The sequence below is a fragment of the Streptomyces sp. NPDC048172 genome (assembly GCF_043202595.1).
Classification (GTDB): domain Bacteria; phylum Actinomycetota; class Actinomycetes; order Streptomycetales; family Streptomycetaceae; genus Streptomyces.
This window is the reverse complement of the sequence record NZ_JBIDAT010000006.1, coordinates 485,368-541,706: the sequence shown is the minus strand read 5'-3', so window position 1 is coordinate 541,706 and position 56,339 is coordinate 485,368. Positions and strand designations below refer to the sequence as shown.

Annotated in this window: 50 protein-coding genes and 1 riboswitch (1 of these 51 running past the window's edge); of the genes, 23 read left to right on the top strand and 27 right to left on the bottom strand. The window is 72.0% G+C overall.

Going from position 1 to position 56,339, the window contains the following annotated elements; genetic code table 11:
* Positions 1–860, bottom strand: the 5' portion of a protein-coding gene (locus ACGF3A_RS28190; RefSeq protein WP_393733143.1) for an MFS transporter. 673 nt of this gene lie to the left of the window's left edge; 860 of the gene's 1,533 nt are visible here — the first part of the coding sequence; its start codon is at positions 858–860; the stop codon falls past the left edge of the window.
* A gap of 179 nt (positions 861–1,039) precedes the next feature.
* Here ACGF3A_RS28190 and ACGF3A_RS28185 point away from each other — a divergent pair, with 179 nt between their 5' ends.
* A complete protein-coding gene (locus tag ACGF3A_RS28185) occupies positions 1,040–1,798 on the top strand; it encodes a L,D-transpeptidase family protein (RefSeq protein ID WP_393733142.1) in 759 nt (252 codons plus the stop codon).
* A 14-nt stretch (positions 1,799–1,812) separates the two neighbouring features.
* Here ACGF3A_RS28185 and ACGF3A_RS28180 read toward each other — a convergent pair whose 3' ends face one another.
* Complete coding sequence (locus tag ACGF3A_RS28180) at positions 1,813–2,604, bottom strand: IclR family transcriptional regulator (protein WP_393733141.1); 792 nt, start codon at positions 2,602–2,604, stop codon at positions 1,813–1,815.
* Positions 2,605–2,924: 320 nt separating this feature from the next.
* Between ACGF3A_RS28180 and ACGF3A_RS28175 the strand changes: the two genes are divergently transcribed.
* The 7 genes from ACGF3A_RS28175 (at position 2,925) to ACGF3A_RS28145 (ending at position 10,386) form a co-directional block, all read left to right on the top strand.
* Positions 2,925–4,421: an ABC transporter substrate-binding protein gene (locus tag ACGF3A_RS28175; protein ID WP_393733140.1), complete on the top strand. Its 1,497-nt coding sequence runs from the start codon at positions 2,925–2,927 to the stop codon at positions 4,419–4,421.
* 4 nt (positions 4,422–4,425) lie between these two features.
* Positions 4,426–5,340, top strand: coding sequence for an ABC transporter ATP-binding protein (locus ACGF3A_RS28170; protein WP_393733139.1), 915 nt, complete (start codon positions 4,426–4,428; stop codon positions 5,338–5,340).
* Positions 5,337–6,395 carry an oligopeptide/dipeptide ABC transporter ATP-binding protein gene (locus ACGF3A_RS28165; protein WP_393733138.1) on the top strand — a complete coding sequence of 353 codons (1,059 nt, stop codon included), beginning with the start codon at positions 5,337–5,339 and terminating at the stop codon, positions 6,393–6,395. Before ACGF3A_RS28170 ends, ACGF3A_RS28165 begins: the two co-directional genes overlap by 4 nt.
* Positions 6,392–7,339: an ABC transporter permease gene (locus ACGF3A_RS28160; RefSeq protein WP_393733137.1), complete on the top strand. Its 948-nt coding sequence runs from the start codon at positions 6,392–6,394 to the stop codon at positions 7,337–7,339. Before ACGF3A_RS28165 ends, ACGF3A_RS28160 begins: the two co-directional genes overlap by 4 nt.
* A gap of 8 nt (positions 7,340–7,347) precedes the next feature.
* A complete protein-coding gene (locus ACGF3A_RS28155) occupies positions 7,348–8,244 on the top strand; it encodes an ABC transporter permease (RefSeq protein ID WP_393733136.1) in 897 nt (298 codons plus the stop codon).
* Between the two features lie 62 nt (positions 8,245–8,306).
* Positions 8,307–9,683, top strand: coding sequence for a serine hydrolase domain-containing protein (locus tag ACGF3A_RS28150; RefSeq protein WP_393733135.1), 1,377 nt, complete (start codon positions 8,307–8,309; stop codon positions 9,681–9,683).
* A gap of 67 nt (positions 9,684–9,750) precedes the next feature.
* Entirely contained in the window at positions 9,751–10,386 is a 636-nt protein-coding gene (locus tag ACGF3A_RS28145) for a TetR family transcriptional regulator (RefSeq protein WP_393733134.1), read from the top strand.
* A 22-nt stretch (positions 10,387–10,408) separates the two neighbouring features.
* Here the strand turns inward: ACGF3A_RS28145 and ACGF3A_RS28140 are convergent, their stop codons facing one another.
* On the bottom strand, positions 10,409–12,475 hold the full coding sequence (locus ACGF3A_RS28140; protein ID WP_393733133.1) for a discoidin domain-containing protein: 2,067 nt from the start codon (positions 12,473–12,475) through the stop codon (positions 10,409–10,411).
* 238 nt (positions 12,476–12,713) lie between these two features.
* On the opposite strand from ACGF3A_RS28140, the gene ACGF3A_RS28135 reads away from it, so the two are divergent.
* The 6 genes from ACGF3A_RS28135 (at position 12,714) to ACGF3A_RS28110 (ending at position 19,914) form a co-directional block, all read left to right on the top strand.
* Positions 12,714–13,844 (top strand): aminotransferase class V-fold PLP-dependent enzyme, encoded by a 1,131-nt coding sequence (locus ACGF3A_RS28135; RefSeq protein ID WP_393733132.1) that lies wholly within the window; start codon positions 12,714–12,716, stop codon positions 13,842–13,844.
* Between the two features lie 40 nt (positions 13,845–13,884).
* On the top strand, positions 13,885–15,228 hold the full coding sequence (locus tag ACGF3A_RS28130) for an extracellular solute-binding protein (protein WP_393733131.1): 1,344 nt from the start codon (positions 13,885–13,887) through the stop codon (positions 15,226–15,228).
* Complete coding sequence (locus tag ACGF3A_RS28125) at positions 15,225–16,169, top strand: carbohydrate ABC transporter permease (protein WP_393733130.1); 945 nt, start codon at positions 15,225–15,227, stop codon at positions 16,167–16,169. The genes ACGF3A_RS28130 and ACGF3A_RS28125 overlap by 4 nt, the downstream gene beginning before the upstream one ends.
* A complete protein-coding gene (locus tag ACGF3A_RS28120; protein ID WP_393733129.1) occupies positions 16,166–17,014 on the top strand; it encodes a carbohydrate ABC transporter permease in 849 nt (282 codons plus the stop codon). The genes ACGF3A_RS28125 and ACGF3A_RS28120 overlap by 4 nt, the downstream gene beginning before the upstream one ends.
* A 10-nt stretch (positions 17,015–17,024) precedes the next feature.
* Positions 17,025–18,776: a glycoside hydrolase family 36 protein gene (locus tag ACGF3A_RS28115; protein ID WP_393733128.1), complete on the top strand. Its 1,752-nt coding sequence runs from the start codon at positions 17,025–17,027 to the stop codon at positions 18,774–18,776.
* Positions 18,777–18,867: 91 nt separating this feature from the next.
* The gene (locus ACGF3A_RS28110) at positions 18,868–19,914 is read left to right on the top strand and encodes a LacI family DNA-binding transcriptional regulator (protein ID WP_393733127.1); all 1,047 of its coding nucleotides are present in this window, start codon (positions 18,868–18,870) and stop codon (positions 19,912–19,914) included.
* 86 nt (positions 19,915–20,000) lie between these two features.
* Here the strand turns inward: ACGF3A_RS28110 and ACGF3A_RS28105 are convergent, their stop codons facing one another.
* Entirely contained in the window at positions 20,001–21,914 is a 1,914-nt protein-coding gene (locus tag ACGF3A_RS28105; protein ID WP_393733126.1) for a collagenase, read from the bottom strand.
* A 224-nt stretch (positions 21,915–22,138) separates the two neighbouring features.
* On the opposite strand from ACGF3A_RS28105, the gene ACGF3A_RS28100 reads away from it, so the two are divergent.
* Positions 22,139–22,987, top strand: coding sequence for a helix-turn-helix domain-containing protein (locus ACGF3A_RS28100; protein WP_393733125.1), 849 nt, complete (start codon positions 22,139–22,141; stop codon positions 22,985–22,987).
* 37 nt (positions 22,988–23,024) lie between these two features.
* Here the strand turns inward: ACGF3A_RS28100 and ACGF3A_RS28095 are convergent, their stop codons facing one another.
* Entirely contained in the window at positions 23,025–23,891 is an 867-nt protein-coding gene (locus ACGF3A_RS28095; protein ID WP_393733124.1) for an aminotransferase class V-fold PLP-dependent enzyme, read from the bottom strand.
* A gap of 561 nt (positions 23,892–24,452) precedes the next feature.
* Here ACGF3A_RS28095 and ACGF3A_RS28090 point away from each other — a divergent pair.
* Entirely contained in the window at positions 24,453–25,145 is a 693-nt protein-coding gene (locus tag ACGF3A_RS28090; RefSeq protein ID WP_393733123.1) for a FadR/GntR family transcriptional regulator, read from the top strand.
* 18 nt (positions 25,146–25,163) lie between these two features.
* On the opposite strand, the gene ACGF3A_RS28085 is transcribed toward ACGF3A_RS28090, so the two are convergent.
* The 4 genes from ACGF3A_RS28085 to ACGF3A_RS28070 form a co-directional block, all read right to left on the bottom strand.
* Positions 25,164–26,297 (bottom strand): agmatine/peptidylarginine deiminase, encoded by a 1,134-nt coding sequence (locus tag ACGF3A_RS28085; RefSeq protein ID WP_393733122.1) that lies wholly within the window; start codon positions 26,295–26,297, stop codon positions 25,164–25,166.
* 63 nt (positions 26,298–26,360) lie between these two features.
* The gene (locus tag ACGF3A_RS28080; protein WP_393733121.1) at positions 26,361–26,987 is read right to left on the bottom strand and encodes a TetR/AcrR family transcriptional regulator; all 627 of its coding nucleotides are present in this window, start codon (positions 26,985–26,987) and stop codon (positions 26,361–26,363) included.
* Positions 26,988–27,027: 40 nt separating this feature from the next.
* Positions 27,028–28,074: an amidinotransferase gene (locus ACGF3A_RS28075; protein WP_393733120.1), complete on the bottom strand. Its 1,047-nt coding sequence runs from the start codon at positions 28,072–28,074 to the stop codon at positions 27,028–27,030.
* Between the two features lie 64 nt (positions 28,075–28,138).
* A complete protein-coding gene (locus tag ACGF3A_RS28070) occupies positions 28,139–28,561 on the bottom strand; it encodes a Fur family transcriptional regulator (RefSeq protein WP_393733119.1) in 423 nt (140 codons plus the stop codon).
* Positions 28,562–28,832: 271 nt separating this feature from the next.
* Here ACGF3A_RS28070 and katG point away from each other — a divergent pair, with 271 nt between their 5' ends.
* Positions 28,833–31,058 carry a catalase/peroxidase HPI gene (gene katG / locus ACGF3A_RS28065; RefSeq protein WP_393733118.1) on the top strand — a complete coding sequence of 742 codons (2,226 nt, stop codon included), beginning with the start codon at positions 28,833–28,835 and terminating at the stop codon, positions 31,056–31,058.
* A 24-nt stretch (positions 31,059–31,082) separates the two neighbouring features.
* Here the strand turns inward: katG and ACGF3A_RS28060 are convergent, their stop codons facing one another.
* The 4 genes from ACGF3A_RS28060 to ACGF3A_RS28045 all read right to left on the bottom strand — a co-directional run bounded on the left by ACGF3A_RS28060 (position 31,083) and on the right by ACGF3A_RS28045 (position 34,870).
* Positions 31,083–31,511 carry a hypothetical protein gene (locus ACGF3A_RS28060; RefSeq protein ID WP_393733117.1) on the bottom strand — a complete coding sequence of 143 codons (429 nt, stop codon included), beginning with the start codon at positions 31,509–31,511 and terminating at the stop codon, positions 31,083–31,085.
* A gap of 126 nt (positions 31,512–31,637) precedes the next feature.
* Positions 31,638–32,420 carry a phosphodiesterase gene (locus ACGF3A_RS28055; RefSeq protein ID WP_393733116.1) on the bottom strand — a complete coding sequence of 261 codons (783 nt, stop codon included), beginning with the start codon at positions 32,418–32,420 and terminating at the stop codon, positions 31,638–31,640.
* A 45-nt stretch (positions 32,421–32,465) separates the two neighbouring features.
* Positions 32,466–33,500, bottom strand: coding sequence for a hemolysin family protein (locus tag ACGF3A_RS28050; RefSeq protein WP_393733115.1), 1,035 nt, complete (start codon positions 33,498–33,500; stop codon positions 32,466–32,468).
* Positions 33,497–34,870 carry a hemolysin family protein gene (locus ACGF3A_RS28045; RefSeq protein ID WP_393733114.1) on the bottom strand — a complete coding sequence of 458 codons (1,374 nt, stop codon included), beginning with the start codon at positions 34,868–34,870 and terminating at the stop codon, positions 33,497–33,499. The genes ACGF3A_RS28050 and ACGF3A_RS28045 overlap by 4 nt, the downstream gene beginning before the upstream one ends.
* A 367-nt stretch (positions 34,871–35,237) precedes the next feature.
* On the opposite strand from ACGF3A_RS28045, the gene ACGF3A_RS28040 reads away from it, so the two are divergent.
* Complete coding sequence (locus ACGF3A_RS28040) at positions 35,238–36,530, top strand: LCP family protein (RefSeq protein ID WP_393733397.1); 1,293 nt, start codon at positions 35,238–35,240, stop codon at positions 36,528–36,530.
* 81 nt (positions 36,531–36,611) lie between these two features.
* Here the strand turns inward: ACGF3A_RS28040 and metE are convergent, their stop codons facing one another.
* A complete protein-coding gene (metE, locus tag ACGF3A_RS28035) occupies positions 36,612–38,945 on the bottom strand; it encodes a 5-methyltetrahydropteroyltriglutamate--homocysteine S-methyltransferase (protein WP_393733113.1) in 2,334 nt (777 codons plus the stop codon).
* Positions 38,946–39,106: 161 nt separating this feature from the next.
* Positions 39,107–39,346, bottom strand: a riboswitch (cobalamin riboswitch).
* A gap of 62 nt (positions 39,347–39,408) precedes the next feature.
* Entirely contained in the window at positions 39,409–40,947 is a 1,539-nt protein-coding gene (locus ACGF3A_RS28030) for an oxidoreductase (protein ID WP_393733112.1), read from the bottom strand.
* 146 nt (positions 40,948–41,093) lie between these two features.
* Here ACGF3A_RS28030 and ACGF3A_RS28025 point away from each other — a divergent pair, with 146 nt between their 5' ends.
* Positions 41,094–41,585 (top strand): DUF2975 domain-containing protein, encoded by a 492-nt coding sequence (locus ACGF3A_RS28025; protein ID WP_393733111.1) that lies wholly within the window; start codon positions 41,094–41,096, stop codon positions 41,583–41,585.
* The gene (locus tag ACGF3A_RS28020; RefSeq protein WP_393733110.1) at positions 41,585–41,806 is read left to right on the top strand and encodes a helix-turn-helix domain-containing protein; all 222 of its coding nucleotides are present in this window, start codon (positions 41,585–41,587) and stop codon (positions 41,804–41,806) included. The genes ACGF3A_RS28025 and ACGF3A_RS28020 overlap by 1 nt, the downstream gene beginning before the upstream one ends.
* Before the next feature lie 59 nt (positions 41,807–41,865).
* Here the strand turns inward: ACGF3A_RS28020 and ACGF3A_RS28015 are convergent, their stop codons facing one another.
* The 10 genes from ACGF3A_RS28015 to ACGF3A_RS27970 all read right to left on the bottom strand — a co-directional run bounded on the left by ACGF3A_RS28015 (position 41,866) and on the right by ACGF3A_RS27970 (position 50,982).
* Complete coding sequence (locus tag ACGF3A_RS28015) at positions 41,866–43,101, bottom strand: phosphopentomutase (RefSeq protein ID WP_393733109.1); 1,236 nt, start codon at positions 43,099–43,101, stop codon at positions 41,866–41,868.
* The gene (locus ACGF3A_RS28010) at positions 43,098–44,270 is read right to left on the bottom strand and encodes an alanine racemase (protein WP_393733108.1); all 1,173 of its coding nucleotides are present in this window, start codon (positions 44,268–44,270) and stop codon (positions 43,098–43,100) included. The genes ACGF3A_RS28015 and ACGF3A_RS28010 overlap by 4 nt, the downstream gene beginning before the upstream one ends.
* 1 nt (position 44,271) lies before the next feature.
* Positions 44,272–45,531 (bottom strand): aminotransferase class V-fold PLP-dependent enzyme, encoded by a 1,260-nt coding sequence (locus tag ACGF3A_RS28005; protein ID WP_393733107.1) that lies wholly within the window; start codon positions 45,529–45,531, stop codon positions 44,272–44,274.
* Between the two features lie 2 nt (positions 45,532–45,533).
* Entirely contained in the window at positions 45,534–46,496 is a 963-nt protein-coding gene (locus tag ACGF3A_RS28000) for a phosphotriesterase (RefSeq protein ID WP_393733106.1), read from the bottom strand.
* A gap of 35 nt (positions 46,497–46,531) precedes the next feature.
* Complete coding sequence (locus tag ACGF3A_RS27995; RefSeq protein ID WP_393733105.1) at positions 46,532–47,902, bottom strand: YhfT family protein; 1,371 nt, start codon at positions 47,900–47,902, stop codon at positions 46,532–46,534.
* A gap of 37 nt (positions 47,903–47,939) precedes the next feature.
* Positions 47,940–48,299, bottom strand: coding sequence for a DUF2620 domain-containing protein (locus ACGF3A_RS27990; RefSeq protein ID WP_393733104.1), 360 nt, complete (start codon positions 48,297–48,299; stop codon positions 47,940–47,942).
* A gap of 52 nt (positions 48,300–48,351) precedes the next feature.
* Positions 48,352–48,726 (bottom strand): PRD domain-containing protein, encoded by a 375-nt coding sequence (locus ACGF3A_RS27985; protein ID WP_393733103.1) that lies wholly within the window; start codon positions 48,724–48,726, stop codon positions 48,352–48,354.
* A gap of 95 nt (positions 48,727–48,821) precedes the next feature.
* Complete coding sequence (yhfZ, locus tag ACGF3A_RS27980; protein ID WP_393733102.1) at positions 48,822–49,766, bottom strand: GntR family transcriptional regulator YhfZ; 945 nt, start codon at positions 49,764–49,766, stop codon at positions 48,822–48,824.
* A gap of 82 nt (positions 49,767–49,848) precedes the next feature.
* The gene (locus tag ACGF3A_RS27975; protein ID WP_393733101.1) at positions 49,849–50,394 is read right to left on the bottom strand and encodes a YceI family protein; all 546 of its coding nucleotides are present in this window, start codon (positions 50,392–50,394) and stop codon (positions 49,849–49,851) included.
* Between the two features lie 114 nt (positions 50,395–50,508).
* Positions 50,509–50,982 (bottom strand): carboxymuconolactone decarboxylase family protein, encoded by a 474-nt coding sequence (locus tag ACGF3A_RS27970; protein WP_393733100.1) that lies wholly within the window; start codon positions 50,980–50,982, stop codon positions 50,509–50,511.
* A gap of 139 nt (positions 50,983–51,121) precedes the next feature.
* On the opposite strand from ACGF3A_RS27970, the gene ACGF3A_RS27965 reads away from it, so the two are divergent.
* A complete protein-coding gene (locus tag ACGF3A_RS27965) occupies positions 51,122–51,799 on the top strand; it encodes a hypothetical protein (protein ID WP_393733099.1) in 678 nt (225 codons plus the stop codon).
* Positions 51,800–51,805: 6 nt separating this feature from the next.
* A complete protein-coding gene (locus ACGF3A_RS27960) occupies positions 51,806–52,207 on the top strand; it encodes a hypothetical protein (RefSeq protein ID WP_393733098.1) in 402 nt (133 codons plus the stop codon).
* Here ACGF3A_RS27960 and ACGF3A_RS27955 read toward each other — a convergent pair.
* The gene (locus ACGF3A_RS27955) at positions 52,197–53,204 is read right to left on the bottom strand and encodes a LuxR C-terminal-related transcriptional regulator (protein WP_393733396.1); all 1,008 of its coding nucleotides are present in this window, start codon (positions 53,202–53,204) and stop codon (positions 52,197–52,199) included. The two genes, ACGF3A_RS27960 and ACGF3A_RS27955, sit on opposite strands and share 11 nt — an antisense overlap.
* A 393-nt stretch (positions 53,205–53,597) precedes the next feature.
* Here ACGF3A_RS27955 and ACGF3A_RS27950 point away from each other — a divergent pair, with 393 nt between their 5' ends.
* A complete protein-coding gene (locus ACGF3A_RS27950) occupies positions 53,598–54,677 on the top strand; it encodes a peptidoglycan-binding protein (RefSeq protein WP_393733097.1) in 1,080 nt (359 codons plus the stop codon).
* Here the strand turns inward: ACGF3A_RS27950 and ACGF3A_RS27945 are convergent.
* Positions 54,670–56,289, bottom strand: a complete 1,620-nt coding sequence (locus ACGF3A_RS27945; RefSeq protein ID WP_393733096.1) for an NUDIX domain-containing protein — start codon at positions 56,287–56,289, stop codon at positions 54,670–54,672. The genes ACGF3A_RS27950 and ACGF3A_RS27945 overlap by 8 nt on opposite strands.
* Between the last annotated feature and the right edge of the window lie 50 nt (positions 56,290–56,339).

Genomic DNA, 56,339 nt, shown 5'->3' with positions numbered 1-56,339 from the left:
AGCGTGGCGAGCGCGGCGGCGGTGAAGGCGCGGTTCGTGAACAGGCGTACGTCCAGCAGCGGGTCCGGAAGCCGCAGCTGACGGCGGGCGAAGAGCCCCAGCACGACGAAGCCCAGGACCAGGGCCGCCACGTCGGCCGGTGCCGCGCTGCCCTTCGCGACGTGCTTGATGCCCCAGGCCAGGGCGACGACGCCGACGACCGAGAGCGCGGCGCCGGGCCAGTCCAGCGGCCCGTGCCCCGCGTCCTTGTATTCGGGCAGGAGGCGGAGCGCGGCGATCACCGTGACCACGACGACGGGGACGTTGACCCAGAAGGCGGCCGACCAGCTGAACGTGCCGACGAGCGCGCCCCCGATCAGCGGCCCGACGGCCGCACCGGCTCCGGCGACGGCGGCCCAGATGCCGATGGCCAGCGTCCGTTCCCTCGGGTCCTGGAAGATCGTCCTGATCAGGGAGAGCGTGCTGGGCATGACCATCGCGCCGCCCACGCCCAGCAGCACGCGCCCCGCGATGAGCTGCCAGGGGCCGGTGGACGTCGCGGCCACGACGGAGGCGGCGCCGAAGAGCAGGAAGCCTGTGACGAAGAGGCGCTTGCGGCCGTAGCGGTCGCTGACGGCTCCCGCGGAGACGAGGAGACCGCCGAGGACCAGGCCGTAGACGTCGATGATCCAGAGCTGTTCGAGCGCGCTGGGGTGCATGTCGTCGATGAGGGAGGGCAGCGCCACATTGAGGATCGTGGCGTCCATCGCGACCAGGAGCAGGCTGGCGCACAGTACGGCGAGCATCGCCCAGCGACCGGCGCCAGTGGTCCCGGCGCCGCCGGGCGCGTGCTGGTCCCCCGGGCGAGCGCTGTGGGCCACCGGACACCCCGTTCTCGTGGAACCCCGTGGGCGAAGCCCGGACCGGCTCCGACCAGCATCTACGCTACGGACAGCCGCCGGAAGCGCACGTTCGTGCGGTGTTCGGGTGACGCGGTGCCCGACACCCGACCGGCCCCGCCCGACGTGTCGCACGGGGCGCGTGGCGCTACCTCTGGAGCATGCGCACCGCACCGCACCGGCCCGGCGCCAGGCCCGGCACGGCCCGAATATCCCCCGCCGCCCTGCCCCTTCTCACGCTCCTCCTCGCGGCCCTGCTCGTCCCGCTGCTGCCCGCCCCCGCGCAGGCGCGCGAGGCGTCCCCCGTGGTGGCGGCGTGCCGCGCGGACACCGGCCCCTACCAGCGCGAGCTGGAGCGGCACCTCAAGCGCCCGGTGGACGGGCGGCAGTCCGAGGCCGACTGCCGCGCCATCCGCGCCTTCCAGCAGCGCCACAAGATCCCCGCCACGGGCATGGCGGACGTCGCCACGTACCGTACGGTCCTCGTCCAGCAGGCCCGTTCCAGCCCGGCGGCGCGCGCCGGATGTCCGCGCCGTACGTACCGCGTGGTGTGCGTGGACCTCGCCCGGCAGATCCTGTGGGTGCAGACCGGCCGCGACGGCAAGCTCGCCCTTCAGCCGATCCCCGTACGCACCGGGCGGCAGGGGCTGGAGACCCGCGGCGGCTGGCACAAGATCTTCCGCCGCGTCCGGCACGAGGTCTCCCGGCTCTACGACAACGAACCGATGCCGTACTCCCAGTACTTCGACGGCGGCCAGGCCCTGCACGGCACGACCCGCTACCTCTACAGCAGCGGCTCGGCGGGCTGCGTCAACCTCCGCCTCCCCGACGCGGCGGCGCTCTGGCGCCTGTTGCGCGTCGGCGACCGCGTCTTCGTCTTCGGCGTCAAGCCCGGTACCAACCCCCGCATCCTGCGCTAGCGGACACCCGCGTGCTACGCACGGCCGCCGTGGCGCAGGGAGAGTTCGCGCGCGGCGGCCACGGCCAACGGCGCGATGTCGTGGGCCCGTTGGAGGGGCATGCGCACCTGTGGCGCGGAGACGCTGATCGCGCGGGTCGCCGCCCCCTGCGCGTCGAAGACGGGGGCGGCCACGCAGCGGACCCCGTCCTCGTTCTCGACGTCGTCGAGGGCCCAGCCGCGGGCGCGGATCCTCTCCAGGTCGGCGCGGAGCGCGGCGCCGTCGGTGAGGGTGTTGGGGAGGCGCTCGGGCGTGCCCGCCGCGATCACCGCGTCGACGGCCCCGGCGTCGGCGTGCGCCAGCATCGCCTTGCCCACGCTGGTGCAGTACGCGGGCTGGGTGCTGCCGATGCGTGAGGCCATGCGCACCGCGTGCGGGCTGTCGACCTTGTCCACGTACACGACGTGCGGGAAGTCGGCCGTCACCAGGTGGACCGTCTCGCTGGTGGACTCCGCCAGGCGCTCCAGCACGTCACGCATGTCGCGGTGCGGATCGGTGCCCGCGAGATAGACCTGACCCAGCTGCGCGTTGCGCCAGCCGAGCCGGTACGCGCCGCCCGGCAGGGTCTGCACGAAGTGGGCGTCGATCAGCGGCTGGACGAGCCGCAGGACGGTGGCCTTGCTCAGGCCGAGCTGGGTGGCCAGCTCGCTGAGCGTGAGCCCGCGCCCGTCCTCGTCGTCGCCGAGCTTCAGGAGGATCGCCAGCGCGCGGCGGAGCGAGGCGGAGTTGTTGCGTGCGCCGGGGGTGGGCGCCAACGGGTCGTTCAAGAGCGGTTCTCCTCGTGGAATCTCGCTGCCGGGACATGACGCGGAGCCGGTCGTCCCGGTGAGGGTGCCGGGCGGGCGGCCGCGGGGTCCATGGTGCGCGACGTGCGCAACTGTCCGGCGGAGGGGGCTGCTTCGGCGTCGCTCCTGGATCTCACCACATCCCTTGCGTTGGTTGAACCCTGCACTTAGAGTCCCGCTGAATGCACTGCAACACAAGGTTTTGCACTGCAAAATCAGCGGAATCCAATGTTCTGCCGCGCTCCTCCCGCGAGCGCCGGTGAAGTGAGGATCGAATGCCCCTACCGCGACGACGCGGCCCCGTGGCGACGGTTGTGCTCTGCCTCGCCGCCGCCCTGGTCCTGTCCGCCTGCGCGGCCCCGGTCTCCAGCAGCGCCCGGCCCGACGGGCTGACCGTGGCCGAGACGACGGCCCCCAGCACCCTGGACCCGCAGGGGTCGAGCATGTTCGCGGACCGTTTCGCCTGGCAGCTCTCCTACGAGTGCCTCTACAGCACGGACGGCGAAGGGAAGCTCCACCCCGCGCTGGCCACGCGGTTCAGCAAGTCCGGGGACGGCCGTACGTACACCTTCACGCTCCGCGACGGCGTGCGCTTCCACAACGGGAAGCGGCTCACCGCCGATGACGTCGTCTACTCGTTCCAGCGGCTGCACAAGAGCCCCGACGGGATCGAGCAGGAGGTCTTCCCGACGCTGAAGGGCGTGGAGAAGGTGGACGACGGGACCGTACGGTTCCGCCTCGGCAAGCCCGACGCCGGGTTCATCAACAACATGGCGAACCCCCTGGTCTGGGGCTGCGCGATCATGAGCAAGGACGCCGCGCGCTCCACCAACCCCGCGCTCACCATGGTCGGCACCGGCCCCTGGAAGCAGACCGACTACCGGGCCAACAGCAAGCTCCAGTTCGAGCGGAACAGCGCGTACTGGGGCCGGAAGACCGCCGCGCCCGCGCTCTCCCTGCTCTACATCCCCAACGTCGCCACCCAGGTCGCCAACCTCCAGGCAGGCAAGATCGACCTGATGTTCCCCGACGTCGCGAGCGCCGACTCGCTCAAGGGCGACAAGCGCGTGACGCTCCGGCAGGCCAAGACCGACTCGACGGTCTTCCTCCAGATCAACAACAAGCGCAAGCCCCTCAACAAGCGCCTCGTGCGCCAGGCGCTCGCCCTCGCCGTCGACCGCGAGGAGCTGGCACGCGGCGCCTACCACGGCAGCGCCCGCGCCAGCGGCTACCTCCCCTCCGGCGACCACGCCCCCTCGGTGAAGGAGCTGCCCCACCACCGCACCGACCTCAAGCGCGCCAAGGAGCTGCTGCGCAAGGCCGGTTACCCGCACGGGTTCACCACCACGCTGATGTACATCAGCGGCTACGACCCCGGTACCGACAACATGATGACCCTGCTCCAGGACCAGCTCGCGCGCGTCGGCATCAAGGTCCAGCTGCGCCCCCGGGAGCGCGCCGACTGGAGCGCCCGGCTCACGGGGCCCCGCTACGACCTCTCCTGGAACGCCCAGTCGTACTACCCCAACCCCCTCCAGTACGTGCTGCCCGCCGAGGGCCGCCAGGGGCCGACGCCGCCGGAGCTGAGCAAGCTCATCGACGAGGCCCGGAGCGCCGGTTCGCAGGCCGAGTACCACGAGAAGCTCGCGGAGATCTCCCGCTACGAGGCACGGACCGTCTACCCGACGGTGACCCTGCTCGCCAACAACATGTTCGCCGCCTACCGCGACAACCTCGCGCACGTGGCCGTGCCGCCCAGCCAGAGCCGTGCCTTCCTGGCCGGCGTGACGAAGGAGTAGCGCGATGACGACCGCGCGAACGACCGCGCAGGTCGCTGAGGTGCCCGACGAACGGGCCGCGGCCCTGTCCGTACGCGACGTGACCCTCAGCTACCGGCGCGGTGGCCAGGAGCACACCGCCCTGCACGACGTGAGCTTCGAACTGCCGCCGGGGGAGCGGGTGGGGCTCGTCGGCGAGTCCGGCTCCGGCAAGTCCACCCTCGCCTCCACGGTGCTGCGCACCCTGCCCGACAACGCCACGCTCACCTCCGGCACCGTCACCCTCGGCGGGGAGGACCTCCTCGGCCTGGACGCCGCCCGGCTGCGTGCCCTGCGCTCGACCCGGATCGCCCGGGTGCCGCAGGACCCGCTGGCCAGCCTCAACCCGGTCTTCCCCATCGGCAAGCAGCTCACCGATGTCGTCCGCGCCCACCGCAAGGTCACCAAGGCCGAGGCGATCGACCTCGCCGAGGAGGTGCTGCGCCAGGTCGGGCTCCCCGACGTACGGGTGAAGCGCCGCAGCTTCCCCCACGAGCTGTCGGGCGGCATGCGGCAGCGCGTCATCATCGCGATGGCGCTGATCAACAAGCCGCAGCTGCTCATCGCCGACGAGCCGACGACCGCGCTGGACGCCACCGTGCAGGCCCAGATCGTGGAGCTGCTGCGCGAACGGGTCACCGCCGCGGGCATGTCCCTGCTGCTGATCACCCACGACATCGGCGTGGTCAGCGAGCTGTGCACGCGCGTCGCCGTGATGTACCGCGGCCGCATCGTCGAACAGGGCCCCGCGCGCGAGGTCCTGAGCGATCCCCAGCACGGCTACACCGCCTCGCTCCTGGCCGCCGCCCGCGGGGAGCCGAGGGAGTACCACCCCGAGCCGGAGCAGCATCCCGAGCCGGAGCAGCACCCCGAGCCCGAGTCCCCGGAGAGCGACGCATGAGCACCACCACGCCGAGAACGGACGCGCCCCCTCACCACCGTGTGCTGCGTGTCGAGGACGTCCGTAAGCACTTCAAGGTCCGCCGCACCTCGCTGCGCGGCCCCCGCCCCCATGTCCACGCCGTCGACGACGTCAGCCTGACGCTCCACGCGGGCCAGACCCTGGGCGTCGTCGGCGAGTCCGGCTGCGGCAAGTCGACCCTGGGCCGGGTGATCGTCGGGCTCGAACAGCCCGGCACCGGGAGCGTCCACGTCGGCGCCGACGCCGCCCGCGCCGGTACGCCGCAGGCCCGCGGCACCGTACAGGCCGTCTTCCAGGACCCGGCCAGCGCGCTCGACCCGCGGATGACCGTACGCCAGAGCATCACCGAGGCCCTGCCGGAGCTCGACAGGGCGGCCCGCGACGAGCGCGCCGCCGAGGCGCTCGAAGAGGTGGGCCTGCCCCGCGAGACGGGGGAGCGGTACCCGCACGAGCTGTCCGGCGGCCAGCAGCAGCGGGTGTGCATCGCCCGCGCGGTGGTCGCGCGGCCCGAGCTGATCCTGCTCGACGAGGCGGTCACCTCGCTCGACGCCTCGCTCCAGGCGCAGGTCCTCGACCTGCTCAAGCGGCTCCAGGAGCGCACGGGGGTCGCGTACGTCTTCATCTCCCACGACCTGCGGGCCGTACGGAACTTCAGCGACAGGGTGGCCGTGATGTACCTCGGGCAGATCGTCGAGATCGCCCCCGCCGCCGCCTTCGACACCGGGCTGCTGCACCCCTACTCCGTGGCCCTGCGCTCCACCGAGGCGCGGCTGCCGAACGACACGGGGGAACGTACGCGCCGCATCGTCCTGGAGGGAGAGCCGCCTAGCGCGATCGACCCGCCGTCCGGCTGCCGCTTCGTGACGCGCTGCCCGGTGGCCGAGGCGCGCTGCCACGAGGCGCTGCCCGAACTCGCCGCGCACGGCGAGGGCGGCGAGGACGCCGAGGACCACCTCGTACGCTGCGTCAAGCCCGGCGCCCTCGCCGCGGCGGCCACGCCCGGCGCCGACACGGTGAGCGAGGCAGTCCGTTGATCCTCTACACCCTGCGCAAGCTGCTGGGCGCCGCCGCCGTCCTGCTCGCGCTCTCCGCCCTCGTCTTCCTCGCGGGCCGCGCGCTGACCCCCGGCGACCCGGCACAGCTCATAGCGGGCCCCAAGGCGTCGGCGGAGACGATCGAGAACATCCGGCACTCCCTCGGCCTGGACCGTCCCCTCCTCACGCAGTACCTGAGCTGGCTCGGCGACGCCCTGCACGGCGACTTCGGCACCTCGCCCTTCTCCGGCCAGGCCAACCGCGAGGTGATCGCCGAGCAGGCGCCCGTCTCCTTCGAGCTGGCGCTCTTCGGCCTGGCCATCGCCGTGGTGATCGGCATCCCGGCCGGGGTGTACGCCGCCACCCGCGCGCACCGCGCCCGCGCCTGGGCCGTACGGCTGCCGCTGCTGGTCGCCTTCGCGTTCCCGGCCTTCGTCTCCGGCTCGTTCGCGCTCTACATCGCCAGCCACTACCTGTGGAACCTGTACTCGCCGAGCTACATCCCCGTCAGCGAGGGCCTGGGCGCCAACCTGCAGATGATGCTGCTGCCCGCGCTCGCCGTGGGCATCCCGACCGCGCCGCTGATCATGCAGATGACCCGGTCCTCGATGCTGGAGGTGCTCTCGGCCCCGTACGTCGCCACTGCGCGGACCAACGGCATCGCGGAGCGGCGCGTCACCTACGTCTACGCGCTCCGCGCCGCCCTGCCGCCCGTGCTCACCCTGATCGGCATGATCTTCGGCCTGCTGGTCGGCGGCCTCTTCATCGTCGAGGAGATCTTCAGCCTCCCCGGTCTCGGCCGCGGCATCCTCGCTTCCCTGGAACTGCGCGACTTCAGCCAGGCCACGGGCCAGGCGCTGGTCCTCGCCGCCGCGTTCATCCTGGGCAACCTCGTCGTTGACCTCCTCCTCCCGCTCGTCGACCGCCGCATCGCGCGCTCCTAGGAACCGACATGTCCTCACCGACCTCCTCGCCTCCCGCCGAGTCCGCGCCGGAGAGGCGGCCCGCGCGCCGCCGTCGCCGCTGGCCCGTGCACGGGGTGCTCGCCAACGCCGCCCTCGTCGTCCTCCTCCTCTACGTGCTCGCCGCCCTGCTCGGACCCGCGCTCGCGCCCTACGCGCCGAACGAGCTCAACGTCGGGCCCCAGCTCCAGGGCCCCACGGCCAGCCACCTGTTCGGTACGGACGCCCTCGGCAGGGACCAGTTCTCCCGGGTGGTCGCGGCGGCGCGGCCCGCGCTGGAGGCGGCGCTCATCGCGGTCGTCTTCGCGATCGTCGTGGGCACCGCCTGCGGCACGGCGGCGGGCTTCCTGCGCGGCGTGACCGACGGTGTGCTCTCCCGCTTCACCGACCTGCTGTTCGCGATCCCCGAGTACCTGCTCGCCATCCTCGTCCTCGCCATCATGGGCAGCGGGCTGGTCAACGCCGCCGTCGCCATCGGCCTGGTGATCATTCCGAGGTTCGCGCGCATCGCGCGCGGCGCGACCATCGAGGTCGCCACGCGCAGCTACATCGACGCGGCCCGGCTCTGCGGGCGCGGCAAGTGGTGGATCATGTACCGCCACATCCTGCCGAACATCAGCTCCCCGCTGATCATCATGACCGCGATCAACCTCTCCACCGCTGAGGGCGCCTACGCCGCGCTCAGTTTCCTCGGCTTCGGAGTCGCGCCCCCCGACGCCGACTTCGGCAGCATGATCTCCGCCGCCCAGCAGCACATGCTCACCGAGCCCTGGCTCGCCGCGTACCCGGCACTCGCGTTCGTCGCGCTCGTCCTCGCGTTCAACCTGCTCGGCGACGCGCTCCGCGACCGGCTCGACCCCCGCAGCCGTACGGGCGCGGGCGCCTGAGCCACCGACCGCCCCGCCCCGCCCCGGCCCACCTCACCCCTCCGTTCGTAAGGACACGCACCGTGAACACCCCGCACCACCAGCCCCTGGACGAGCTGCGCGCCCGCCTCGACGCCGCCGTCCCCGAGCTGCTCGCCGAGCACCGCATCCCCGGCACCGCGATCGGCGTCACCCTCGACGGCCGTACGCTGACCGCCGGTTACGGCGTCACCAACGTCCGCCACCCCCTGCCCGTCGACGCGCACACCCTCTTCCAGGTCGGCTCGATCTCCAAGACCCTGCTGGGCGCCGTCATCGGACGGCTGCTGGAGCGGGGGGAGCTGGAGCTGGACGCCCCGGTGGCGCCGCTCTTCGCGCCGGACGCGGGCATCGACCCGCGCATCACCCTCCGGCACGTGATCACCCACACCTCCGGCATCGACGCGCAGAACATGATCGCCGACGCGCCCCGCATCCTCGCGGGCGGCACCGACGACAGCATCCAGGCCTCGCTGCGGCACTTCATCGAGCAGCCCCTGATGTTCGAGCCCGGCAGCGACTTCACGTACAGCGGTCCGGGCATCATGGTGGCCGCCGCCACCGTCGAGCGCGCGACCGGACGCCGCTACGCCGAGCTGCTGCGCGAACTCGTCATCGAGCCCGCCGGGATGGAGCTCACCTGCACCACGGCGGACGAGGCGATCTTCCACCGCGTCGCGGCCCCGCACGGCCGCGACGCGGCACGCGCCCCCGAACTCCTGGTCGACCGCGGCTGGCAGCGCCACTGGCAGCTCCCCGGCTGGGACGTGCCGGGCGGGGGAGTGGTCTCGAACGTCACCGACCTCCTCCACTACGCCGCCTGGTCGGCCTCCGAGGCGGCGCCCGCGCGCCTCTTCGAACCGCTGGCGGGCCAGGGCGTGGACGGCCACGACATCGGTCTCGCCTGGCACCTGTCCCACACCGGCGGCCACCCCACCATGTCCCACAACGGCCTCACCATCGGCTACGCCTCCCGCCTCGTCCTCGTCCCGTCGGCGGGCCTGGCCTACACGGTCCTCACCAACTCCCTGCACGGCGAGGAGATCGTCGGCGAGGTCGAGAAGCTGGTCCTGGAGGCCGCGGGCATCGAGGTCACCCCGCAGGCCGCGCGGCCCGTCCCCGCCGAGCTGGCCGAGGCGCTCCAGGGCACGTACGACTGCGGCTTCTACGGGACCATCTCCGTCGTCCCCGGTGAGCGCCCCGGCGAGGTCGCCGTCGTCGCCCACGCCGCCCGGCCCGAGGAGGGCCAGTACGTGATCGAGCTGGAGGGCGCCGACCGCGCCGTCCTCGCGGGCCCCGACACCCTGGTCACCCTCTCCCCGGACGGCACCCCGGGCTCCCTCGTCGGCTTCGTCCGCGAGGACGACGGCACGGTCTCCGCGGTCCGCTACCACGGCCGCCTGGACCGCCGCACGGCCTGACGGGCCCGCCCGACCGCCGGAAATATGAGCAGGGCTCATCTAACCTCCTGGGTGGGAGGTGGAAAGCGTGAGCCATAGCGCGAACCAAGAGCGTGCCGCGGGGGCGCTGCGCCGTCTGCCGGTGCAGAAGCGCAGCGCCGAGCGCTTCGAACGGCTGCTGGACGCCTGCGCCGAGCTGCTGGACGAGGTCGGTCACGCCGCGCTGACCACCAAGGAGGTGGCCCGCAGGGCCGAGGTGCCCATCGGCACCCTCTACCAGTTCTTCTCCGACAAGGAGGGGCTGATCGGCGCGCTCGCCGCGCGCAACCTGGAATCCTTCCTGGCGCGCGTCGCGGACCGGCTGGAGCGTGAGGAGCCCGCGGGCGTCCCGGACCTCGTCGACGTCACCGTCGACGAGTTCGTACGCATGCGCCGGACGGTCACCGGTTTCGGCGTCGTCGACTTCGGCGCGGCGGGGGAGGACCACACCCTGGAGCCGACCCAGGACAACAACACCGCTGTCGCCGGACGGCTGGGCCCGCTGATCGCCTCCCTGACCGGTGACCAGGACGACGCCGAACTGGAGATCGCCATGCGGGTGGCCTTGGAGTGCGCGGACGGCGTGCTGAAACTCGCCTTCCGCACCGACCCGCAGGGCGATCTCCAGCTGATCGCCGAGTGCAAGCGCGTCCTCAACAGCTACCTGAGCGACCGGCTCGGGTAGCTGTCGAGGTCCGCCGGGGCCGTCAGTCGCTGTAGACGCCGACCTCGCGGAGCGAGTAGCCCCACTTGCTGCCGCGCTCCAGCCCCTTGATCCGTACGTAGCGCGCCGGAGTGCTGTCGAACCGCGCCGTCTCCAGGCCGCCGTCACCCGAGGCCGTGGCGTGCGCCGTCTTCCAGTCCGTGCCGTTCTCCGACAGTTCGACGCGGTACGACTTCGCGTACGCCGCCTGCCAGTCGAGGGTGACCCGCTTGACCGGCTGCGCGGACTTGAGGTCGATCCGCAGCCACTGGTCGTCGCTCCACTCGCTGGCCCAGCGGGTGCCCGTGTCGTCGTCCACGGCCTTCTCGGGGGTGAAGCCTTCGAGCGGGTTCCACCATTCCGAGGAGGACGCCGTGGCGGCCGCGCCCGAGGCCAGGTTCTTCCCGGACTTGTGCTTCTCGGCGTTCCTCCAGGTGCGGAGGTAGGACTCGGCGCCCGTGAAGAGGTCGTCCACGACGCCCTGGCCGCCGACGATGCGGATGTCCTCGATCCAGTCCGGGACCATGCCGTAGTGCGCGGCGCCGCTGGTGTTGAAGTCCCAGGTGCGCTCGCCGGTGGTCTGCTTGTCGATCACCGAGCCGCCGTCCGTGCTGCGGAAGGGGTACTTGACCGGGTTCGGGACGTCACCGCCGCGCGGAGCGGGCCAGCCGCCGACGCCGTTCATGTCGGTGCCGTAGCCGTAGCCGACCTTGTACTTCTCGCGCAGCTCCTTCGTACGATTGGCCTCCGCGGCGAAGTCCTTGGAGCCGTTCATGTACTGCCCGGCGAACCCGCCGAGCTTGTAGAGCCGCTCGGTCCAGCCCAGGTCCATCCAGCTGTGCGAGGAGATGACGCCCGGGTACGCCTCGGACTCCAGGATGTCGAAGGCCTGGTCGGCGGCCTTGACGCTCATGTGGTCGATCTCCAGCATCATGTCGCGCTTCATCATGCCGCGCATCGCGTAGGCGCCCAGGTCGGTCAGCCCGCGGGTGTTGCACTGCGCGTCCGCGGAGTAGGAGGGCACGGACACCCCCTTCGGGAGCCGCTTCTCCGCCTCGGGCGCCGCCGCGCCGCCGATGGGGTTGTCGTGCTGCGGGCCACGGCACTTCTCGGTCTTCCAGAAGGTGCCGGTCGACAGGAACTGGCCGACGTTGATGGCCGTCCCGATGGTGCCCGAGTCGTAACGCACCCCGCAAAGGGCGTTGTCGAACTTGTGGCAGAGGAACATGCTGCTCACACCCAGCTCACGCAGCTCGTCCAGACCGCGGTCGATGTCCTCCTTGCTGCACTGCGCCTTGTCCAGGACCTGCTTGCAGCCGAACGGCTCGGAGGTCTCGACCCCCAGGACGACGGCCAGCTTGCCCTGCTTGATCACGTCGCGGGCCTGCGCGCTGTTCTTGACGATCCGGAACCAGCCCTTGCCCGGGCCGCCGTACATCTTGTCGATGTAGGACTGCATGTCGTACGACTTCTTCGCCTCAAGGCGGATGGCGTCCATCTCGTCGCAGCCGCGGTCCTTGAAGTAGATCGAGCAGATCACGCCGTTGGTGACCAGGTCGTTGACCAGCACCCGCTGGCCGCCGCGCCAGGCGCGCTCGATCCCGGCGTAGTAGTTCTGCTGGTGGGTCAGCGAGTCGTGCGCGGGCCAGTCCTTGAACGTGGGCCACCCGTCGGGGTCGTGCTTCCCGTCGCCACCTTTCGTGATCATGTCAAAGATGGCGCCGGAGCCGTCGGGGTAGTGCTCGGGGCAGTCCTTGAGCGCGTCGGCGACGCCCTTCTCCGAGAACGGCTTGCCGCAGATCAGCCGGCCGCCGAAACCCTCGTTGGACATGATGTGGTCGTGGGCGTCGACGAAGCCCCGGACGCGGCCCTGCGCGTCGGTGCCCTTGAAGGGCTCGCCCGAGACATTGACCTGCGCGTCGGGTGCGGGTCGCGCCGTCGGCTCCCACCAGTCGGACTCGGCCGCGGAGCTGGGCATCGGGCCGAGCACCAGGGCCATCACGGCGAGGAGCAGCGAGGCGACCGTGAGGGATCTGAGCCTGCGGCGGGGGAGTTGGACCTTGGCCTTCATGGAGATCCTTAAAGGTGAGCAGCACTCATGTTCGGCGTACAGAGTAGGTACGCGAGCGCACCACGCCAACCCCCGTGACAAGAGCTGTCGTTGACCGGTCAGGGGTGTCCCGCTCTGCTCGCCGCCGTCCCGCGTCCCACTCCGTTCCGTCCGGGGCCTTGTCGGCCCACTCTCGCGCCGCTAATTTGAACGATCAAATCCCAGCTCTTCCGTCACACGAAACGGCTCACCCTTGGATATGAACGTTCATATCACCGACTCCACGCCGTCCGACGAGAAGTACCTGAGACGGTTCTGCGAGCCGCCCGGCTACCTCGACTTCGCGCGCTTCGGCCCCCTGTCCGCCGACGTGGGCGAGACTCTCACCCGGGCCGTCGCCGCCGCCGTGCGACATCCCGTCGAGGCGCTGGCCGAGGCCGAACGGGAGGAGGCCGCCGCAGTGCGGGCCGGGGCCGCGCTGCTGGGTGCCGCGCGGCACGAGGTCGCGCTCGTCAGCTCCACCTCCCACGGGATGTTCGCCGCCGCCCACGCCCTGCGGGGGCCCGGGGCCGTGCTCGTCGCGCGGACCGACTTCCCCGCCGCCGTGTACCCCTGGCTCCGCGCCGCCGAGCGGGGCGGGCTCACCGTGCGGATGGTCGACGGGCCCGTGACGGCCGCCACCGTACGACCGCACCTGGACGAGGGACTCCGTGCCGTCTCCGTGTGCGCCGTCGACGCCACGACCGGTTTCCGTACCCCTCTCGCCGAGCTCAAGGACCTCATCGGACCCCGCCGCGTGCTCGTCGTCGACGCCGTACAGGCCCTCGGTGCCGTCGAGTTCGCGGCCGACGCGGCCGACGTCCTCGCCTCCGGCGGGCAGAAGTGGCTGCGTTCCGGGTGGGGCGCCGCCCTGCTGCTCGTACGGGACCGTGTCGCCGAGCTGCTCCGGCCCGGGCTCGGCGGCTGGTCCGGGGTGCGCGATCCGCTCGGCGAGCACGCGCATCCCCGGCCCGTGCTGCCGGGGGCCGTGGCGCACACGTTCACCAACCCCGACGGCCACGCCGTCGCCGCGCTGCGGACCGGGCTCGATCTCGTACGCTCCGTTGGCGTCAAGCGGATCGCCGGGCTCGTCACCGAGTCGCTGGCCCGCCTCCTGGACGCCGCCCACGCCGCGGGCGCCGAGACGGAAGGCGGGACCGGCAGCGGTATCGCACGGCTGCGCCTGCCCGGTGTCGAACCCGTCGCCCTCCACCGGGCGCTCACCGACGCCGGTCTCGTCACCACCCTGCGCGGCCCATGGATACGGCTCTCGCCCCACGCCACCACGCACCACGACACCCCCGCCCGGCTCGCCTCGGCCCTCCGGGCGACGGCCTCCCCGCGGAGTTGACCCCCAACCCTCGCCACCTCAGTGCGCCTAGGAGTCAGAGATGTCAGGCATATCGCGCCGCGATCTGTTCCGCGTGTCCAGTACGGGCCTCCTCGCCCTCGCCTCCGGCGCCGCGCTCGGCGCGTGCACCGGCACCGGCTCGCCGTCCGCCTCCGGGGGCGACGCCGCCACCGGCGAGGTCACCGTCTGGTCCTGGACGACCGCCGCCGACGCGCTCCGCGGCGTCGTCCCCGCCTTCGAGAAGGACAACCCCGGCGTCACCGTCGACGTGCGGGACGTCGGCAACCCCGCGATCTGGGACAAGATCACCGTCGGCATGGCGGCCGACGGCAAGGGCCTCGCCGACGTGCTCCACATCGGCTGCGACTACCTCCCCGGCTACATGGAGAAGTTCCCCGGCGGCCTCGCGGACCTGTCCGCCTTCGGCGCCGACAAGTACGAGCACCGGTTCGCCGAGGGACTGTGGCCGAGCGTCCGGGACAAGGACCGCAAGGCCCGCGCGCTGCCGTGGGAGGTGAACCCGCTCGGCCTCTTCTACCGCGAGGACATGTTCGAGAAGGCCGGGATCGACCCGAAGACCTTCGCGACCTGGGACGACGTCATCGACGCCGGTGACGACTTCAAGGCCGCCAACCCCGGGGTCTTCCTCATCGGCCTCAACAAGCCCGCCTCTCCCGGCCCCGACTGCGATTTCCTGCAGTCGCTGATGCAGCTCCAGGGCGCCTTCTACTTCGACCGGGAAGGGAACGTCACGCTGGGCTCCGAGGAGGCCGTCACCGCGCTCACCCTCATCAAGCGCCTCGACGACGCCGGTCTCGTCGGCGACGCCTCCGGCAAGAAGGGCTGGGACAAGCTGGTCAGGGCGGACAAGGTCGCGGTCGCCCCCCAGGCGGCGTGGGGCGCGCACTACATGGAGACCGAGTTCCCCGGCCAGTCCGGCAAGTGGCGGCTCGCCCGGCCCCCGGCCGTCACGGCCGGAGGGAAGCGGTCCGCGATCGTCAACTCGACGTATCTCACCGTCGCGGGCTCCAGCCCGCGCCGGAAGGCGGCCTGGAAGTTCGTCGAGCACGTGCTGACCAAGCCTTCCGCGATGAACAAGATGTTCGACTCCGGCGGCGTCTTCCCCGCCCTCTCCGCGGCCTATTCCGACCCGTCGTACGGGAAGAAACGCCCGTACTACGGCGGTCAGCCGGTGCTGCGGACGTTCACCGGGCTCCTCGACGCGGGCGCCGACGCCACGTACTACTCCGGTGACTTCGCCCGCGCCCTCAAGCTCGCCAGTGACGCGCAGGTCAAGGTGCTCGTCAAGGGCGGCGACCCGGAGGCCGTGCTCAAGGACGCCGCGAAGCAGCTCGCCGAGCAGACCCGGCGCTCCCTCGCATGAGCACCGCCGCCACCGCCGTGGAACAGCGGCCCGCGCCGCCGAAGAGCAGACAGAAGAGCAGGCCGAAGAGTCGGCCGAAACGGTTCACGGTGCGGCGCGCCATGCCGTATCTCCTGCTGGCGCCCGCCCTGCTCACCTTCGCCGTGTTCAAGGCGTATCCGATCCTCGCCTCGTTGCGGCTCTCGTTCACCACCGGCTCCGGCGCCGACACCCGCGACGCCGGGCTCGCCAACTACCGCCGTCTGCTCCACGATCCGCTGTTCTGGACGGCGCTGAAGAACACCGGCCTGGTCCTGGCCGTGCAGGTGCCGGTCATGCTCGGTCTGGCGCTGCTGGTCGCCGTCGGCCTCAACTCGGCCTTCGTGCGCTGGCGGGCCGTGTGGCGGCTGGGGGTGTTCATGCCCGCCGTCACGGGGCTGGTCGCCACCGGCGTGATGTTCGCCTATCTGCTCAACCGCGATCAGGGCGCGATGAACTGGGTGCTCAGCGGCGTGGGCCTGCCCAAGGTGGACTGGCTCGGCAGCCCGTTCTGGGCCCGGATGGCCGTCGTCCTCGTCCTGACCTGGCACTACACCGGCTACAACGCGGTGATCTACCTCGCCGGTCTCCAGGGCATCCCCAAGGAGCTGTACGAGGCGGCCATGGTCGACGGCGCGGGCCCCGTGCGGCGGTTCTGGTCCGTCACCGTCCCCGCGCTGCGCCCGATCCTGCTGTTCACCGTCGTGCTCTCCACCATCGGGACGCTCCAGCTGTTCGACGAACCGTACGTGCTCACGCGCGGCGGACCGGACAACGCCACCCTCACCGTCTCGATGTACCTGTACGAGAACGGCTTCCACCACTTCGACTTCGGATACGCCTCCGCGATCGCCTACGCGCTCACGCTGATCGTGGTCGTCTTCGGCGCGGTCCAGATGCGGCTGATGGGAGAACGCGAATGACCAGGATGCCGCGAGTGCGCGGAGTGCGCGGGCTGCGCGGCCTGCCGCTGACGCTGACGCTGGCCGCGCTCACCGGCCTCTCGGTGGGCCCCTTCTACTGGCTGATCGTCTCGGCCACCCAGAAGAGTTCGGACGTCTTCGCCTGGCCGCCCAAACTGGTGCCCGGCGGCCACCTCGGCGAGAACCTGTCGGACCTCCAGGGCAGGGTGGATCTGCTGCGGGTGTTCGGCAACTCCCTTGCCATCGCCGGGCTGCAGACGCTCGGGGCGCTGATCATCGCGCTGCTCGCCGGATACGCGTTCGCCAAGTTCCGGTTCCGTGGACGCACGGTCCTCTTCGCCCTGCTGCTGTCCACGCTGGTCGTGCCCGACCAGGTGATGCTGGTGCCGCTGTTCCAGATGATGATGGACTTCCGGCTGCTGGACAGCTACCAGGCGATCGTGCTGCCCGCGCTCTGCGTGCCGTTCGCGATCTTCCTGATGCGCCAGGCCCTCAGCGGGCTGCCGGACGAACTCCTCGACGCGGCCCGCGTGGACGGCGCGGGCGAGCTGCGGGTGCTGTGGAGCGTGGTCATCCCCGTGATGCGGCCGGTGCTCGCGGCCCTGTCCGTCTTCCTCTTCCTGGGCTCGTGGAACCAGTTCGTGTGGCCGCTGATCGCCCTGCGCAATCCCGAGACGCACACCCTGCCGGTGGCGCTGGCGACGCTGCACGGCATGGAGAGCAGCACCGACTACGGAGCGATCCTCGCGGGCACGGCGGTCTCGGCCCTGCCGATGATGGTGCTGTTCCTGGTCCTCCAACGGCAGTTCATCTCCGGCCTCCTGGCCGGAGCGACGAAGGGTTGAGGAAACGGACATGGACGAGATCTGGGAACCGCACGCCCCCGCCACGGCCCCCGGCCGGACGGCGCGGCTGTCGGCCGGCGGGCTGGAGCTGCTGGTCACGGGCGAGGTGACGCGGAGCGAGTGGGCCGACGGCGTGATCGAGATCAGCGCGGCCCGCCAAGAGCCGTCAGGCCAGGGCGATGCGCGGGTCGAATGGCGCGTGCCGTGCGTGGACGCGACCGCGTTCTGGACCCCGGACACCCGCGGCCACGCCTGGCTGCCCACCGCCTGGTCGCCGCCCCGGCAGGTGTCCCTCGCGCGCGGCGCGCCGGTCGCCGCGCTGGTCGGCACCGGCGACGTGGGGCTGTGCGTCTTCGCCACGGACCGTACGGACGTGCTCGTAGGCGCCGGGGTGGTCGAGGAGAGCGGGGAGTTCCGGTGCTGGGCGCAGGCGCCGGGGGAGCTGACCGTACGGATCGACCTCTCGCACCGGCACTTCGCCCGCTGCCTCGCCGATGTCGCCGACTGGTGGCTGGGCGGCCGTACGGTGACCGTGCCGCCCGCGGCTCGCCGCCCCGCGTACTCGACCTGGTACGCGCTGCACCAGGACGTCAGCCCCGAGGCCGTCGAGACCCAGGCCGCCCTCGGCAAGGAGCTCGGCCTCGGCACGATCATCGTCGACGACGGCTGGATGACGGCGGACCGTGCCCGGGGCTACGGCCACTGCGGCGACTGGGAGCCGGTCTCCCTGCCCGGCACGGCCGACCACGTGCGGCGGGTCAACGAACTGGGCGTGGCGTACCTGCTCTGGTACGCGCTGCCGTTCGTCGGGCGGGAGAGCACGGTCTGGGAGAAGTTCCAGGAGTACGCGCTGGCACGCGTCGACCATCTGCACGCGATCGTCGTCGACCCGCGCTATCCGGTCGTACGCGAGCATCTCGCCGACCGGCTGGCGCGGGCAGTCGAGGAGTGGGGGACGGACGGGCTGAAGATCGACTTCGTGGACTGGTTCGTCGTGCCCGACCCTCCCGCGCCCGGCCCCGAGGCCGACTGCGCGACGGTCGCCGAGGGCGTCGAGCGGCTGCTCGGCCGGATCCACGAGCGGATCACGGCCGCCGACCCCGAGGCGATGGTCGAGCACCGCCAGCCGTACACCGGGCCGGGGCTGTGGCCGTACGTCAGCATGGTGCGCGCGACCGACTGCCCGCTGAGCACAGTCGAGAACCGGCAGCGCACCGTCGACCTCCGGCTCGTCGCGGGCCCGGTGGCGGTCCATTCGGACATGCTGATGTGGCACCCGGCCGAACCGCCCGAGCGGATCGCGTGCCAGCTGATCGACGTGCTGTTCTCGGTCCCGCAGATATCGGTGGACCTGGCGGCGCAGACGCCGGAGCAGCACGAGGCGCTGGCGTTCTGGCTCGGCGTCTTCCGCGACCGCGCCGACGTCCTCCAGCTCGGCGCGCTGCTCCCGGCCCGGCCCGACCTCGGCTATCCGATGATCACGGCCGACGGCGGAGAGACCGTGGTGGTGGCGCGGTACGCCCCGCTGCCGGTGGCGGTGGACGGCACGGCCTGGCGCGAGCTGCTGGTCGCCAACGCGGACGCCGATCCGGAGGTCCGCCTCGTGGGCGGCGAGGGCACGGCCGAGGCGACGGTCAGGGACGCGCGCGGACGGCTGGTCCACCGGGGCAGGATCGACCTCGGAGCCGGTGACGTCCCGGGCGGTGCGACGGTCTCCGTACCGCGCGGCGGGCTGCTGACGCTGGTCGCGGCGGCGGGGTGACGTCCGTTGCGTACCGTACGCCCTGTCCGCGGAGCACCGCACCGCCCCCACAGGCGGCCCCGACCGGGCCGCCGCGAGACACGGAGAGCAGATGACGCAGGGAAAGCGCCGGCCGCGCCGCTCCGGAGCCACCATCGAGGGGGTGGCGCGCGCAGCCGGTGTTTCCCGGCAGACCGTGTCCAACGCGTTGAACGCCCCGCAGCGGGTACGCGCCGACACCCTGGCCCGCGTGATGGAGGCGGTCGAGCGGCTCGGCTATCAGCCGGACCAGTCGGCCCGTTCGCTGCGCACCGGTTCGCGGCGCACGATCGGCTATCTCGCCCCGGTCGACGACCCGTTCGACCCCAACCCGCTGATGGGCGGCTTCCTGGAGGCCCTGGTCGACGCCGCCGGTGCCGAGGGGCAGCGGGTGCTGCTCTTCCGCCCGCCGCCCGGGGTGACCGACCCGCGCCCCGCGATCGAGGAGCTGATCGCGGCCCGGCAGGTGGACGGCTTCGTGCTGTCCGACGTGCTCAGCGACGATGTGCGGGTGGAGCATGTCGCCCGCGCCGGTGTGCCGTTCGTGGCCTTCGGCCGTACGGCCCCCGGCACGCCGCAGCACTGGGTCGATCTCGACAACACCGGTGCCATGACCGACGTGGTGGAGCTCCTGGCCGCACGCGGCCACCGTCGGGTCGCCTTCCTCGGCTCCCAGCCGGAGCTGCCCTGGATGGCGGACCGCAAGGAGGGTTTCCGCCTCGGCGTACAGCGGCACGGTCTCGATGCCTCGACGGCGCTCGAACTGACGGCTGCCCGGGGGGACGACGCGACCGGGACCGTCGCGGCCGTACGCGCCCTGCTGCGCGGCCCCGACCGTCCCACGGCGATCGCCACCACCGGCGACATGCTGGCGCTCACGGCGTACGAGGCCGTGAAGGCGGAGAACCTGGCCGTCGGCCGGGACGTAGCGGTCGTCGGCTTCCACGACAGCCCGATCTGCCGCCTCCTGCACCCGCCGCTCACCTCGGTCCGGCTGCCGCTGCGGGACATCGCCGCCGAGCTGGTACGCCGTCTGCTCGCCCAGGTACGGCGCGAAGCGGTTCCGGGCCGGGGGCTGCTGGTGCCCGCCGAACCGGTGGTCCGCGACAGCACGGGGTGACGCCGCGCCGCCGCGCGCGTCCCCCGTACGACGACGGCGGTGCCCCGCCCGCGGGTCGCGGACGGGGCACCGGGTCATCGGTAGGACTACCGCGCGGCGGCGGTGCCGCCGCAGTCACCGGCGGAGCACTTGCTCAGCCAGGCGGCGAAGTCGGCGTCGTAACGGTTGCCGATGGTGCTGGTCAGCAGCGTGCGCGCGGCCTCCCAGTCACCGTTGCGGTAGTGGCCCAGCAGCGCGCTGACGTCATCCGGGTGGTACTGGATGAGGTAGCGGACCGCCAGGTAGCCCCACTGGTACGTGCGGGTCGTGTTGGTGTTCTGGTACGTGGTGTCGAAGAGGGTGCTGAGGGCGTACGTGTTCTTGCCCGCCTCCTCGATCGCCTTCTCGTTGGGGATGTCGCGGTACCCGTAGTTGATGTACTCGGCGAAGCCCTCGACCCACATGACCGTCGGGGTCTTCATGTTCTCCTCGAAGTCGCCGTACATGTTGAACCGGCCGTCGAGGTAGTGCGTGTACTCGTGGTTGAGGTTCCAGATCTCGAACTTGTCGGACCACTCCGCGCGGTAGGCGATGAAGCGCGGCAGATTGCCTTCCTTGGCCGGGTCGCCCTCCAGGTACATGCCGCCGTTGTTGGTGTCGATGCCGAAGATGACGCCCGCGTAGGTCTGGTAGTCGAGGCTGGAGTCGAAGGCGACGACCTCCAGCTTGGTGTTCTTGTCGTCCTTGACCGGGCCGGTGTCCTTGGCCACGCCGTGGAAGAACGCGTCCTGCCCCAGCATGCTCTTGCAGGACTCGGCCAGCTGCTCGTCGTTCAGCTTCTGCGCCACGATCTCCAGGGTCTCGCCGCACGTGTGCTTGACCGGCAGCACCGCCTCACGTACGCGCTTCTGAAGGTCGCACGTGCCGAAGAAGTCGCAGTTCTCCTTGTCGTAGAAGTCCATCATCTCGGCGACGCCGACCCAGAGCGCGGCCGTGGCGGGGTCGTTGAGTGCGGTGGCGTCGAGCAGCTCCTTGGCCAGCGGACGGACCGCCTCGCGGAGCTTGTCGTGCTGCACCAGCCGGCCCAGCTCCCGGCCCGCGTTGGTGGTCAGGAACTGCTTGTCGGTGCCGATGAGGTCCTTGTGCTCGACGGCGAAGTCGCGCAGGAGCGTGAGCACGCTCTTGTCGGCCGCCACGGCGTCGACGAACTCGGGCAGCCAGTTGCCGCGGAAGAGCACGGTGTAGCTGCTGTTGACCGCGTTCACCATCCAGTAGAACTTGTCGTACGAGGAGTCGTAGCCGGAGAGCAGCTTCTTGACCACGTCGAGGTAGCGGGCGTTCTCCATGGCGCTGTCGATCAGGATCACCGACTCGGAGAGCGTCTGGCCGTTGGCCTCCGTCACGTCGTACGCGTGGGACGAGTGGAAGAAGGCGTCGAGGCCGCCCTGGATGGCGGTCTTCAGCGCCTGTCCGTACTCGCCGACGCCGTCGGGGTCGCCGTACTGCACGTAGTAACCGGCGCGCAGGTAGAGCACGAGCTGGGTGATCGAGGAGCTGTTGTCGCCCTGGTAGTCGGCGGCGGTGTCCCGGTAGGCGTTGGCGACCGTGACCATCTGCGACTCCTGGAAGAGCGCGCGGGCGTCGGCGCCTGTCACGGAGAACAGGGTGTTGACGCACGCCGTCTCCGACGCCTTGATCTGGTCGATCAGCGCGGGGCCGGTCTTCGAGGCGAAGTCGCCGACGTTGCAGCCCGCTTGGGCCTTCCCTGTCGCGGAGCGGGCCAGCCTGCGCGCGGTGGCGCCGGTGTTGGCCACATGGGGCCGGATCAGGGTGGCGGCCCGTTCCGGCGAGGCGTCCTTCGCCGGGCTGCCGGGCGCGAGGCTGGCGGCGAGCGCGTCGGGGGTGGCCTGTCCGGGAGCGGGGACGGACTTCGGTGCGGGTGCCTTGGCGGGGGCCTTGCCAGGCGTCGGCTTCGCTTCGGCGGCGGGGGCGATCAGTGCGTACCCCGCCCCCAGACACATGACCAGGGCGGCTACCAGAAGGTAGAACCCCGTTCTCGAAATGGGGGGTCTGGCTATCAAGAGAGCCTCCGAGTTCTTCGGGGCCGTGCGCATGCGTGGTCGCAGGTGTCCGCACCTGGCTGTCATGCACACGGAGTGTTGTGCCATGTAAAATTTCACATGTCACATAGCTCGCCAAGTTCCCGGTATTCGCTGACACTTGCACTTTTGTTGGGTGCTACGGCATGAGCGGAACGCGCCCTGAGCGGTGGCAGTGGCGACCGGTGCTGACGCCGAAAGAGCCGCACGCGGGACTGAGTTGCACGACCCTCGGCGTGCGGGACGTGCCCGCTCGCGGTGCGGGTCCGCGCGTGGTGGACCACCACGTCGCGCTGGTCCTGCTGTCGGGCTCCGGCTGGTTCTCCTGGGGCCGACGTGAACGCGTACGCGTGGGCGCCCCGGTGCTGCTGTGGCTCCTGCCCGGCATCCCGCACCGCTACGGACCGGGCGGTACCGGCTGGACGGTGTGCTTCGCGGGATTCACGGGCGCCGCCGTGACCGCCTGCGCGCGGCGTGGCCTCGTCCCCGCCCCGGACGAGGACGAGAACGAGGACGAAGTCGTCGTTCCCCTCACCTCTGCCGCCCCCGCCCGCCGCACCATCCGTAAACTCGCCACGGTCTGCGACGAGTCCGAACCCGCCTTCGACGCCACGTCCGCCGCGGGCCTCCACGAACTCCTGGCCACGCTGCGCCGCTCCCGGTCCACCCCGCCGACGCGCCCCCTGGCGGCCGTCGAGGAGCTGACCCACTCCGCCCACTTGCCGATCTCGGTGGCCGAGCAGGCCCGACGGCTCTCGCTGCCCCCGGCCGCGCTGCGCGACGAGATCCGGTGCACGACCGGCTGCAACCCGAAGGACTTCGTCCTCGGCACCCGGCTGAACACCGCCAAGCACCTCCTGGCCACCACGGACCTCAAGGTCTCGTCCATCGCCCGCCGTATCGGCTACGCGGAACCGGCGTACTTCACGCGGCTGTTCACGCGACGCGTAGGACTGCCCCCGCGCGCCTTCCGGCGCGAGCGCCGCCCGTCCTGAACCCTCCGGGGGTGCGGCCCCTCACCTCCCGGCCCTCTCATGCCGGGACGTCCGCGGAGCGGGACCGGGCCTCCTCCAGGCAGGCGGGCAGGTGCTCGGCCAGGTGGGCGTAGTCGTCGGACGTGTTGTAGAGGTGCGCGGACAGTCGCAGGAAGCCGCGCCCGTTCCAGGTGGTGCAGGCGGCGTCGCAGCCCGTACGGGCGGAGACGAGACGCTGCAGGGCGTGCGCGGCCTCCTGGGTGCCCGCCAGTCCCGGCGGCAGCGGAACGAGTCGCATGGCGGGCGCCTGACAGGCCGTCAACTCCGCCGCTTCCGCGGCCAGCACCCTGGCGAGGATGCCTTGCGCCTCGTCGGCGAGCTGCTCCATGCGGCCGCGGGCGGCGTCCCAGCCGTAGCGGCGCTCGATGAGGTCGAGCGCGGCCGGGGCCGCGAGCCAGGCGGTGAGGTCCACCGTGCCCTGGTGGTCGAAGCGTCGGGGGAACGGCTCCGGCGCGCCCCAGGAGTCGATGACGGGGTGGAGCTCCTGAGCCAGTGCGCCCCGCGCGACCAGGGCGGCCGTGCCGCGCGGGGCACAGGCCCACTTGTGCAGATTGCCGACCCAGTAGTCCGCGGCGCCCGCGTGGGCCAGGGGATCGGCGAGCATCCCGGGACCGTGCGCGCCGTCCACCAGGACGCGGGCGCCGACCCCGTGGGCGGCCGACACCAGTGCGGCCACGGGGAGGACGCGGGCGGTCGCGGAGGTGATCTGGTCGACGACGAGGAGGGAGACGGGGCGCCCCTCGGCCAGCGCGGCGCCGACCCGTTCGGTGATCTCCCCCCTCGTCGGCCCCCAGCGGCAGACGCACCCGGCGGACGTACGCCCCGTCCCGGCGCGCGGCCCGTTCGACCGCCCAGGCGACGGCACCGTAGACATGGTCCGTCAGCAGCACCTCGGAGCCCGGCGCGAGCGTGATGCTGCCCAGCACCGCGCTGACGCCCGCACTGGCGCTCGGTACGAACGCCAGCTCCTCGGGCCGGGCGCGCAGATAACGGGCGACGTGCGTACGGGCCTCCGCCACCCGTTCGGGCAGCTCACGGAACCACGGATCGGGACCGGCCTCCATCTCCGCCCGCAGCGCCTGCTGCCGCGCGAGCGCCTCGCGCGGCACCGCGCCGTAGGAGCCGTGGTTCAGGTGGCGGACGGCCGGATCGAGGGCCCAGTCGGCGAGGGCGTCGCGGGGCGGACCGGTCGGATCAGGCAGATCGGGCGGATCGGCAGCGGGCATACGAGGGTCCCTTCCTGGAGTCATCTGATGACTTCGTGGATCGCCAGGGAGGTTACGCGGGTGGGCACGCATGGGACCAGGGGCCCCGGAGTAGAGTCATCAGATGACTCCCGCGTCGGCGGTACGGTGACGCGGAGCGCGAGCAGCACCACGACCAGAACCAGGACCAGGGGCCGGAACGGACAACGGGGGCAGGCGAGATGGCAGCGACGGACACGGCGGCGCGCGGCCTGCGCGCCATGATCGGCAGCGGCGAACTGGCCCCGGGCCAGCAGTTGCCGCCCGAACCCGAGCTCTGCGCCCGCCTCGGCGTCTCCCGCGGCTCCCTGCGCGAGGCGGTCCGTTCGCTGGCGGCCCTCGGGATGCTGGAGTCCCGGCACGGCTCGGGCACCTACGTCTCGGCGCTCGTACCGGCGCAGATGCTCGTCGGCTTCGCGGCCACCGTGGACGTGCTGCCCCTGGACGGCCTGCTGGAACTCTTCGACGTACGCCGCGCGCTGGAGTCGCAGGCCGCCGCCCTGGCGGCCGCGCGCGCCGCACCCGGTGTGGTCGAGCGGCTGCGCGACCTGCACGCACGGCTGTCGTCGACCGAGGACGACGACGAACTCCACGACCTCGACCGGGAGTTCCACGCCACCCTGAGCGCGGCGAGCGGCAACGACACCCTCGCCGCGCTCTGCGACATCCTCCGCTCCCGCGGCCGTCACTACAGCGTCTACGGCACCGAGGAGACCGCCGCGTTCCGGGTCGCCAGCGACCTCGGCCACGAGGCCCTCATCGCGGCGCTCGCCGCCCGCGACCCCCAGGCCGCCGCCGCGGCCGCCGGCAGCCACCTCTCCCAGACGGAGAGCTGGCTGCGCCGCCTGCGCCCGGCGCCCGGGTCAGGCCGCTGAGACGGGAAGTCTCCTGCCCTACGCGGCTGGTTCGCCTGGTTGGTCGTGGGTCGAGCAGTGGATGCCGCCCCCGCCCGAGGCGATGTTGTCGATCTTCACCGGCACGATGTCGCGCTTGGGGAAGTGCTCCTGGAGGATGCCCTTCGCACGGTCGTCGGCCTTGACGTCGCCGAAGCGGGGCATGAAGACCGCGTCGTTGGCGACGTAGAAGTTCGCGTAGGTGGAGACGAAGTCGTCGCCCCGGCCGGAGATCTCGTAGAGGTCGGGCTGCGGGAGGTCGACGACCTCGAAGGGCTTCCCCCGGGCGTCGGTCGCCTTCCGCAGCACCTTCTTCGCCTGCTCCGCCGAGCGCGACCAGACGTCCGGAGGGCTGCCGGGGTACGCCTTGTCGACGAGGACGACGCCGGGCTCGGTGAAGCGGACCAGGCTGTCGACGTGCGCGTCGGTGATGTCCTGGCCGCGCACCCCCTTCAGCCAGATCACCTTCTCGATGCCGAGCGTGCGCTTGATCTCGGACTCGATCCGGTCGCGGCTCTTCCCCGGATTGCGGTTCCTGTTGACGATCGAACTCTCGGTGATCAGCAGGGTGCCCTCGCCGTCGGTCTCGAACGAGCCGCCCTCGCCGACGAACGGGGCCTTGGTACGGGGAATGCCGTACTCGGCGAGGATCTCCCGGCCGACCTCGGCGTCGTTCCTGTGCTCCTGCTTCTTTCCCCAGCCGTTGAAGTTCAGGTCGACGCCCAGGACCTTCCCTGACTTCTCCTCGACGAAGACCGGAACGGTGTCCCGTGCCCACAGGTCGTCGACCTTGAGCGGAATCACCTCGACCTCGGAACCGCAGGCTCTCTGGGCCGCCGCCCGCTGACCGGGCCTGGCCATCATCACCACGGCCTCGTACTCCGCCACGGTGCGGGCTACCCGGGCGATGTCCCGCCGCACGCCGGGGAGCTGGTCGCCCCACACCGATTCGAGGGCGGGCCAGGACATGAAGGTGCGCTTGTGGCTCTCCCACTCGGCGCCGAACCGGCGCCCTGGCGCCGCGCCGCCCTCGTCGTCACAGGCCGTGAGTCCCAGTGCGACCGCGCCGAACCCGGCGAAGGAGCGCAGCGCGCCGCGTCGGGAGAAAGGGGAAGGGGAAGGGGAAGGGGGCACGGAAGTCTCCGGTGGTGGTGTCGTGCCCTCACTGTCACACTGACTGAACTTTCAGTCAAACACCTACGGGTGCTCCAGCCGCTCCAGCTCCACCGCGATCGCCTCCCGCATCAGCGCGCGGGCGTGCGCGAGGGGGAGGATTCCGCTGAGCCAGCGCATGCTCAGCCCCTCCAGCAGCGCGGTCAACCGCTCGGCGGCGAGGGCGAGGGTGCCGGCGGGGGCCATGGGCTGCACCTGGCCCAGGAGGTCGGCGACGGCCTGCACCCAGGTCAGGGACGCCTTGGCCAGGTCGTGCCGCAGGTCGGGCTCGAAGACGGCGCTGGCCCGCAGCTCTCCCCAGGCCGTGCTGTTCTCCCGTACGAGCTCGTCGTCCTGCAGTTCGAGCAGCAGGGCCCGCTCCAGCTCCTGCCGGGGCTCCAGGGGTTCCAGAGGCTCCCGGGGCTTGGGGGATTCCTGCGGCTCCGCGCCCGGCTCGCCCCCGGTGGTGTACCGCTCGGCGCGGTCGTTGATGAACTCCAGGGTCCGGCGCAGGACCCCGGCGCGGTCCTTGAAGTGGTAGTAGATCAGCGCGGTGGACACCCCGGCCTCGGCGGCCAGCTCCTCGACGCGCAGCCCCCGGACCCCGCGCCGGGCGATGACGCGCGCGGCGGACTCCAGGATCGCGGTTCTGCGGTCACTCGCGGTTGTCACTCTGCGGACCGAACCTCTCCGTCATCGACTGAAAATCTCGTCAGGGAGGCAGGATCCCGGCCGTCCCCCGAACATTCTGGCCCACCGGTGAATCCCGCCGCTCACGGCGGACCGGGTGGTGCGAGCAGCGGAAGCCGCCGCCGAAGGGAGTGACGGCGTCGTAGTCGAGGGTGTGGACGGTGACGCCGTGGGCGGTGAGGGCCTCGGCGAGGCGGGGGAGTCTGCTGTCGAGGACGACCACGCCGGGTTCGAGCACGAGGACGTTCGCGGCGAGGAGTTCGAGGGCGTCGTCGAGGGAGACCTCGATCAGGTCCCAGTCGGCGAGGAGGCGGGGGATCCCCTCGGTGAACTGTTCGCGGGCCACGATCGCCAGGCCCTCGCGGGGCGCCGCGAGCCCGTCGTCCAGGTGCAGGACGCGGGGGTGGAGGGGGACCGGGTGGACGCGGTGACGGTCGCCGAGCAGCTCGCGGAGCCAGTCCACGCCCGCCTCGTCGGTGGCGAACCGCCCCTCGCCGACGCCGACGAGCACGTCCTCGCCGAAGAGCATCACGTCGCCGCCCTCCAGGAACGGGCCCTCGGCGGTGGCGATCTCCGGGAGGGGCGCGGGGCAGCCCGGCGGGACCACCACATGGCGGGCCCCGCGCGCGACCAGTTCGCGGAAGAGGGGGCGCAGCCCGTACCGCTCCTTGGCCCGGTGCGGCATGCGCAGGGAGGCCTCGATCACCGTGTCCCCGATGACGATCATCGGGTCCCGGACGAAGTGCTGGAGCGAGACGGGGGCGAACTCCTCGTGGATCCGCCGCTCGGCGGGGCTCAGGGGGCGGGGCCGGTGGACGGTGATCCCGCGTCCCCGGAGGAAGGCGGCGAGCGCGTCCAGCTGCTCCTGGCAGCGCGCGAACCACTCCGGCGCCGCCTCCGACCAGCGCCTTCCGGCGAGGGACGGGCCCCGGTCCAGGAGGGCGGCGGGCAGGAAGGAGAGGGTCTCCAGCTGGCTCAGGTCGGCGGGGAAGGTGAAGTCGGGGGCCCGTCCGACGACGACCTCGCTCAGCCTGTCCCACTCCCGCGTCACGCTCACGCCCGTGTCCACGCCCGCAACGTAAGCTCCCGTACGGCCGGACCGGTGGGCCGGACCGGCGGAGGAGGCGCGCGGCTCACCCGGACAGCGCACCGCAGTCCGCGCACAGGCCCCTGAACGTCACCTCCATCGCGTGGACGACGAAGCCGAAGCTCTCGGACTCCGGGAGGCCGTCGGGCAGGTCGCCGTCGGGGTGGACGTCGCGGATCGTGCCGCAGTCGGTGCAGACCAGATGGTGGTGGGGGCGGTGCGCGTTCGGGTCGTAGAGCTTGGCGCGGCCGATGCTGGACACCTCGGTCACCTCGCCGAGCGCGACGAGCTCACCGAGCGTGTTGTACACGGTCGTGCGCGCGATCTCCGGCAGCAGGACGGAGGCGCGCTCCAGCACCTCGTCCGCGGTGAGATGGACGTGCCTGCCGGCGAGAACCTGGGCGACCACCCGGCGCTGCGCGGTCATCCGCCAGCCACGCGCGCGCAGCCGTTCCAGCAGGTCGCTCATGCCCACCACCCATCGCTGCGTCTACTGACGGAAAGATCTGTGAAACCGGTGCCCGCACGCCCTGGTTCTCGTATTGACTTGGATTGTGTCCATCGTAGGATCGGTTCCAGCGTGAGCCAATACACAGGACGGCGTCCAGGGAATGCCGGTGACGGTTCAACTGACGTGCCCCTCCGGGCAGTTGGCCTGTCCGAGCGCATCGCCGCACCGAGGCCGTTCGCACACCCTCAGTTCCCGAGCGCCGTGAACCGTCTGGCCCGGAAGGATGCCCATGCCTGAGAACAATGATGCCAATGCCGCAGAGGTGACCCCGGAGACCGAAGGCGGCTGCCCGGTCGCGCACGGACGCGCCGCGCACCCGACGCAGGGCGGCGGCAACCGCCAGTGGTGGCCCGACCGGCTCAACCTCAAGATCCTGGCGAAGAATTCCCCCGTCACCAACCCGATGGGCGAGGAGTGGAGCTACGCCGAGGCGTTCAAGACCCTCGACCTCCCGGCGGTCAAGCGGGACATCGCCGAGGTGCTCACGACCTCGCAGGACTTCTGGCCCGCCGACTTCGGCCACTACGGCCCGCTGATGATCCGTATGGCCTGGCACAGCGCCGGTACGTACCGGATCAGCGACGGCCGCGGCGGCGCGGGCTCGGGGCAGCAGCGCTTCGCCCCGCTGAACAGCTGGCCGGACAACGCCAGCCTGGACAAGGCCCGTCGGCTGCTCTGGCCGGTCAAGCAGAAGTACGGCGAGAAGATCTCCTGGGCCGACCTCCTGGTCCTCACCGGGAACGTGGCGCTGGAGACGATGGGCCTGCAGACCTTCGGCTTCGCGGGCGGCCGGGTGGACGCCTGGGAGTCCGAGGAGGACGTCTACTGGGGCCCGGAGACCGAGTGGCTCGGTGACACGCGCTACACCGGCGACCGCCACCTGGAGGAGCCCCTCGGCGCCGTCCAGATGGGCCTCATCTACGTCAACCCCGAGGGCCCCAACGGCAATCCGGACCCGATCGCCGCGGCCCGCGACATCCGCGAGACGTTCCGCCGCATGGCGATGAACGACGAGGAGACCGTCGCCCTCATCGCCGGTGGCCACACCTTCGGCAAGACCCACGGAGCGGGCCCCGACAGCAACGTCGGCGCCGACCCGGAGGGCGCGCCGATGGAGCAGATGGGCCTCGGCTGGAAGAGCTCCTTCAATACCGGCATCGGCAAGGACGCCATCACCTCGGGCCTGGAGGTCATCTGGACGTCCACCCCGACCCAGTGGGGCAACGGGTTCTTCACGAACCTGTTCGAGTACGAGTACGAGCTGACGCAGAGCCCGGCCGGAGCCAACCAGTGGGTCGCGAAGGACGCCCCGGAGAACGTGCCGGACGCGCACGACCCGGAGAAGAAGCACCGCCCGCGGATGCTCACCACCGACCTCTCGCTGCGCTACGACCCGATCTACGAGCCGATCTCCCGGCGCTTCTACGAGAACCCGGAGGAGTTCGCGGACACCTTCGCCCGCGCCTGGTTCAAGCTGACGCACCGTGACATGGGCCCCGTCGCGCGCTACCTCGGCCCGGAGGTCCCCGCCGAGACGCTGCTCTGGCAGGACCCGCTGCCCGAGCGCACCGGCGAGCTGATCGACGCCGCGGACGTCGCCTCCCTCAAGGAGAAGGTCCTCGGTACGGACCTCACGGTCGCCCAGCTCGTCTCCACCGCCTGGGCCTCCGCCTCCACGTACCGCGGCAGCGACAAGCGCGGCGGGGCCAACGGTGCCCGCGTCCGCCTGGAGCCGCAGCGGAGCTGGGAGGTCAACGACCCGGAGCAGCTCGCGCAGGTGCTGCGCGTGCTGGAGGGCGTCCAGGAGTCCTTCAACTCCTCGGCCTCCGGGGGCAAGCACGTCTCGCTGGCCGACCTGATCGTGCTCGGCGGCTGCGCGGCCGTCGAGAAGGCGGCCAAGGACGCCGGGCACGACATCGAGGTGCCCTTCACGCCGGGCCGCGTGGACGCCACCGAGGAGCTGACGGACGCCGAGTCCTTCGCCGCGCTGGAGCCCTCCGTCGACGGCTTCCGCAACTACCAGGGCAAGGGCAACCGGCTCCCCGCCGAGTACCTCCTCGTCGACAAGGGCAACCTGCTCACCCTCAGCGCGCCCGAGCTGACCGTCCTCGTCGGCGGCCTGCGCGTGCTGGGCGCCAACCAGGGCGGCTCGCGGCACGGCGCCCTCACCGAGCGCCCGGGCAAGCTGACGAACGACTTCTTCGTCAACCTGCTCGACATGGCCACGACCTGGAAGGCGACCTCCGAGGCGCAGGACGAGTTCGAGGGCCGGGACGCGTCGAGCGGAGCGGTCCGCTGGACGGGCACCCGCGCCGACCTCGTCTTCGGCGCGAACGCGGAACTCCGCGCGGTCGCCGAGGTCTACGCGAGCGACGCCTCCGAGAAGAAGTTCGTGCGGGACTTCGTCAAGGCCTGGGACAAGGTCATGAACCTGGACCGCTTCGAGCTGTCCTGACCCCGGCCGTCCCCCGGCGACGGGCTACAGCCCGTCGCCGGGGGAGCTGGGCAGCGGCTCCGACGGCGGGCCGGACGGCTGCGGCCCGGGGTTCGTCAGGCTCGGGCTCTCGTCGGGACCGCCGGAGTTCCCCTTGTTGCGCACGGTGTTCCCCACCGTCGTCCCGCTTCCCGGTTCGTCCTTCACGACACTGGTGATCGGTTTTCCCTGACGGCCCTCGAAATACGTCGCTCCCACCAGTGGGATCGTGAATCCCAGCAACCCCAGAAGAAGCGCCACCGCGAGTACGTTGGATTCCACGACGAGTGCGGTGAGCGCCATGACAGCCCCCACGGCCACCAGCGTCCACAGCGTCTCGTCCTCTCCCATGTGGGCGAACGCCCAGGTGGCCGCCGACCCGGCCACACCCTCGACGACCCACCCCAGAACCAGAATTCCACCCCTGGACGCCATGGCTCCCCCTTGCCACTGGAATTCCACCACTAACAGGTCCGCTTGAACGGGACCTGCCGGATGAATTCCCAAAGAGTACTGCTCCGGGCCCTCTGGAATCCGAAATCCAGAACCTTTTTGCAGACCCTAGAAATAGCCGACGGGTGCCGCGCCGTGGCTGATGGGAACGGTGTGGGTGACCCACGCGGAACCGCTGCGAAGGTGGAGGAGGAAGGACGTGGGCTCCGGCAGGTGGCCGGGTACGGCGTCGTGCAGCACCAGGCCGCTCTGCAGGTGGGTGCTGGGAGCGGTGGCCAGGACACTTCCGCCGAACGCGGCCGTGACCTGGCGGTGCACATGACCCGCCAGGACGCGTACGACGTTGCCGTGCTGGGCCAGTAGACCGGCCAGCTCCTCCCCGTTCTCCAGGCCCATCCTGTCCAGGAACGGGATGCCGACGGGGAGGGGCGGATGGTGCAGGCAGACGACGGCGGGGGTCCGCGGCCTGCGGGCGAGGACGCTGTCCAGCCACTCCAGCTGCGGCGCCCCCAGACGCCCTCCCGGTGCCCCGGCGACGGTCGAGTCCAGGACGATCAGCGTGAGGGCGGGGAGTTCCACCGCGTAGGACGTGCCCTCCGCGCCGCCCAGAAAGGGCGTGCCGCCGAACTCGTCCAGCAGCGCCGCGGGATCGTCATGGTTGCCCGCGGCCAGGTGCAGCGGCAGCGGGAAGCCGCCGATGACCTCGCGCAGCGCGCGGTACTCCTCCGGGGCGCCCCGTTCCACGAGATCGCCGGTGATCACCACGCAGTCGGGCCGGGGCGAGAGCGTCAGGACGCGGCTCAGGGCACGGTGCAGGCCCTGCGCGGGGGCGCCGCCGAGCGGGCCGGTGGTGAGGTGCGGATCGCTCAGGTGCGCGAGAGACGTGGTCATCCCCGCACGCTCCACCGCCGTCCCGCTCCCGGCAAGCGGGCGTGCTCAGGGCGAAGAGGCAGCGGTGGGTTCCGGTTCGATCAGGCGGGCCAGGAGGTCGTCCAGGCTGATCAGGCCGGTCAGCTCGCCCGCGGCGTCGCGGACGACGGCGAGGGTGGTGCGGGCCTCGCGGAGGGTCTCGACGGCGTGGGCCGCGGTGGTGGCCTCGGTGAGCTCGGGGACGGGGCGGGCCAGACCCGCCGCCGTCAGCTCGCGGCCCCGGGAGCGGGCGACCAGGGCGTCGCGCGCGTGGAGCGAGCCGGTGACCGCGTCCCCGTCGCGTACGAGAAGGCGCGTGAGGTCCTTCTCGGCGGCGATCCGCAGCACGGTACCGAGGTCGGCGTCGGCGGGTACCGAGGTGATCCGCGAGGCGGGCACCTGGAGTTCGCCGACCGGCGTCAGCGGCTGGGTGAGGGAGCTGGTGAGCAGCCCGGAGTCGGTGGGGCTGATCAGGCCGAGGCGTGCGGACTCGGCGACGAGCTGAGTGAGCTGCTCGCGGTTGTGCACCGAGGTCAGCTCGTCGCGCGGGGTGACCCGGCACAGACGTACGAGAGCGTTGCTGACCCTGTTGAAGAGCCAGATCAGCGGGCGTACGACGGTGACGAGCGCGCGGAAGGCCGGCGTGAGCAGCATCGCCGAGCGCTCGGGGTGGGCGATGGCCCAGGACTTGGGCGCCATCTCGCCGAGCACCATGTGCAGGAAGACCACGAGGACCATGGCGACGGCGAACGCGATGCCGTAGCTGAGGCTCGCGGGCAGGCCGAGCCGTTCCAGGAGCGGGTCGAGGGCGTGGGAGACGGCGGGCTTGGAGATCGAGCCCAGGCCCAGGGTGCACACGGTGATGCCGAGCTGGGCCCCGGCCAGCATGAGGGACAGCTCCCGCATCCCGGCGAGCGCGGCCTTCGCGCCGCGCTCGCCCTGGGCGACCGCCTGTTCGACGCGGTGCCGCTTGGCGGCGACGAGCGCGAACTCGGCCGCGACGAAGAAGCCGCTGCCGATCAGCAGCAGGAGGGTGACGAGGAGGGCGATGGGGAAGCTCATGAGGTCGTCTCCTCCTCGTTCTCACGCGCGTCGGCCGGGCCCTGTTCCAGGTGCGGGCCCGGGCCCGGAAGGCGTTCGAGGCGTACGCGGTCGGGGACGTGGCGGTCCAGCGTCCGTACGTGGATCGCGGCGCGGTCCCCGTCGGGCAGGTCCACGGTCAGCCGGTCGTCCACGGTGGGGAAGCGGCCGAGCCGGTCGACGATGAACCCGGCGACCGTCTCGTAGTCCTGTTCCTCGGGCAGCTCGACGCCGGTCGCCGCGGCGACCTCGTCCAGGCGGCGCCCGGCGTCCACGAGCCATCCGGCGCCGTCGGCGACCGCGAGCTCCACGACGGTGTCGCTCTCGTCCGCGATGTCGCCGACGAGTTCCTCGGCGATGTCCTCGTAGGTGACGATGCCGTCGAGCCCGCCGTGCTCGTCGAGGACGACCGCGAACTCGTCGTCGCGCTCGCGCATCCGCGCCACCGCGTCGGGCAGCGGCAGGGTGTCGGGCAGCAGCAGCGCGGGGCGGGCGAGCGTCGCGGCGGTGCTGTCGTCGAACCGGTCGGCGGGCAGCCGCATCAGCTCGCGTACGCCCAGCACCCCGGCGACGTCGTCGGGGTGGTCGCCGAGCACGGGGTAGTGGGAGTGGCCGTGCTCGGCGATGAGCCCGACGGCCTCGGCGGCCGAGGCGTCCTTGCGGACGAAGACGGCCTCGGCGCGCGGCACCATCACCTGGCCGAGGGTGCGCTCGGAGAACTCCAGGGCGTGGTCGAGCAGGTCGGCGGTGTGCCGGGGCAGGGCGCCCTGCTCGTGGGACTCGTCGATCAGATGGCTGAGCTCCTCCAGCGTGGCCCCGTGGTGCAGCTCCTCGACCGGCTCGATGCCGACCTTGCGGAGCAGGGCGTTCGCCGCGCTGTCGAAGACCCGGACGATCGGGCCGACGGCCTTGAGGTACGCCAGGGTGGACGCGGCCAGCGACTTCGCGAGCCGTTCCGGGACGGCGAGGGCCAGGTTCTTGGGGGCCAGCTCGCCCAGCACCATCTGGAGCACGGTGGCGACGACGAAGCCCGTGACGACGGAGATGCCGGAGACGGCCCCGCTCCCGAGGCCCATGCCCTCCAGCGCCGGCCGCAGCAGCGCTGAGACGGAGGGCTCGGCGAGGAAACCGACCACCAGGCCGGTGACCGTGATGCCGAGCTGGGCGCCCGAGAGCATGAATGAGAGCTTCTCCAGCACCTTCACGGCGCGTGCGGCTCTCCTGTCGCCCGCCTCGGCCTCCCGCGCGAGCGCGAGCCGGTCGGCGGCGACGTAGGCGAACTCCTGGGCGACGAAATATCCGGTGCCCGCGGTGAGGACCAGAACGGCGAGCAGACCGAGGACGGCGCTCATCCGTGGTCGCCGGAGGCAGGGTTCGTCAGGGCGGTGCTGCTGGTGGTGCGGGTACTTGGCGGCTCACCCATCGCGGGCCGTCGCTCCTTTTGCTGGGCATGCGCGGACTCGGCATGCCGGATGGACACCGTAACTTCGACAGTCACTGTAGAGGAAGGCTCTCCGGCCGTTCCGGAGCGGCGAATGCTCGCCCATTGGTTCTACAGCTATGTAGAGTGCGACCTCATGAACGTGAGTGCGATACGCCGTGCCGGGGCGGAGCCCGGCCGTGCGTGACGAGCGTCCGGGGCGCGGACGTCGCAGGAAGAAGAAGAGGCCGAAGACCCGGCTCACCCGCCGCGGGCGGATCCTCGCGTGGACCGGAGGCGTGCTGGCGGCCCTGATCCTCGGCGTCGCCGGGGTGGGCTACTGGATGTACCAGCACCTCGACGGGAACATCACGGCCACGGACCTGGACCACCGCCTCGGCGGCGACCGCCCGGACAACCTCAGCCCGGGCTCGAAGAACATCCTGGTCGTCGGCTCGGACAGCCGTGCGGGCGCGAACGCGAAGTACGGCAAGGGCCTGGAGACGATGCAGTCGGACACGCTCATGGTCGTGCACCTGGCCGCGAACCGCGAGTGGGCGACGGTGATGTCGCTGCCCCGTGACTCCTACGTCCGTATCCCCTCCTGCGAGCGGGGTGACGGGAAGAAGTCGGCGCCGCACTCCTTCAAGATCAACGAGTCCTTCGCGATCGGCGGCAGCAAGGGCGACGTGGGCGCCGCGGCGGCCTGCACCATCAAGACCGTGGAGAAGAACACCGGGCTGCGCATGGACCACTTCATGTCGGTGGACTTCCAGGGCTTCAAGGGCATGGTCAACGCGCTGGGCGGCATCGAGGTCTGCCCCAAGGAGCCGATCCACGACAAGAAGGCCCACCTCGACATGGAGGCGGGCTGCCAGACGGTCAAGGACGAGAAGGCCCTGGGCTACGTCCGTACCCGTTACAGCGTCGGCGACGGCTCCGACCTCGGCCGCATCGGCCGCCAGCAGGAGTTCATGCGGGCCCTGGCCGAGAAGGCGCAGTCGAAGCTCACCAGCCCCGACGACCTGTACGACTTCCTCGACTCCACGACCAAGTCCCTGACCACGGACAAGGAACTCGCCGGACTCAAGCCGCTGTACGACCTGGCCAACGAGGTCAAGGGCATCCCGAAGGACCGCCTCGCCTTCCTGACCGTGCCCAACTACCCGCGCCAGGCCGACGTCCCCTCCGACCGGGCCAACGTCGTCTGGCAGTACCCGCAGGCGGCCCGGCTCTTCGACAAGCTCGCCCACGACAAGGAGGTGGACGAGAAGCGGCTGAAGAAGGCGGCCCGCGAGAAGCCGATCCCCACCCGCTCCGTCCGCGTCCAGGTGCTCAACGGCACCGGCAAGGACGGACGCGCCGCCGACGTCGCCAAGGACCTGCGCGCCCTCGGCTTCACCGTGACGACGACCGGAAACGCCACCAAGGAGGTCGAGAAGACCACGGTCAGCTACCCCGAGAACCTCCGCCGCTCCGCCGAGGTCCTCGCCTCCCGCCTGCCGGACCCCGCGACCCGGGGTGGCGAGGGCGGAGTCGTCCCGGGCGCCGTCACCCTCACCGTGGGCCCCGACTACGAGGGGCTCCGCTGATCCGGCGACAGGAGTGTGGCCCGGGGCGGTGGAAGGGCCACCTGCCCACCGCCCCCGGGCCACGGTCTGGGGTGCGGGCGGTCAGTCCGCGCGGCCGGGGAGCTCCTCGCGGACCGTGCGCGCGGCGGCGACCAGGTTCTCCAGCGAGGCGCGGGTCTCCGGCCAGCCGCGGGTCTTCAGGCCGCAGTCCGGATTGACCCACAGCCGCTCGGGCGGGATGGCCTCAAGTCCCTTGCGCAGCAGCGCCGTCGCCTCCTCCGCGCTGGGGATGCGGGGCGAGTGGATGTCGTACACCCCGGGCCCCGCCTCGCGCGGGTAGCCGTGGTCGGCCAGCTCGTGCGCGACCTGCATGTGCGAGCGGGCCGCCTCCAGGCTGATGACGTCGGCGTCGATGTCGTCGATGGCCTGGACGATGTCGCCGAACTCGGCGTAGCACATGTGCGTGTGGATCTGCGTGTCCGGACGCACCCCGCCGGTGGAGAGACGGAACGCCTCGGTGGCCCACGCCAGATACGCGTCGCGGTCGGCGGCACGCAGCGGCAGCGTCTCGCGCAGCGCGGGCTCGTCGACCTGGATCACCGAGGTCCCGGCGGCCTCCAGGCCGTTCACCTCGTCGCGCAGCGCGAGGGCGACCTGGCGGGCCGTGTCGCCCAGCGGCTGGTCGTCGCGGACGAAGGACCAGGCCAGCATGGTGACGGGGCCCGTCAGCATGCCCTTGACGGGGCGGGTGGTCAGCGACTGGGCGTACGTAGTCCACCGTACGGTCATCGGCTCGGGGCGCGAGATGTCACCGGCCAGGATCGGCGGGCGTACGTAACGGGTGCCGTAGGACTGCACCCAGCCGTGCTGCGTGGCCAGATAGCCGGACAGCTGCTCGGCGAAGTACTGCACCATGTCGTTGCGTTCGGGCTCGCCGTGCACCAGGACGTCGATGCCCGCCTTCTCCTGGAAGGCCAGCACGTCGCGGATCTCGGTCTTGATGCGCTCCTCGTACGCCGCCTCGTCGATACGCCCGGCGCGCAGGTCGGCCCGCGCGGTGCGCAGCGCGGTGGTCTGCGGGAACGAGCCGATGGTGGTGACCGGCAGCAGCGGCAGCCCGAGGTGGTTCCGCTGGGCGGCGGCGCGTTCGGCGTACGGCTGGGAGCGGTGCTTCTCGGCCTCGGTGACGGCCGCGGCGCGGGCCCGCACCGCCGGGTCGTGGGTGAGCGCGGAGCCCGCGCGGGACGCGAGATCGGCGCGGTTGGCCGACAGCTCCCCGGCGATGGCGTCCGTCCCCTGGGCCAGCCCCTTGGCGAGGGTGACGATCTCGGCGGTCTTCTGCCGGGCGAACGCCAACCAGCGCAGCACCTCCGCGTCGATGTCGCGCTCGGCCCTGGCGTCGAGCGGGACGTGGAGGAGGGAGCAGGAGGCGGCGACGTCGACCCGGTCGGCGAGGCCGAGGAGGGTGCCGAGAGTGGAGAGCGACTTCTCCAGGTCGTTGATCCAGATGTTGCGGCCGTTGACGACGCCCGCGACCAGGCGCTTGCCGGGCAGGCCGCCGTTGGCGGCGATGGCGTCCAGATTGGCGGCGGCGGCCTCCGTGAAGTCGAGGGCCAGCCCCTCGACGGGGCTCTTGGCCAGCACGGGGAGGGCGTCCCCGAGACGGTCGAAGTACGAGGCGACCAGCAGCCGGGGGCGGTCGGCGAGCCTGCCCAGCTCACGGTAGGCGTGGGCCGCGGCCTCCAGCTCCTCCGGGGTGCGGTCCTGGACGAGCGCGGGCTCGTCGAGCTGCACCCACTCGGCGCCCGTGGCCCGAAGATCGGCGAGGACCTCGGCGTAGACCGGCAGCAGCCGCTCCAGCAGGCTCAGCGGCGAGAAGTCGGCGGCGACGCCCGGCGCGGGCTTGGCCAGCAGCAGATAGGTGACCGGGCCGACGAGGACGGGCCGGGCCGTGAGGCCGAGCGCGAGGGCCTCCTTCAGCTCGGCCACCTGCTTGGCGGGGTTCGCGGTGAAGTCGGTGTCCGGGCCCAGCTCGGGGACGAGGTAGTGGTAATTGGTGTCGAACCACTTCGTCATCTCCAGCGGCGCCACGTCCTGGGTGCCGCGGGCCATCGCGAAGTACCCGGCCAGCGCGTCGGCCTCGACGGCCGCGCGGTGCCGCTCGGGGACGGCGCCGACCATGACGCTGGCGTCGAGCATGTGGTCGTAGTACGAGAAGTCGCCGGTCGGCACCTCGTGGACGCCCGCCTCGGCGAGCCGGGTCCAGTTGGCCTCGCGCAGCTCGGCCGCGGTGCGGCCCAGGTCCTCTGAGGTGACGCGGCCCTTCCAGAAGCCCTCGACGGCCTTCTTCAGCTCTCGGTTCGGGCCCTGACGGGGGTAGCCGTACACGGTGGCCACGGTGGCCCGTGCTGCCGCGGCTGCGGACTTCGGTGTCACGGAGATCTCCTTCGCGAGATGTCTCGTCGGATCCCGGGGACGGGACGAGGGCGCGAAGGGGACGGACAGCGGCGGAGAAGGGACGCGCGGCGTGCGTCCGTCCGCCTGAGCTGTGTACGCCGACCTGCCCGCGAGGTCACCGGGATGTACCGCACACGCGTGGGCGTACGCGGACAACGGGCAGGTCTTCGGACTCGCGGGCTTGCCTGCCGGACACCGGATACCGGTTCCGGAGGGCTCCTACTGGCCGTCGCTTCCCAGGCCCTGTTCGTCGGGCCCAGTGCTCATGACGGCGTTCGTTCCCACTCACCGCTGCGGGGCAGTCCCGGAATCCCACCGGGTTCCCTCTTACGACGCGTCCCACCTGGCGGGTGGGGCGAACCAGTTGCACCGCCAGCGTAGACGGAGATCCCCGCGCGTGGGTAGTGCGCCCGGGGACGGCCGCCGGTTCTTCCGGTGGCCGTCAGTTCTTCTGCAGGGCGCGGGTCACGCCCGCGACGACGGCGGTCGTCAGCACCCAGCCGAGGGCGATCAGCGCATGGGCCAGCGCCTGGAGGCCGTCGTCCGGCCAGTACCAGGCGGTGCGCTGGCCCAGGCCGCCGATGGGGATCACGAGGTCGAGGGTGTAGACGAGGGGGTGGAACGGGGCGCCCTCGCCCGGCTTCGCCGGAGCGGGGGAGCCCGCGCCGAAGGCCGCCGTGCCCAGCACGGTCAGCGCGAGGAGCCACACTCCGGCCAGCCAGGGGCGGTAGCCGTAGCCGACGGTCGCGTCGAGCAGATACCCCCACGCACGCGTGACCGGGGGCAGCGTGCCGCGCCGGTGGCGCTGCTTGGCCAGGAGCACGCGGCGGGCGTCGTCGTCATGGCCGTCCCTCCGGTACCAGCTCGCCAACTGCTCGTAGGGCTGGGGGCTGTAGCCCGGTCCGCGCCGGATCCAGGCCACGCGACCGGCCACGGCGTCCCGCCGCCCCGCCTCGTCGTCCCCCATGAGCGAGCCGTACACGAAGCCGTCCAGCTCCACGACGTCCGGCCAGCTCGGCCCGGTGTCGTACAGCTGGGACACCTGCGCGCCGCGCAGGTCCACGGCGCCGGACGGGCGCCCGGCGAGGGTGAGGTCGAGGTCGACGGCCCGCAGCAGCGGGGCGGCCAGGCACGGGCCGCCACCGTCGGGCGGCCCGGCGAGGACGGCCTCCGCGAAGGTCGCCCTGTCCGAGACCTGGGCGCCCCGCAGCCGTACGGTCCCGTGCGCGGTGAAGCCGCTGGAGAAGTCGAGCGTCGAGGCCACGGCGTTGTCCAGGGCGAGCGCCACCCCGCGCGGGGACGGCCGCTCCAGCCGCGCGCCCCGCATATGGAGCCCGCCCGGCAACTGGGCGCCCATGAGGCGGAGTTCGCCGTGCGCGACGAAGCCGTCCTGGGCGTAGAGGCCGCCCTCGGCGACCAGTCCACCGGCGGACACGGCCCACTCCCCGGGCGCCACGACCTCCGCCCCGTTGAGGCTCACGGCGCCGCTCACATGGGCGTTGATGAGCGACAGGGCGGTGACCCTGCGGTGGAAGGGCGAGGCGGCGCCGCACTCCACGCGCGTACGCCGCAGGTCGAAGCGCCCCTCCGTACGGATCAGTCCGGCCTCCACGCTCGGCACCCGACTGTCCCTGATCGCGATCGACCGGGTCGCCGCGCCGGAGAGGTCGATGCCCTCCTCGAACCAGCAGCCGTCGAGCCACAGGGCGTGGGCGATCTCCGCGCCCGCCAGGTCGAGTGGGCCGGTCAGCCGCGCTCCGGTGAGCCTCAGGCTCGCGACGGCGCCGGGCCGGGCGGCGTTGGCGTCCTGGAGGAGCGCGACGACCACGGCGGCCCGCACCGTCCGCCCGGGCCCCCAGCCGCCGCCCCGGGCGACCTGGTCGTCCTCGGGCACGCCCGTACGCAGATCCACGGGGCGTCCCTCGGGGAACGCGTCCCACACCTCGCGCTCGGGGGCGGTCAACTCGTCGTAGGAGAGCACCCGTTCAGGGTAGTGATCTTCCGCGCGGCCAGCGGCTCGTCCCGCGACGACCCCGACCGGAACCGTCGCCCGCCCTCCGTCGCAACCCTTGCTTCACCTATCGATATTCGATAGATTCCCATCGTGGATCGATGGGAGGACGGGCCATGGGGAAGCTGGCAGTGCGCGCGCTGCGCGCCGTGCTCGTGGTGGTGCTCACCGGCACCGTGTTCGTCCAGGCGCTGATGGTGTGGGCGCTGGTCAGCGGGAGCGACCCGGAGGACGGGGCGCTCCCGCTGACCCCGCTGCGCGTGATCACGGTCCTGGGCATCGGGGCGGCCCAGGTCGTCATGGTCTGTGTGTGGCGGCTGGTGACGATGGTGCGGCGCGGAACCGTGTTCTCCCACGCCGCCTTCCGGTACGTGGACGTCATCATCGGCGCGATCGTCGTGGTGGCTCTCGTGTGGTTCGCGGTCACGGCCCTGAACGCGCCCGGCCAGCGGGACGACCCGGGCGTCACCGTCATCATGGGCGGGATCGGCCTGGCCGTTCTGGGAGTCGCGCTCATCGTGCTCGTGCTGCGGATGCTGCTCGCCCAGGCCGTCGCCCGCGACGTCGAAGCGGCGCGGATGCAGGCCGAGCTGGACGAGGTCATCTGATGCCGATCGCCGTCGACATCGACGTGATGCTGGCCAGGCGGAAGATGTCCGTGGGCGAACTCGCGGACCGCGTGGGGATCACGCCCGCCAACCTGGCGGTGCTCAAGAACGGCCGCGCCAAGGCGGTGCGCTTCGCGACGCTCGCCGCGCTCTGCGAGGTGCTCAAGTGCCAGCCGGGCGACCTGCTGCGCTGGGAGGACGAGGACACCGCGGGCGGATGAGCCGAGCCCCCTCGCGATCCGCGCGGGGGCCGCCTTCAGGCCACCGATCCGGCCGCCCCTCAGGCCACCTCGTCCGTCCGCCCGATGCGGGTGCCGTTGGCGAGGGCCGTGGGGTCGAGGGCGAGGGAGGCGGCGGCTGTGGCGCCGACGTCGGCGAGCGAGTGGGCGTCGGGGAGGAGTTCGACGCCGGTGGCCTCCGGGCGGTGGATCAGGACGGGGACGTACTCGCGGGTGTGGTACGCGTGGCCGATCGTCGGGTCGTTGCCGTGGTCGCCGGTGACGACGAGGCGGTCGCCGGGCCGGTCCAGGAGCGAGACGAGCGCGGCGAGCCCGGCGTCGGTCTGCTCCAGGACGGCGCCGTAGCGGCCGGGGTCCTGCTGGTGGCCCGCGAGGTCGGTCTCCTGGACGTTGGCGACGACCAGCGCGTCGTCGCCGGGCGCCCGGACGGCTTCGAGGGTGTGCGCGAAGACGTCGGCCGTGGGGACGGCGGGGCGCCGTACGGCCGTCTCGCCGGCCAGGATGTCGGCGGCCTTGCCGACGAGCGTGACGGGGATGCCCGCGCGCGCCGCGAGAGCGGGCAGCTGCCTGGTGTGGTCCAGGGGGGCGCCCAGGTGCTGGACCTCCAGGCCGCCGTTGCGGTAGACGCCGGTCGCGGGGGTGTCGAGCCCCACGGTGCCGCCGTCGCCGTCCCGCACGTAGCGGGGGAGCGGGCCGTCCGCGTGGCCGCCGACGGCGATGACCCGCGCGACGGGCGCGACGGCGCGCACCGTGCGGGCGATGGCGAGGATACGGTCGAAGGCGAGGTCCTCCAGGCGGCCGGTGGCGTTCCAGTTGATGCCCGGGTCGGCTTCCAGGTTGTCGTGGACGAGGACGGCGCCGTCGACGACGAGCAGGGGGCGCCCGTCGAGGCGTTCGACCCGGTGTCCGGCGGTGCGCAGGGCTTCGGTCACCTCGTCCAGGTGCGCGGCGAGCCGGGCGACGGTGACGTGGCTGAAGTCGGCGCCCATCATCGTCTGATGGCCCGCGAAGGTGTCGGCGCCCGGGTAGCCCAGCGCGGCCCGCCCGGCGGCCACCGGCAGATGCGTGCGCCGCGCGAGGTCGGGGTGCGGGTGGACCAGGCCGAGGCCGAGCGCGCCGAGCATGGGCAGCCGCAGCGGCCGTGCGCCGAAGGTGCGGGCGTGGTCGAGGACGTGGCCGCAGGTGTCGGCCGTGACGTCCCCGGGGCGGAGCGCTCCCGCGTCGGGCATCGCGCCGACGCCGAAGCCGTCGATGACGACGATGACGGTCCTGCTCATGACCGCTCCCTTCCGAGTGCGTCGTACAGGCCGGTCAGCCGCGGCCTGCCGGAGGAGAGACCCGCGACGACGGCGACCTTGGAGCGGGTGACGAAGATCTGGGTGCGGAAGGCGAGCAGGGCGGTCTCGCCGAGCCGCACGCCGTGCCCGGAGGCGGGGTCCGGCGCGTCCAGCAGCCGGTAGTAGTCGATGTTCTCGGGGGGCGCGGGCTGCACCGGCAGCCGCAGGCCCGTACGGGGCAGCAGCGCCGTGCGGAGGTGGGAGCGGGGGTAGAAGCCGCCGCCGAAGAGCGCCGGGCGGCCGTCGGCGAGGGTGTGCGCGACCTCGGTGACGTACACGTAGGCGGGCTTCTCCGGCTGCGCCATGTCGTGCGCGTGCAGCGGCGTCGTGCCGGTCAGCGCGTGCCCCGGCTCGCCGTGGGTGGCGCCGAGCCGGGCGAGCAGCGGGAGGGTGGCCATGGACGTGGCGCTGGGCGCGCTCAGCTTCAGGTCCTCGTGCCCGCGCCCGGCCAGCAGCGCGCGCGCCTTGAGCGCCAGGTCGAAGTTGGGGGTGGGCGCGGGCTCGCCCGTCACCGGGTCGCACAGGACGCAGGGGAAGGCGGTCACGCCCGCGATCCGTACGCCCGGCAGCTCTTCGAGCACGGCGGCGAACGCGTCGAGCCCGTCGAGCGGAACGCCTCCCTCCTGCCCCGGGTAGACCGCGCCGGGCGCGCCCTCGATCCGTACCAGGACGTCCTGGACGAGGCCGAGCCGTGCGGCCTCCTCGGAGACGGCGCGGGCGTTGGCCAGGTCGTAGACGGTGACCGTCTCGGGGCGCAGGGCGAGCAGTTCGGGAAGCTCCCGGCGCGGGATCTGCACCAGATGGCCGAGGTTGCCCGCGCGGGCGCCCGCGGCGTGGAGGGTGCGGGCCTCGTCGGCGTCGATGGCGGCGTAGGCGGGGATGCTCCGCGAGATCGCCCTGATCAGCTCGGGGTTCCGGCCGATCTGCTTGACGACGAACCACAGCCCCAGGCCGAGCCGGTCCGCCTCCTGGGCGAGGAGCGCGGCGTTCTCCCCGACGGCGTCGAGATCCATGACGTACGTGTCGGGCGGGATCTCGCCGCGGCGGTGGAGCTCGGCCGCGGTCTCGGCGAGCTGAGGGTTGCGGGCCAGGAGGCTGTCGAGGAACACGTCAGTCCTTCGTGTGAAGCTGGTGATGCGGTACGTCGGGGTCCGGGCGGCCGGACGCGTCCTCGGCGTCGAGCGCGGCCAGGGAACGGCGCAGGATGTCCAGGACGAGATCGGCACCGGCCCGCATGGGGTTGATCCGGACCACCCAGTCGGCCAGTGCGGGGGCGTCGTCCAGGGTGGAGCTGGACATCCGGTAGAAGAGCGGCGCGATCTCGTAGCGCGAGTTGGAGCCGACCGGGTAGGGCGCGGCGCCGAACCGGGCCGCGGCCTCCGGGAGCCGCCGCGCGACGGGCCGCGTCAGCCGTACGAGCAGGCAGCGGTCCTGCACGTTGGCGAGCCGCACCTCCGCGACGCCCGGCACCTCCCCGGCCGCGAGCCGCCGGGCCGCCTCCTCGCCGGTGCGGGACTGCACGGCCCACATCACCGGTACGTGCGTGAGGGCGCGCAGCGCGTCGAGGGCCTGGTGCCCCTGCACCTGGCCGCCGCCGGAGTAGTTGTCGGCGCGCACGGCGGCCACGAGGTCCGACGCGCCCGCGACGACGCCGACGCCCTCGGGGCCGTGCAGCTTGAACAGGGAGAAGCAGGAGGCGTCGGCGCCCAGTTCGACGCCGCTGGCGGGCACGCGCAGCACGGCGTAGTTGTCGTCGACCAGCGTGCGTACGCCCGCCGCGCGGCAGGCGGCCAGGACCTCGCCCGGGTCGTAGGAGTCGGTCAGCCGCTGCCGCGTGTGCTGGACGTACGCCCACCGGAAGCGTCCGGAGGCGAGCGCGTCGCGCAGCGCGGCCGGGTCGTTGAAGTCCACCTCGACGGTCTCGACGCCGAGCCCGCGCAGCGTGACGGCCGTGGTGCGGTAGACGGGCGCGCGGTGGATCAGCAACGGCTCGCCCGGCCCCACCGCGGCGCTCAGCGCCGCCCGGATGGCACCGGTGCCCGCGCCCTGCACGAGCGCGGCGTCCTCGGTACCGAAGAAGTCGGCGAGGACGGCCTCGACCCGCGCGGTGGTGCGCGGCCGCCCCGGTCCGGGAACCACGCCGACGTCGGCCGCGAACAGCTCGTGCCCGGCGAAGTGCGCCGCGGTGGCCTCCAGCAGCCGGAACTGCCGCGCGACGGCGTCCTCGACCGGGACGGTGGGCAGCGGGAAGGTCGGCGGCAGCGCGGGCCCGGCGACGCCGGGCGCCCCGCCGGGCGCGTCGGCCGCGTCGGTCGCTTCAGCCGTGCCGGGCTCGGCAGGGCCATCAGGCACGTCAGGCGCGTCAGCCATTCTCAGATCTCCTCGGTGCTCGCGCCGGTCAGGAAGCGCAGCGGATTGCGTCGCGTCATCAGATCGATGAGGTCCTCGTCCACGCCGACGGCGCGCAGTTGCGGCAGGAACGAGCGGAACAGGTGCCCGTAGCCCTGTCCGCCCTCGGTACGCAGGTAGCCATGGCGTGAGATGTCGCAGCTCAGCAGCGCACGGTCGGCGTGACCGGCCTCCAGCAGCTCCAGCAGCAGCCGCAGCCGGGTCTCGTCGCTCTGGTAGCTCTCCTTGCCGACCGTGTCGAAGGCGACGTACGCGCCGGAGCGCGCCAGCTCCCGGTGCGTGTCCGGCGCGTCGAGCAGGTCCTGGTGCCCGATGCTCACCCGGTGCGGCGGCAGCCCCTCACCGGTCAGCAGGTCGAGCTGGGCGAGGCCGCCCTGCCCGAGCTGGGCGTGCGTGGCCACCGACAGCCCCGTGGCCAGGGCCGTCCGCGCCGCGGCGCGCAGCGAACGGGCCTCCGGGGCGCTCGGCACCTCGCCGTGACTGCCGACCTCGCCGAGCACTCCGGGCCGTACGTCCGTACCGTCCAGCCCGTCGCGCACCTCCGCGAGCAGCGTGTCCGTGAGCTGCTCGACGCTCGCGCCGTCCAGCTCCGGGGTGTGGAACGGCTCGTAGTACCAGCCGGTCGCCGCCACCACGGCCACACCGGCGCGCTCCGCGATCCGGGCCAGGGCGCGCGGGTCGCGTCCCATGCCCCGGCAGGTCAGCTCCACGACGAGGGAGAGCCCGAAGTGCTCGCGCAGTCCGGCCAGTTCGCGGGTGACGTGTGCCTCGTGGCGCGGCACGTCGAGGACGGCGGCCCCGTCGCCCTTGAGGTCCAGGTCGAGGACGAGGTGCTCGTGGGCGAGCACGGGGCCGGGGACGGCCGAGGGGGACAGCGGTCCCGCGACGGTCCGCACGAGGGGCCCGGAGGCGTGCGGTGTGCTCATGGTGCGGTGCCCTTCCGGTTTCCGGTGCCCGGTGGTCACCCCTTGACCGGGGTGAACAGATCGAGCCAGTACAGGACATTGAGCAGGATGCCGCCGACGATCACGGCGGCCGGTGCCGCCGCCATGCGGACGACGGGGCGTCCCATGGCCTCGTTGAGCAGGTAGAGCCCGCCGACGATGAGGATGCCGAGCCCGGCGCCCATCGCGTTCGCGGCCATCAGCGAACCGAAGAGGATGGCCAGTTGCAGCGACTCGGAGATCGCGCTGCGCAGGTGCTCGGAGGAGTCGCGCACGCTCGGCAGCCGGCCGAGTATCCGGCCGATCCAGGAGAGGGCCAGCACCTCCAGGGCGAAGACCGCGGCGCCGACCACGAGGGCGAGGAAGGGGTTCGGCAGCAGGTACCCGATCGGGTAGACGAGGGTGAAGCCCGCGATGCCGTACGCGCCGGAGGCGAGCGCCGTCGTCGCGATGAGCGGGATGAAGCCGAACACGCGGTAGAAGTCGACCTGCGCGGCCTCGGAGATGTGCCCCTTGGCGATCAGGAAGCTGGTGGCCTCGCCGCCGCCGAAGATCCGCATCTGCGCCAGCAGACAGACCCCGGCGCCCAGCAGCATGAAGAGCGGCAGATAGCGCCGCAGCCGCGCCGCGCTCGCGCTGAACAGCGAGGCCATCGGGTCCTCGGCGGCCTCCTCGCCGCTCTTCCCGTCGTCCGCCGCCGTGCCGTTCTCCAGCGCCGCGGCCCGGTCGGCCGCGCGCTGCTTGAGGTCGCGGCGGACGGCCAGCCCGATGAGCATCAGCACGCCGACGGCCATGGCCAGCGCGCCCGCGAACATGTCGGGCCACAGCTTCATCGTCATCACGACGAGGGCCAGTTCGAGGACGCCCGAGATCGCGCCCCACTTGCGGCCGAACTGCTTGGTGATGGCCAGCACGGGAAAGAGCGTGAACAGGAACAGGATCGGCGTGGACATCTGCTGCATCGCCGTCAGGAAGTCCACCGGCAGGTCGTGCGCCAGGTTGTTGGCGCCGCCCAGCGCGAAGACGACGACGGCGCCCCACGCCCCGCCGAGGATCGGCGCGAGCCACTTCTTCGGGGAGAGCAGGCCCAGGACGTCGGTGGGCAGGAAGAGCAGCCAGGGGTTCAGCACACCGGAGGAGAGCGCCATCGGCGCCCCCAGCCCGAAGATGAACCCGGCGGAGAGCCCGAAGGAGACCGCCGTGGTGGCCGTGCGGGTGGTGCGCCCCTGGATGAAGTCCAGCATGAAGGGGCGTACGCCGTCGTTGAAGACGGCCAGTGCCATGTGGGAGATGAACGCGGTCAGCGCGCAGAGCGCGATGACGGTCAGCTCCTGCGGCAGGGTGAAGTCCAGGGAGGCGGAGGCCGCCAGCTCGGTTGCGGTACTCACGGGGTCACTTCCTCAGCCCGGTGCGGTGGCCGGTCCCTCAGGCCGCGCGCCGTGCGGCGGCGCGGGCGATGAGCGGAGCGACGGTGTCGATCTGGTCCATGGAGAACCCGAAGACCTTCTTGCCGTCGGCGAGAAGGGCCTCGACCTCCTCCTCGGTCGGTACGGACCGGCCGAAGGTGTGGCAGGCGGGCTGTCCCATCAGGCCCACCAGGACGCCGAGCGAGGCGCCCGCGCCGGTGTGACAGGTGCCGAGGTAGTAGTCGGCCTGCCCGGCGCGGAGCTTCATCGCCGCGTCCATGTCGCTGGAGACGGTGACCTCGACGCCGTCGAGCCCGAGCTCCTTGACCGCGTTCGCGGCCTCGGTCTTGCCGACACCGCCGGTGAGGATCTTCGTCATGAGGGGTACCTCTCTCGTCTTCGAGCGGGGGGGGGGGGTGGGTGTTGTGTGGTCAGCCGGAGACGCGCTGGTCGAGGACGGCCAGGTGCATCGCCAGGAAGTTGATCTCGGACTCGGGGAGCGTGGCGCCCAGTTCGGCGCGGGCGCGCTCGGCCGTGGCGCGGGCGCGGGCGACGGCCGCGGGACGGTCGGCGAGTTCGGCGGCGATCTGCTCGTCGGTGCTGAACTCCTCGATCGCCTCGCCGTTCAGCAGCCGGGTGAGCGCCATCATCAGATGGCTGGTGAGCATCCCGGCGCTCTCCTCGGTGACGGGCCTGCCCTCGTCGGCGAGCGCCGCCAGCTCACCGGCGACGAAGTCGGCGACCTCGGGCCGGACCTGGCCGCCCTCCCGGAAGAGCTGGATGCGCTGGGCGAGCTGGTCGTCCACGACGGTCTCCTTCCACAGAAATCGGGATTCTGGATTCTCCGGGCGCGAACGAGGCGGCGCCCAGCGGGTCTTGAGAAAGACGGAGAGTGGGGGGGTCAGTACGACGGCATCCGCTCACCCCGGAGAACCTCGCTCTGCAGGGCCGTGACCCGGGAGGGATCGACGGCGTCCCGTACGGCACGCAGCGCGGTCCCGCTCTCGGCCCGGCCGATGACGGCCGCCTTCGAGTTCCGCAGCGACAGGTCGCGGGTTATCTCGTCCCCGAGCGGGAGGACCTCGGCGCGCATGGTGGGGCGGCCCTGGACCTCGTCGAGGTTCCAGACCGTCACGTCGGCCTCGCGCCGCTCGAACAGGTCACCGAGCTGCATGTACGACGCCTCCACCCACTCCACGTCGGGGCGGCCCGCGAAGGCGCGCTCGGCCAGCATCCGCTGGTCCTCCGAGGCGTGGTCGACGGCGACCCGCAGCCCCGGCGCGTCCAGCGAGGCGCCCTCGCGCAGCAGCAGGCCGTGCGCCCCCACGTAGGTGGCGGGACCCAGGTCCACGACGAGTTCGAGGTCCCCGGAGTGCTCCTCGATCAGCCGGTCGGCGGCGAACCGCGAGAGCACGACGAGATCGACCTTGCCCTCCAGCAGCGCCGTGGTCCGCGCCCCGGCGCCCCGCATGAAGGTGATCGCGAACGGCGTTCCCGCCTCGTCGAAGGCCGTGCGCAGCCCGGTCGCCAGGCCCTCGTACCGCCGCGAGTACGGCAGCGGCATCGCGGCCAGCAGCGTGCCGAGCCCGGACAGCCGCCACAGCACGGACCGGTCCGAGCGCACGAGGAACGTCCCGAGGTGCCCGCGCGCCGCCGTCTCGACGGCACCCGACTCCTCCAGCAGCCGCAGCGCGGCCTGCACGGTGCCGTTCCCGCACCCCAGCTCCTCGGCGAGGTCCCGCACCCGGGGCAGCCGCGTGTCGGGCTCGTGCCCCAGCAGCAGGGCCGCGAGCTGGCGCGCCGCCAGACCGTTCCGGGTGAGAAACCGCTCGTCGAATGCGTTCACGAGTGCACAGTAACCAGAATCCTGGATACTTGCCAAGCACCCCACCGCGACCGTGCGATCACCCTGCGGAGGGGGAACGGGCTCAGGGTCGGCGGATCGCGACGACGTCGCACTCCAGCGTCACCTTCGGGCTGAGCGTGAACGCGGTGAACGCGTTCCAGTTCACGCCCCAGTCGTTGCGGTTGATCGTCAGGCTCGCCGTGAAACCGGCGTAGAAGTCGCCCTCCATGCCGTCCCCGCCGTCGGTCAGCTCCACGTCCAGGGTGACGGGCCTGGTCAGGCCGCGGAGGGTGAGATCGCCGAAGAGCTGGTAGTTGCTCCTGTCGACCTGCCGCAGGCCGGTCGAGGCGAAGGTGAGGGTGGGGTGGCCGTCCGCGTCGAGGAACTTGTCCCGCAGCATGTCGTCGCGCTGCCGGTTGCCCGTCCGGATGCTCGCGGCCTGGATCGTGAGCCGCGCGCCGGAGCTGGCCGGGTCGTCACCGTCGAGGTAGGCGTCGCCCTCGAACTCCTCGAACCGGCCGCGGACCCTGGTGGACATCGTGTGCCGCGCGACGAAACCGATCCGGGTGTGGCGGGGATCGAGGGTGTAGTGGCCGGTCAGCTCGTTGAGGTTGGTGATCGTCGACATGCTGGAGGGCTCCTGGGAGGACGAGTGGAGGGAAGAGACGGGGCGGGGACGGCAGGGCCCGGCCGCCGCGGTCCGGGCCCCGTGTCCCGGACCGCGGCGGCCGGCCGTTCCGGATCAGCCGAACTGGCCGGGCTGGTAGTCGCCCGCGGGGTTCTGCGCGATGACGTTCAGCCGGTTGAAGGCGTTGAGGAGGGCGATGATCGACACCAGCGCGCCGAGCTGCTCCTCGTCGTAGTGCTTGGTGGCGTTCGCCCACACCTCGTCCGGCACGCCTCCGGCCGCGTCCGCGACCCGGGTGCCCTGCTCCGCCAGCTCCAGGGCCGCCCGTTCGGCGTCGGTGTAGACCGTGGCCTCGCGCCAGGTCGCGACCAGGTGGAGGCGCTGCGCGGTCTCCCCGGCCTTCGCCGCGTCCTTGGTGTGCATGTCGGCGCAGAAGCCGCAGCCGTTGATCTGGCTGACGCGGAGCGCCACCAGTTCCGCCGTGGCGGCGGGCAGCGACGAGTCCGCTATCGGCTTGCCTGCCGCGGCGATGCTCTTCACGACCTTGGACGCGACCGGGTTGGTGAAGAAGTTGAGACGGGCTTCCATAAGGCTCTCCATTCCGTGCCAGCCGCTCCTCCGCCGGGCGGAACGGCTGCTCTGTTCGCGGGAGCGTGTTCGCTCCAGCCCTACGACGAGACAGGCGCGCGGAATGTGAGGCGGGGCGCCGCCGTGGGAGCCTGATCCGATGTCTGGACAGCGGCATGACCCGGAGCCCACGCAGCAGTTCTCCGACGAGCAGATCGTCAACTGGCTGATCGACGAGTGCCGGGATGTGGGCGGCCGCATCTCGACCCTGACGACCTCGGGCGATCGCATTCTCGCCGCGGGAAGCACCGTCATCGCGCTGGCCGCGACGGTCGCGTTCGGAGGCGGGAAGAGTTTTCTGCTGATGTGGCTGCCGCTGGGCGTCTCCATCGTCATCACCTACGGGCTCTACCTGAACAACATGACCCGGGCCCTGATCGGCTACAAGATCGGCCTGGAGGAAGAGATCGCGAGGCGCGTCGGCCTTCCTCTCATCGCGTGGCAGTCCCGCGTCAACGTCCGCGCGGGGTCCGGTCGCCATGTGAAGACCGCGCTCTTCCTCGGCGGGGTGGTGTATGCCGCGAGCGTAGGGGTCGGCATGACCCAGGCCCTGCACACGCTTTCGCCCGGAGCCTGGGGGCATGAGCGCGCGTGGCTCTACGTCGGGCTGACCCTCGCCAGCGTGCTGATCGGCACCGTCGCCCTCACCTCCTGCTATTGGATCCAGCGGCGCACACCCGCCACTACGGCCCGGAGAGTCGCGGAGATGTTCGCTGCCCCTGTACCGACTGGACGTCCGGACCCACGATCGGACGGTCCCGGCAGCGGCCTAGAGTGACCCCTCATGAACCGACCCACGGATGAGCTGCCGTTGCTGGAGCTGCTGTGTGCCGCTGACGAGGTGCGGGTGCCCGGTGAGATCGAGGCGTCGGGGCCGCATGAGAAGGCTCCCGGTGCGGTCGTGGACGCCTACGTCATCGACGGCGGCCGACTGCTTCTCACTCGCTGGCACGGTCGCCTGCACGAGGTGATCTACCAGACCCCGGCGGAGTCCGGGGAGGACGCCTTGCGGCGCAACGAGCGGCTGTTCGCGCACTACGGACAGGGCGACGGCTGGACCGAGATCCTCGACAACGGCTTCGGCAAGACCTATCGCCGTGCCGATCAGCGGCGGTTCGCGCTGTGGAGCTACGTGATGGACGTCACGACCTTCGGCACGATGGACTTCCACCAGGTCAAGTGGTAGCCGCCCCGCCCGGCGCCGCGTGTGCCCGGGCGGATTCGACGGCCTTCTCTCCCAGGAACCACACCAGTTCGGAACGCTGCCGGATCCCCAGCTTGCGCAGGATGTTGCTCACGTGCGCCTTGACGGTCTTCTCCGATATGAACAGCCGTCGGCCGATCATCGCGTTGGTCATCGACTCGTGAGCGATCAGGTCGGCGATCTCCCGCTTCCGCGCCGTCAGCGTCTCGGGGTACGTACGGTCCTGCGGCATCGGAATCTTCAGCACCATCATCGCCAGTTCGGTTCCGACGAGGCGGCACTGGTCCTTGATCCGGCCCAGCTCCTCCCGCAGTTGAGTCCCGTCGAGGAGGTCCACGCGCGATTGCAGCGTCTCCACCGCGAGCGCCACCTCGTCCAGGCAGTCGGTCGCGGTATGCAGCATGTCGGTCGGGAAGTCGAGCCGACTGGGGTCCAGTTCGGGGAATCCCCGGTACAACCGCTCCCGCTCCGGCCGTCGGGCGCTGCCCTCCAGAGACAGCGCCAGCGCCTGGGCCAGCCATTCCAGCGCGGTCACGAAGGTGTCGTCGAAGACATTGGGGAGGGGGGACAGTGTGTTGACCATGCCGATGACCGTGTCGTCCTCGGGCCCGAACATCGGCACCGCGACCACGTCGCGGCTGAGGACGCCGTCCCCCATGGGGGCACCGACGTGGCAACGGCGGCCGTCGTCGTACGCGTACCGGTACGGCTTGGCGTTCGCCCTGATCCAGTGCGACATTCCGCCCTTGCCGAACCGGGAGGTATCGGCGCTGAGATGCTCACCGGCACTGAAGATGTAGGGCATCACCAGCGTGTTGTCGCCCTGGTAGAGGCCCACGTAGAACGTCTCGACCGGCCCGATCGCGGTCGCGGCCCGGCGGACCGCGGCGCACATCCCGTTGACGTCGTCGGGTGCCAGCATCCGCAACTGACGGTCGGCCAGGCGCAAGGCGCCTCTCACCGTCTCCGGCAGTACCATCTCCAAGGCGATCCTCCAGTGACTGGCGTCGCGGCCACAGCGGAGCATCGACGATAGCCCGAAACGCGCTGGCGGGAGGCTCTCTCGCCGTTCTGGCGCGAAGGCCGGACGGGGCGCGAGGACCGCGCCCGCACCTCCCCTCCACGGACTTCCACGGTGCGCCGTCAGGCGAGGCCTAGTCCGAAGACCTAGGCCCCGCCGCCCCGAGAATCGGTCGAAGTCGTAGCGCCACGACGGGGCTTCGGTCATTAGGGTCAACGGCAGGCCGACGCCGCTGGTTGTCCGCCACAGCGATCACACGACCGAGCCGGGCGCGACCCGCCCCACAGCCCTGGTCACACAGACCCTGTCGCGCCTCGGCACCCCCCTTCCTTCGTGAGAAAGGCCCGACCCATGCCCACTCGACGTACTCTCCTGAGGTCCATCGCCGCCGGTGCGGGCGCCGTCGCTCTCGGCGTCTCCGGCTCGCAGGCGCTCGCCGCGACGGCGGCCGCTCCGTCCTCCCGCGAGGTCGACCTCGAACCGGGCTCGACGAGCTCCGAGGTCACCGCGCTGCAGTACCTGCTGACCGAGTACGGGTACAAGACCACGGCCGACGGGTACTACGGCCCGGTGTCCGAGAAGGCGGTCGCGAAGTTCCAGGGCGCCCACGGCCTGGTCAAGGACGGCTGGGCCGGGCCGCTCACCATGAAGAAACTGCTCGACAACAGCAAGGCCACCGCCAAGCAGGACTCGGACAACCGCAACGCCGTCCGGGCCGCCCAGGCCCTGCTGGTCGAACGCGGCTACGAGATGGCCGTCGACGGCGACTTCGGCTCGCTCACCCTGTCCAGCGTCAAGAAGTACCAGGCCAAGTGCAAGCTGAAGGATTCCGGCACCGTCGACTACACCACCTGGACCTTCCTGTTCAGCCCGCCGCGGAAGCCGGGTCCCGACCCGAAGGAAGGAAAGTCCGTGCTGGTGGCGCAGTCCGGCAGCGGACTGTCCACGTGGGCCTACGACTGCGGCCCGGCCGCCTTCGTCTCGGTTCAGCTGCGGCTGGGCCGCACGCCCGGCAAGTGGACCGACGTCGACCACCGCGGTGACGCCATCGACCACGCCCGCCGCACCGTGCTGCGCATGACCAACGACACCCGCGGCACCGGCCAGATCAGCGACGAGGTCGGCGTGGTCGCGGGGTTCAAGCGGATCGGTGTGGACCAGGCGAGAACCGGCGGCTTCGGCGACGCGCTGTCGACGGTCCGCGCCGGAGGCGTGTCGATGCTCGGCGGCGACCTCGCGGTGTGCGCCAAGTGGAACGGCCGCTCCACCGGTTCCACCCTGCACTGGATCGCCGTCCTCGACTACAGCTCCAAGTCCGGCAAGTACCAGGTCGCCGACTCCAGCAGCCAGCACAACAAGCTGGTCTGGGTGACCAGCGGCCAGCTGAAGTCCTTCGCCAGCGCCTGGGGGGACTCGGTCTGCGTCAAGTGAGCCCCTCCACCGGGTGTGCCTGCTGGCCCAGCTCGCAGTACGGGCGGCCGTCGACCAGGTCGACGGCCCCGCCGTCCGAACCCCGGGCGGAGAGGCAGCAGCGGACCCGGCCGGCGATGCGTGGCACGAACACCTCGTCGAGGCCCTCGGGGGCGACGAGCCGCCAGGAGGAGAGTTCCGCCGGGGGCAGCTCGACGGCGGCGAGGGTCTCGGCGTCCAGGACGCCGCCGTCGTAGAGGTAGGTGATGCGGGCGAGGCCCTGGGTGTGGCTGGGGTCGGGTCCTGGCGTGGTCCAGTCCGTGCCCAGCAGGGGGCCGATCCGCAGCGGAAGGCCGAGTTCCTCGCGGGCCTCGCGCGCCGCGGCCTGCCGCGGGGTCTCGCCCACGTCGCTGTCGATGCCGCCGCCGGGCAGCTGCCAGCGTCCCCCGGGACCGTAGGCGGGCTCCACCACGAGGACGCGCCCGCTCTCGTCGGTGCAGATCACCGCGGCACCGACCAGGAGCTTGGGGCGCTGGGCGATCAGCTCGGGCATCGAGAGAGCGCAGACGGACTCCTCCTCCGTCCGCCGCTCGGCGGACACGCCGACGGGGGAGCCGGTGCGGACCTCGCCGCCCGCCAGGTGCGCGATGCTCCCCGCGGCGAGCGCCTCCACCCCGTGCCGCAGACGCTGCCCGGCGGGGTGGGGCAGGCGGGCCGCCGCCTCGCGCGGCGTCAGCCACTCGGCGGCGGTGACCCCGCCGTCGGGCCGGAGGACGGCCGCGGCCTGCTCCGGGGAGAGCGGGCCGACATGGAAGACGTGGACGGCCGCCGCGCGGTCGGGGAGCCGGGCCGGGACGCTGTCCACGGCCAGCAGCCTCCCCAACTCCGGTGGTACGAGGCCGAGTTCCCCGGCGAGTGCCCGTACGGCCGCCTGCTCCGGCGTCTCCTGCGCGTGCGCCGTGCCGCCCGGCAGGTCCCAGGAACCGCGCCGGGTGCGCCGGACCACCAGCACGCGGCCCGCCTGGTCGGTGACGACGGCGGCGACCGCCATCGCGGGCGCGGGCAGCATCGCCCGGCGGTCCCGGCCGTCGGCCGGGGCGGGGTGCCCGTCGTGCAGCCAGGCGGTGTGCGCGCCGCGCTCGGCGGCCAGCGCGGCGGTCACCCGGCGCCGCAGCCGCTCCGGCAGCCGTTCCAGGGCCTCGTCCTCCGCCACCCACGCGGCGGCGCGGATCTCCGCGCTCTGGAGGGCGAGTTCACCGATGCCGGGGGCCGGGTCCGCGTGAGCGGCGTAGACGAAGGCGAGCAGGGACCGCCCGTACGCCTCGCGCGGGAGCGCGTCGACGGCCAGCAGCCGCCCGACGCGCAGCCGGTCCGTCCCCAGGCCGAGTTCCTCGCGGACCTCGCGCTCCAGCGCCTCGTGCGGAACCTCGTCGTCCAGCATGCCGCCGGGAAGGTCCCAGCCGGGCTTGTACGTCGGGTCGACGAGGAGCAACCGCCCCTCCCCGTCCCGGATCAGCGCGTCGGCCGCCGCCAACGGGGCGGGGTGCCGCGCCAGATAGGCGGCCGCCTGGGGCGGGACGGCCGTCGCGGGGACGGGTTCGGGTTCGGGAGAGGGACCGGGGCTTGACGCCATGGTGTTCCTTCCGGGGCATCGCGTACGGGGGCCGGAGAGTCAGCCTGCCG

Excerpts from the sequence above, each read along its gene's own strand:
- ACGF3A_RS28185 (WP_393733142.1), top strand. The coding sequence starts at position 1,040 with ATGCGCACCGCACCGCACCGGCCCGGCGCCAGGCCCGGCACGGCCCGA.
- ACGF3A_RS28170 (WP_393733139.1), top strand. The coding sequence starts at position 4,426 with ATGACGACCGCGCGAACGACCGCGCAGGTCGCTGAGGTGCCCGACGAA.
- ACGF3A_RS28165 (WP_393733138.1), top strand. The coding sequence starts at position 5,337 with ATGAGCACCACCACGCCGAGAACGGACGCGCCCCCTCACCACCGTGTG.
- ACGF3A_RS28155 (WP_393733136.1), top strand. The coding sequence starts at position 7,348 with ATGTCCTCACCGACCTCCTCGCCTCCCGCCGAGTCCGCGCCGGAGAGG.
- ACGF3A_RS28140 (WP_393733133.1), bottom strand. The coding sequence starts at position 12,475 with ATGAAGGCCAAGGTCCAACTCCCCCGCCGCAGGCTCAGATCCCTCACG.
- ACGF3A_RS28135 (WP_393733132.1), top strand. The coding sequence starts at position 12,714 with ATGAACGTTCATATCACCGACTCCACGCCGTCCGACGAGAAGTACCTG.
- ACGF3A_RS28130 (WP_393733131.1), top strand. The coding sequence starts at position 13,885 with ATGTCAGGCATATCGCGCCGCGATCTGTTCCGCGTGTCCAGTACGGGC.
- ACGF3A_RS28125 (WP_393733130.1), top strand. The coding sequence starts at position 15,225 with ATGAGCACCGCCGCCACCGCCGTGGAACAGCGGCCCGCGCCGCCGAAG.
- ACGF3A_RS28120 (WP_393733129.1), top strand. The coding sequence starts at position 16,166 with ATGACCAGGATGCCGCGAGTGCGCGGAGTGCGCGGGCTGCGCGGCCTG.
- ACGF3A_RS28115 (WP_393733128.1), top strand. The coding sequence starts at position 17,025 with ATGGACGAGATCTGGGAACCGCACGCCCCCGCCACGGCCCCCGGCCGG.
- ACGF3A_RS28110 (WP_393733127.1), top strand. The coding sequence starts at position 18,868 with ATGACGCAGGGAAAGCGCCGGCCGCGCCGCTCCGGAGCCACCATCGAG.
- ACGF3A_RS28105 (WP_393733126.1), bottom strand. The coding sequence starts at position 21,914 with ATGTGTCTGGGGGCGGGGTACGCACTGATCGCCCCCGCCGCCGAAGCG.
- ACGF3A_RS28100 (WP_393733125.1), top strand. The coding sequence starts at position 22,139 with ATGAGCGGAACGCGCCCTGAGCGGTGGCAGTGGCGACCGGTGCTGACG.
- ACGF3A_RS28090 (WP_393733123.1), top strand. The coding sequence starts at position 24,453 with ATGGCAGCGACGGACACGGCGGCGCGCGGCCTGCGCGCCATGATCGGC.
- ACGF3A_RS28070 (WP_393733119.1), bottom strand. The coding sequence starts at position 28,561 with ATGAGCGACCTGCTGGAACGGCTGCGCGCGCGTGGCTGGCGGATGACC.
- katG (WP_393733118.1), top strand. The coding sequence starts at position 28,833 with ATGCCTGAGAACAATGATGCCAATGCCGCAGAGGTGACCCCGGAGACC.
- ACGF3A_RS28060 (WP_393733117.1), bottom strand. The coding sequence starts at position 31,511 with ATGGCGTCCAGGGGTGGAATTCTGGTTCTGGGGTGGGTCGTCGAGGGT.
- ACGF3A_RS28055 (WP_393733116.1), bottom strand. The coding sequence starts at position 32,420 with ATGACCACGTCTCTCGCGCACCTGAGCGATCCGCACCTCACCACCGGC.
- ACGF3A_RS28050 (WP_393733115.1), bottom strand. The coding sequence starts at position 33,500 with ATGAGCTTCCCCATCGCCCTCCTCGTCACCCTCCTGCTGCTGATCGGC.
- ACGF3A_RS28045 (WP_393733114.1), bottom strand. The coding sequence starts at position 34,870 with ATGAGCGCCGTCCTCGGTCTGCTCGCCGTTCTGGTCCTCACCGCGGGC.
- ACGF3A_RS28025 (WP_393733111.1), top strand. The coding sequence starts at position 41,094 with ATGGGGAAGCTGGCAGTGCGCGCGCTGCGCGCCGTGCTCGTGGTGGTG.
- ACGF3A_RS28020 (WP_393733110.1), top strand. The coding sequence starts at position 41,585 with ATGCCGATCGCCGTCGACATCGACGTGATGCTGGCCAGGCGGAAGATG.
- ACGF3A_RS28015 (WP_393733109.1), bottom strand. The coding sequence starts at position 43,101 with ATGAGCAGGACCGTCATCGTCGTCATCGACGGCTTCGGCGTCGGCGCG.
- ACGF3A_RS28005 (WP_393733107.1), bottom strand. The coding sequence starts at position 45,531 with ATGGCTGACGCGCCTGACGTGCCTGATGGCCCTGCCGAGCCCGGCACG.
- ACGF3A_RS28000 (WP_393733106.1), bottom strand. The coding sequence starts at position 46,496 with ATGAGCACACCGCACGCCTCCGGGCCCCTCGTGCGGACCGTCGCGGGA.
- ACGF3A_RS27990 (WP_393733104.1), bottom strand. The coding sequence starts at position 48,299 with ATGACGAAGATCCTCACCGGCGGTGTCGGCAAGACCGAGGCCGCGAAC.
- ACGF3A_RS27975 (WP_393733101.1), bottom strand. The coding sequence starts at position 50,394 with ATGTCGACGATCACCAACCTCAACGAGCTGACCGGCCACTACACCCTC.
- ACGF3A_RS27970 (WP_393733100.1), bottom strand. The coding sequence starts at position 50,982 with ATGGAAGCCCGTCTCAACTTCTTCACCAACCCGGTCGCGTCCAAGGTC.
- ACGF3A_RS27965 (WP_393733099.1), top strand. The coding sequence starts at position 51,122 with ATGTCTGGACAGCGGCATGACCCGGAGCCCACGCAGCAGTTCTCCGAC.
- ACGF3A_RS27960 (WP_393733098.1), top strand. The coding sequence starts at position 51,806 with ATGAACCGACCCACGGATGAGCTGCCGTTGCTGGAGCTGCTGTGTGCC.
- ACGF3A_RS27955 (WP_393733396.1), bottom strand. The coding sequence starts at position 53,204 with ATGGTACTGCCGGAGACGGTGAGAGGCGCCTTGCGCCTGGCCGACCGT.
- ACGF3A_RS27950 (WP_393733097.1), top strand. The coding sequence starts at position 53,598 with ATGCCCACTCGACGTACTCTCCTGAGGTCCATCGCCGCCGGTGCGGGC.
- ACGF3A_RS27945 (WP_393733096.1), bottom strand. The coding sequence starts at position 56,289 with ATGGCGTCAAGCCCCGGTCCCTCTCCCGAACCCGAACCCGTCCCCGCG.